Below are 55,786 nucleotides of genomic sequence, written 5' to 3'. Positions count from 1 at the left end.
TCACCGTCGCCAGCGGCAGCACCGTGTAGCCGTAGAAGGCGCCTGCCATGCCGACCAGGCCGGTCAGCATCCGCACCCCATGCAGCACGGGGTTGCGGGTGCGGAGCGCGGCGAGCCCGCCCGCCTGCCAGAGCAGCGGCAGCAAGGCGGGAATGGCGAAGAGGTTGCGGCAGAGCACCACCTGCGCCAGCGGCAGCTCGCCGCGTAGGCCCTTCACCAGCGCGGCGGCCAGCGAGAAGACAGCGGCCGCGCCCAGCACGCCGAGCACGGCGCGCCGGCGCCGTGCGGCGAGGTCCGAGGCGGTCTCGGCAGGGAGGGTTTCGGTCTGGGTGTCCATGGACGGCGTTTCTCGCCAAGGCTAGGGTCGCCGGCGCATGAAAGCCAGATCACCCAAGGCGCCGCCCATCCCGGCGCATCCCGGTCTCGATGTGCTGGCGGATGAGGTCGTCTGGGACGGCCGCTTCCCGGTACAGCGCGTACGCTTCAGCTATCGGCGCTTCGATGGTGCTCGCTCGGCCGAGCTGACCTGGGAGTTGTGGCGCCGCGGCCGTGGCGTCGCCGTGCTGCCTTATGATCCGGTGGCTGATGCGGTGGCGCTGATCGAGCAGTTCCGCCTGCCGGCGCTGGCCGCCGGCTTCCCCGGCATCATGACCGAATGCGCCGCCGGCCTGCTGGAGCAGGGCGAGGACCCGGAGGCGGCCGCCCGCCGTGAGCTGGAGGAGGAAACCGGCCTCCGCCCCGTCCGGATGGAGCGCATTGGCCGCTTCATGCTGATGCAGGGTGGCTGCGACGAGACGATGTTCCTCTACGCCGCCCGCGTCGCCCTGCCGGAGGCAGCCACTGCCGGCACACATGGGCTGGTGCATGAGGGCGAGGATATCCGCGTGCTGATCCTGCCTGCGGAGGAGGCCTTCGACATGCTGGATATGAACCGCATCGAGAATGCGACGGCCGGGCTCTGCCTCTGGTGGCTGCGCCACCACCGCGCCCGACTGCGTCAGGAATGGGTTTGATGCCGACGGAACTGCTCTACCGCGACGATGCCTATCTCACCGAAGCGACCGCCACCGTGCTTGCCTCGGGGCCGGAGGGAGTGATGCTCGACCGCACCCCCTTCTACGCCCAGGCCGGCGGCCAGCCCGGCGACGCCGGCTGGCTCCGCTGGGAGGGCGGCGAGATGGCCGTGACCAAGGCGGTGAAGGGGCCGGAGGACAGCGTCCTCCATCTCCCCGTCGATGGCGCGGCGCTGCCGCCGGTCGGCGCCGCCGTCACGGCGGTGCTCGACTGGGGCCCGCGCCACCGGCACATGCGGATGCACACCGCCCTCCATCTGCTGTGCAGCCTGATCCCCGGCGCCGGCGTCACCGGCGGGCAGATCGGCGCCGACCGCTCCCGCCTCGATTTCGACCTCGCCGCGCCGCCCACCAAGGAGTCGCTGACCGAGGCGCTGAACGCGCTCGTCGCCGCCGATCACCCGGTCGGCGAAAGCTGGATCAGCGAGGCGGAACTGGAGGCCAATCCGTCCCTCGTCCGCACCCTCTCGGTGCAGCCGCCGCGCGGCGCCGGGCGCATCCGCCTGGTGCGGATCGGGCCGGAGGAGGCGCCGGTCGACCTGCAGCCCTGCGGCGGCACGCATGTCCGCCGCACCGGCGAGATCGGCCGGCTCGAGGTGACGAAGCTCGAAAACAAGGGCAAGCAGAACAGGCGGGTCTATCTCGTACTCGCGGGGGAGTAGGCGCATGGAGAATCTGGTCTCGACCGAATGGCTGGCGGCCGAACTCGGCAAGCCAGACCTGATGGTCTTCGACACCACCAAGTACCTGCCCAACGAGCCCTTCGACGGGAAGGCCAAATTCGCCGAGGCGCATGTGCCGGGGGCCGACTACTTCGACATCGACCTCGTCGCCGACCCGGATGCGACGCTGCCGCACATGATCCCGAGCGCCGCGCGCTTCGAGAAGCTCATGGGGCTGCTCGGCGTCTCCAACAGCACCCGCCTCGTCTTCTACGACCAGAAGGGCCTTGCCTCCGCTGCGCGCGGCTGGTGGCTGATGCGCCTCTTCGGCCATCACCAGGCGGCCGTGCTGGATGGCGGCCTGCCGAAATGGGTGAAGGAGGGCCGTCCGACCGAGGGAGGCCCGCCGCCGCCCCGGGACTCCGCGGAATTCGTCGCCGACTTCCAGGCCGAGCTGGTACGGGGAATCGGCGACATCAAGCGCATCGTCCGCCAAGGCGGCGGCGGGGCGCTGATCCTCGATGCCCGCGCCAAGGCCCGGTTCGATGGCACGGCGCCGGAGCCGCGGCCGGGCCTGCCCTCGGGCCACATGCCGGGCGCCGCCAATCTCCCCTTCACCGACCTGCTGCGGCCCGACCAGACCCTGCTGGACCCGGCGGCGCTGCGCGAGCGCTTCACCGCCGCGGGCGTCACCATGGAGCGGCCGGTCGTCGCCTCCTGCGGCACGGGCGTCACCGCCTGCATCCTCTCGCTGGGCCTGGTGCAGGCCGGCTTCCCCGAGCCCGCCGTCTATGACGGCTCCTGGACCGAATGGGCCGGGCGGCCCGAAACCCCGAAGGTGCACGCCTGATGCCGGACGATTCCATCCCCTCGACGAAGACGCAGGGCTTCGCCACCCGCCTCAGCCATGCCGGCCGGGCGGGGACTCATGTGCATGGCTTCGTGAACCCGCCGGTGCATCGCGGCTCCACCGTGCTCTTCCCCAATTGCGAGGCGCGGCGCGAGGGCGCGAAGCACCGCTTCGAGCAGTACATGACCTATGGGACGCAGGGCGGCCCGACGCATTACGCCTTCGAGGATGTCATCGCCGAGATCGAGGGCGGCACGCGCTGCCTCGTCGTCGGCACCGGCCTCGCCGCCGTCGCGGTGCCGCTGCTCGCCTACCTGAAGGCCGGCGACCACTGCCTGATGCCGGACAGCGCCTATGGCCCGGCACGCAACATCTGCGACGGGCTGCTGAAGGGCTGGGGCATCGAGACGACCTATTACGACCCGACCGTGGACGAGGCCGCCGCCGCCGCGCTCATCCGCCCCAATACCAAGGTTTTCTACACCGAGAGCCCCGGCAGCCACACCTTCGAGGTGCAGGACATCCCGGCCATCGCCCGCGCCGCCCATGCGCGCGGGGTGAAGGTGCTGATGGACAACACCTGGGGCATCCATCACTTCATGCCCTTCCAACATGGCGTCGATGTCTCCATCCAGGCGCTGACCAAGTATGTCGGCGGCCATTCCGACGTGCTGCTCGGCAGCGTCACGGTCAATGACGAGGCGGATTGGCGCGCGGTGCGTGGCACCTCCTCGCTGCTCGGCCAGTACGCCTCGCCGGACGATGTCTGGCTGGCGCTGCGTGGCGTCCGCACCATGGCCGTGCGGCTTAAGCGCCAAGAGGCGAGCGGCCTCGAGGTCGCGCGCTGGCTGGAAGGCCGGCCGGAGGTGAAGCAGGTGATGCACCCCGCCCTGCCGAGCCATCCGCAGCATGCCATCTGGAGGCGCGACTTCACTGGCGCCTGCTCGCTCTTCGGCGTCGTCTTCCAGCCGCGTTACGCGATGGAGGATGTGATGCGCCTTATCGACAGCCTCGCTCTCTTCGGCATCGGCGCGAGCTGGGGCGGTTTCGAGAGCCTCGCCATCCCGACCACGGGTTTCATCACCCGCAGCGCCGGCACAGGCGAGTTCGGCGGGCCGATGGCGCGGCTGCATATCGGGCTGGAGGAGCCGGCCGACCTCATCGCCGATTTGGAGCAGGCGCTCGCCACCCTACCCCGCTGAGGCAAGCGCCGCCTTCAGCCACTCCCGCAGCCGGCGGATGGCGGGTTGCGCCGCCGCCTCCGGCCCGGTGACGAACCAGTAGTATTGCCCGTTGCCGCCGAAGCGCCGCGGATAGGCCAGGCAGAGCGTGCCGGCGGCGATGCGGTCCTGCACCGCCACCTCCGGCGCGAAGCCGATGCCGAAGCCGCCCTCGGCCATGCGCAGCGCAGCCTCCATGGAATCGGAGACAATCTGCTGGCGCGGCCCCTCCGGCAGGCCGAGCCGCGCCAGCACCCGCGGCCAGAACTCCGCCATAGGCTTGATGCCGAGCAGCGGCCCCTCGGCGATCTCCTCAGGTGTCAACGCCGCGCGCCCCGACATCCGCGCCGGGGAGGCGAGCAGCACCGCAGTGGTCGAGGCCAGCCGCTCCGAGGCCAGATGCGCCGGCGGCCGCCGCCCCATGCGGATGGCGACGTCGCAGGCGCCGCTCTCCAGATCGGCCGCGCGGCTGGAGAGTTCCACCCGCAGTTCGATCCCCTCGCGCCGCAGCGCGTCCATCGCCGGCAGCAACCAGCGCGCGGCGAAGACCGGCGCGCCGGAGACGGCGAGCGGCCCGCGCGGCGCCCGGGCCGCGGCATAGGCGGCGGCGATGGCGCCGAACCCATCGGCAAGGGAGGCAGCCAGGTTGGCCCCGGTCGGCGTCAGCGCCACGCCGCGATGCAGGCGGCGGAAGAGCGGCACGCCGAGCGCGGCTTCCAGCCCGCGTACATGATGACTGACGGCCGAGGGCGTCAGCCCGATCTCCGCCGCCCCGGCCTGGAAGCTGCCATGACGCGCCGCCGCCTCGAAGGCGCGCAGCGCGGCGAGCGGCAGCCCACCGAAACCCGCATGGCTCGCATGATTCCAGCTCATCTCACGAGGGAGACTATTCGTTGGACGGGCCGCGCGCCAAGGCGTCTGCTGACATTCCAGAATTCCAGGGGACAAACCGGACATGGCTGACCTCCGCGCGCTGCGGCCCGTCGCGCCCATCCTCATCGGCGCCTCGGTCCTGCTGAGCCTCGCCATGGGGCTGCGGCAGAGCCTTGGCCTCTTCATGCAGCCGGCGGTCCAGGATATCGGCATCGCCGTCTCGCAATTCACCCTGGCTGTCGCGGTGCAGAACCTGGCCTGGGGCTTCCTGCAACCCTTCGCCGGGGCGATCGCCGGGCGCCACGGTTTCCGCCCGGTGCTGGTGGTGGGTGTGCTCGCCTATCTCGCCGGGCTGGTGCTACTCGGCTTGGCGCATTCGGCGCTCATGGTGACGCTCGGGGCGGGGGTGTTGATCGGCCTGGCGCTGGCCTGCACCGCCTCGGGCATGGCGCTCTCGGTTGCCTCCCGTCCCGTCTCGCCGGCCTTGCGCAGCACGGTGCTCGGCATTGTCTCGGCGGCCGGCTCGCTCGGGGCGCTGATCGCGGCACCCATCGGGCAAATCCTCTCGGCTGGCTATGGCTGGCGCATCGGCGTTGCCGGCTTCTTCCTGCTCGGCCTCGCCATGCTGCCCGCGGCCTGGGCGGCGGGGCGCGTCGACAAGGTGAAGCTGCCGCCGGCGCGAGACGATGCGACGACGGCTGGCGCCGCCTTCGGCCTCGCCATGCGGCACGGGCCCTTCCTCGTCATGTCCGGGGCCTATTTCATCTGCGGCCTGCAGCTCGTCTTCCTCACCACCCACCTGCCCTCCTACCTGCAGATTTGCGGCATGGACCCGATGCTGGCGGCCGAGGCGCTGGCGGCGATCGGCGGCTTCAACGTGCTGGGCAGCCTGTTCTTCGGCTGGGCCGGCGGGCGCTGGTCGAAGCCGGCGCTGCTGGGCGGCATCTACCTGATGCGTTCGCTGGTGCTCGCCTGGTATTTCGCCGTGCCGCCGACGCCCGAGAGCACGCTGATCTTTGCCTCCCTCATGGGTTTCCTCTGGCTCGGCGTGGCGCCGCTGGTGGGTGGCATGACGGCGGAGATGTTCGGGCTGCGCTGGCAGGCGATGGTGCAGGGCCTCGCCTTCACCAGCCATCAGGTCGGCAGCTTCCTCGGCGCCTTCGGCGGCGGGCTGATCTTCGACCAGCTTGGCTCCTATGACCTCGCCTGGAAGCTTGGGGTCGGGATGGGCCTCGTCGCCGGGACGATCCAGATGCTGGCCGCCCTGCCCAGGCGGCCGGGCGCCGCACGACCGGCAGCGGCCTGAAACGAGAAAGGGGTCCCGGCCTTCCGGCCGGAACCCCCTTCAACCCGTCACGCCGCAAGGCGCGAGGGCCTTATTCCTTCAGGCTGACCGCCTGCCGCCCGCGCTGGCCGTCCCGCACATCGAGCGCGACCTTCTCGCCCTGCTGCACATCGGCCTTGCCGGCGCGCTGCAGCACAGAGGAGTGCAGGAAGACATCCTGCCCGCCATCATCCGGGGTGACGAAGCCGAAGCCGCGCACCTGGTCGAACCACTTGACGGTGCCGTTCACCGCATAGGTCGGCCCACCCGCATCGCGGTCGCCAAAATCGCGCCGCGGAGGACGGTCGCCGAAACCTGCGCGTGGGCCGCCGAAGCCGCCACCGCCCGCGCCGAAATCGCGCCGCGGCGGACGATCGCCGAAGCCGCCGCCGCCGAAGTCGCGCCGTGGCGGACGGTCGCCGAAGCCACCGCCACCGCCACCGAAGTCGCGCCGCGGCGGACGATCGCCGAAGCCGCTCTCGCGGAAGGGGCGCCGGGCTGCGCCGGCTGCCGCCGCACCGCCGCCATCGCCAAGCCGGCGCTCGGTGATGCGCGTGACCAATCTGCGGCCCTGCCGATCCGTGCCGATCTCGCAGACCAGGGTATCGCCCGTGTCAGGCGGTTCGATCCCGGCCTCCGTCAGGGCGGAGGCGTGGAAGAACACGTCCTGTCCGTCGGGGCCGAGCACGAAGCCGAACCCCTTGCGGGCGTTGTACCATTTCACCTGGGCCTCTACGGGCCCGGTGCCGCCCTGGATGTCGCTGTCGGAAGGCACTTGCTGATTGATCCGTATCTAGGTCGAACGGCCCACGAAGGTGCAGGACCGCTACCTCGAAGGATGGCATTCGCGCCGCGACAAAGCGAGCACGAAATCATCCGAATCGGCGCGGGTCGAAGGGTTTCGCATCGATTTCCGTCGGCTGCCCGGCCAGCATCTGCGCCACCAACCGGGCCGAGCGCGGCGCGGCGACAAGGCCGACATGGCCGTGGCCGAAGGCGTGCACGACATCGCTTGTCGCCCGGGAGGGGCCGAGGCAGGGCAGCCCGTCCGGCATGCTCGGGCGGTGGCCCATCCAGAATTTCACCCGCTCCGCCGGCAGGTCGCGCGGCAGGCCGGGGAAGCTGCGGAGCAAGTGGTCGCGGAGGATCTCGGCGCGCTTCCAGTTGGGCACGGCCTCGATACCGGCAATCTCCACCTGGCCGGCGCAGCGCAGGCCGCGCGCCGTCATGGTGACGGACATCTTGCCGTCGGAGGGCATCAGCGGCGTGCGCGGCCCGGCCTCGGCGCCCTCGATCATCGCGTGGTAGCCGCGCTCGGTCTCGAGCGGCACGGCATCCCCCACCGCGGCGGCAAGCGGGCGGGAATGAGCGCCGGCGGCGATGACGGCGCGGTCGGCCGCGACCTCCCCCGCCTCCGTCCGCACCGCGCGCAGACGGCCGGCCTCGATGCGGAAGCCGGTCGCACGGGCCTCGACGCGCTGCGCGCCCTCCGCCTCGGCCAGCGCCACCAGCGCTCCAACATAGGCGCCCGGATCGCGGCAATGCCCGCCCTCCTCCACCAGCGCGGCGAAGCCGTAGCGGCGGTCGAGCTCCGGCTCGCGCTGGCGCAGCTCATCGGCGGAGAGCTCGATCCAGTCGATGCCGACCTGCCGGCGGATGCGCCAAGCCATCGCCTCCGCCTCGTATTCGGCGCGGGAGGGGTAGATGTACATCAGCCCCCGCCGCTCGATGAGGTGACCAACGCCCGCCGCCTCCGCCAGAGCGGCATGCAGCGCAGGCGAGCCCTGCAGCAGGCTCCGCAGCGCCTGCGCCGTCTTCAGCACCCGCGCCTCGGTCCAGCCGGAGGCGAGATAGCGCACCAGCCAGGGCAGGACCTTCGGAAAGTAGCCCCAGCGGATGGCGAGGGGCCCGAGCGGATCGGCCAGAAAGCCCGGCACCTTCCGCCAGAGTCCCGGCACGGCGGGCGGGATGACCGACATCGGGCTTAGCCAGCAGCCATTGCCGTAGCTGGCGGCCTGCTCGCCGCCCGGCGGCCCCGGTTCGATGATCGTCACCTGATGCCCGGCCCGCAGCAGCTCCAGCGCCGTGCAGGCGCCGAGGATGCCGGCGCCGATGACGGCGCTCCGGGTCATCGCTGCACCCGCCCCGGGTCGCCCGCGGCCAGCAGCGAGACATGGGCGGAGACGACCCGCCAGCCCTGTTCCGGCACCCGGGCCATGATCTTCGTCTCCCGGCCGATAAGGCCGCTGTCGGTGCGCTCGTACTCCAGGTGGGTGCAGGCGACATCCGGCCCGAAGCTGGTGATATGGACCCGGCGGATCGCCCGCGGCGCACAGCGTGCGACGCTGGCGCGGAAGGCGCGGATCGCCCCGATCCCGTAGAGGATCTCCGTGATGCCGAAGCGCACCGTGCGCGGATCGGCCCAGAAGCAGGCATCCAGCGTAGCGGCATCGTTGGCGGCGATGGCCGCTTCGTAGCGGTCGAAAAGGGCGCGGGCTTCGGCGATCACCGCCGGGTCGTCGATCTGCATGTGGCAAGGATGCAGCGCTAGCGCTTGCCACGCAAAGATTACACGCAGTTCATGTGCAGTAGCTCACGGAATACTGAATACTATCCAGATCACGCTTTCGTGGGACCCGCCATGCTGGACGCCCTGACTACCCGCCCCGCCACGCCTGCCACCCTCGGCCTGCATAGCCTCGCTGAACAGGGCTTCCTCTTCGCCACGGGCATCGAGAACAGCGCCCCTAAGATCGAGGGCGGCCGTATCCGTCGCGACCAGATGGCCGAATGCGGTCATTACGACCGCTGGCGCGAGGACCTCGCCCTGGTGAAGGAGATCGGCTGCGGCGTGCTGCGCTACGGCCCGCAGCTCCACACCTCCCTGCGCGGCCCCGGCCTGCATGACTGGGCCTTCGCCGACGAGACCTTCGCGGAAGTGCGCCGCCTTGGCATCCTGCCGGTGGTCGATCTCTGCCATTTCGGCGTGCCCGACTGGATTGGCGACTTCCAGAACCCGGATTTCCCGGAGCTCTTCGCCGCCTATGCCGAGGCCTTCGCCCGCCGCTTCCCCTGGGTGCAGCTCTACACCCCGGTGAACGAGATGTTCATCACCGCCGTCTTCTCGGCGAAGTATGGCTGGTGGAACGAGCAGCGGACCGACGACCGCAGCTACGTCACCGCCATCAAGAACATCGTCCGCGCCAATGTCATGGCGATGCAGGCGATCGTGCGGGTGCGGCCGGATGCCATCTTCATCCAGTCCGAATCGACCGAGCAGTTCCATGCCGAGTGCCCGGATTCGCTGGTCCATGCCGACCACCGCAATGCCGAGCGCTTCCTGACGCTCGACCTCAACTACGGCCACCGCGTCTGCTCCTCGATGTACGAGTACCTGATGGACAACGGCATGACGCGGGAGGAGTACCACTTCTTCCAGCGCTCGGCCCCGGCGCTGAAGCGCCACTGCATCATGGGCAACGACTGGTACGCGACCAACGAGCACATCATCGGCTCCAACGGCCACAGCCGCTGGGCCGGCGAGGTCTTCGGCTACGACACCGTGACGCGCGACTATCACGCCCGCTACGGCCTGCCGATCATGCACACCGAGACCAACATGGACGAGGGCCCGCGCGGCGACGAGGCCGAGCGCTGGCTGTGGAAGCAGTGGTCGGGCCTGATGCGCCTCCGCCGCGACGGCGTGCCCATCCTCGGCTTCACCTGGTACTCGCTGACCGACCAGATCGACTGGACCCACGCGCTGCGCGAGCGCCGTGGCGATGTGAACCCCCGCGGGCTCTACGACCTCGACCGCAAGATCCGGCCGGTGGGGCGGGCCTATCAGCGGCTGATCGAGGGCTGGCGGCCGGTGCTGGCGCAGCAGGGGCATTGCCTGCGGCTGCCGGTTACCGCCTGAAAAAAGAAAGGCCGGGGAGAAGGTATTCTCCCCGGACCCCTCATCTATTGTTCTGAGTTTTAGCCCGCGTTGGCGACAGCACGCTTGGCCATGACCGTGACCAGGTGGGCGCGGTACTCGGCGCTGCCGTGGATGTCGCTGTTCAGCCCGTCGGCATCCTGCTTCACGCCGGCGACCGCATCAGGCGACCAGTTCGCGGTCAGAGCCTTCTCCATCTCCGTCTGGCGGAAGACGCCGGGGCCGGCGCCGTTGATGGCGACGCGCACCGCGCCGCCGGTCTTGGCGACGAAGGCGCCGGCCATCACGTAGCGGCTGGCCGGGTTGCGCATCTTGGCGTAGCCGGCCTTCTCGGGGATCGGGAACTCGATCGCCACCAGCAGCTCGCCCGGCTCCAGCGCCGTGGTGAACATGCCCTGGAAAAAGTCATCCGCCGCGATGCGCCGCTTGTCGGTGACGATGGTCGCGTTCAGCCCGAGCACCGCCGAGGGGTAGTCCGCCGCCGGGTCGTTGTTGGCGACGCTGCCGCCGATCGTGCCGCGGTTGCGCACCTGGGTATCGCCGATGGTGCCGGCCATCTGGGCCAGCGCCGGGATCGCCGCCTTCACCTCGGGGCTGGTCGCCACCTCGACATGCTTCGCAAGCGCGCCGATGACGAGCTTGTTGCCCTCCCGCTTGATCCCCCTCAGCTCGGCGATGCCGGAGAGGTCAACGACGGAGGTCGGCTTGTTGAGCCGGTGCTTCAGCGCCGGCAGCAGGGTCTGGCCGCCCGAGATCGGCCGCGCATCGGGGTCGGCCGAAAGCAGCTTCACCGCATCCGCCAGCGAGCCGGGCTTGTGGTATTCGAAGTCATACATCGCTCGATCCCCTGATCATTCCGCGGCCATGGCTGGCCGGCTTGCGTTGATGATGCCCCAGATCTTCGCCGCCGTCGCCGGCATCTCGATATGCCGGACGCCGTATTCCTTCAGCGCATCGACGACGGCGTTGATCACCGCCGGCGGCGAGCCAATAGCACCCACCTCGCCGCAGCCCTTCACCCCGAGCGGGTTGTGGGTGCAGAGGGTAGTGTGCGTTGCGACGCTCACCATCGGCAGGTCGTTCGCCCGCGGCATCTGGTAGTCCATGAAGCTCGCCGAGACGAGCTGCCCCTCGCTGTCATAGACGCAGGATTCGAGCAGCGCCTGGCCGATGCCCTGCGCCACGCCGCCCTGCACCTGCCCCTCGACGATCATCGGGTTGATGACGCGCCCGACATCGTCGACGGCGGTGAAGTTGACCACGGTGGTGATTCCCGTCTCCGGCTCGATCTCCACCTCGCAGATATGGCAGCCGCCGGGATAGGTGAAGTTTCTCGGGTCGTAGAAGGCGGTCTCGTCGAGGCCGGGCTCCAGCTCCTCGATCGGGTAGTTGTGCGGCACATAGGCGGTGAGCGCGATCTCGGCCCAGGACTTGGTCTTGTCCGTGCCGGCGACCCGGAAGGTGCCGCGGTCGAACTCCACATCCTCGACCGAGGCTTCCATCAGATGCGCCGCGATCCGCTTCGCCTTGGCGACGATCTTGTCCATCGCCTTCACCATGGCCGAACCACCGACCGCGAGGCTGCGGCTGCCATAGGTGCCCATACCGAAGGGAATCTTGGCGGTGTCGCCATGCACCACATCGACCTGTGCCAGCGGCACGCCGAGCCGGTCGGTGACGAGCTGGGCGAAGGTCGTCTCATGGCCCTGGCCGTGGCTGTGGGTGCCCGTCAGCACGGTGACGCTGCCCGTCGGATGCACCCGGATCGTGCCGACCTCATACAGCCCCGCCCTGGCCCCGAGCGAGCCCACCACCGCCGAGGGCGCGATGCCGCAGGCCTCGACATAAGTCGAGATGCCGATGCCGCGCAGCCTGCCGCGCGCCTTGGCCTCCGCCCGCCTGGCCTCGAAGCCGGCCCAGCCGGCCGCCTCCAGCGCCTGGTCCAGCGTGGCCTGGTAGTCGCCGCTGTCATATTGCAGCGCGACCGGCGTCTGGTAGGGGAAGGCATCGGCGGGGATGAAATTGCGCCGGCGGATCTCGACCCGGTCCATGCCCGTCTCGGCCGCCGCCACATCGACGAGGCGTTCCAGCAGGAAGGTTGCCTCCGGCCGCCCGGCGCCGCGATAGGCATCGACGGGGACGGTGTTGGTGAAGACCGCCTTCACCTCTGCATAGACGGTCGGGGTGGCATACACGCCCGACAGCAGCGTCGCGTAGAGATAGGTCGGAACACTCGTTGCGAAAGTCGAGAGATAGGCGCCCATATTGGCGAGCGTCTGGACGTGCAGGGCGAGGAATTTGCCGTCGGCATCCATCGCCAGCCGCGCCTTGGTTACATGGTCCCGCCCATGCGCGTCGGTGATGAAGCTCTCGGTGCGCTCGGCCGTCCACTTCACCGGCCGCTTCACGCGGCCTGCGGCCCAGGTGACGATCGCCTCCTCGGCATAGTGGAAGATTTTGGAGCCGAAGCCGCCGCCCACATCCGGCGCCACCACCCGCAGCTTGTGCTCCGGCAGGTGAAGGACAAAGGCGCCCATCAGCAGCCGGATCACATGCGGATTTTGGCTGGTGGTGTAGAGTGTGTAGTCCTCTGTCGTCGGGTCGTAGTCGCCGATGGCCGCGCGGGGCTCCATCGCGTTCGGCACCAGCCGGTTGTTCACCAGCTCGAACTCGATCACCTTGGCTGCCTTGGCGAAGGCTGCCTCGTTCACGGTGCGGTCGCCGATATGCCAGTCGTAGCAGACATTGCCGGCGACATCGTCATGCACCAGCGATGCGCCCGGGGCGAGCGCCGCTTCCAGGGTGGCGACGGCCGGCAGGACCTCATACTCGACCTGGATGGCCTCGGCGGCGTCCTTGGCCTGGGCCCGGGTCTCGGCAATCACCGCCGCGACGGCATCGCCGACGAAACGCACCTTGCCGACGGCCAGCACCGGGTGCATCGGCTCCGCCATCGGCGTGCCGTCCTTGTTGTGGATCTGCCAACCACAGGGAATGCCCCCGAGGTCGGGCATGTCGGCCCCGGTGAAGATGGCAACCACACCCGGCATGGCCGCGGCTGCCGCGGTGTCGATGGAGGTGATGCGCGCATGGGCATGCGGGCTGCGGAGGATGGCCGCATAGGTCTGGCCGGGGCGGTTGATGTCATCGGTGTATTGGCCACGGCCTGAGAGGAAGCGCAGGTCCTCCTTGCGCTTGACGCTGGCGCCGATGCCTTCGAACGGGGTCACGACATTCATTGCAACGCCTCCCTGGGTGCTGCGCGCCCCGCCTTTGCGGCAGGGTTCTTTCTCTTATGCGGTCAGGCGCGCGGACAATGCCGCGCGCCCTGGGGCGGCCGGTTACTCGGCCGCCGGAGCCAGGGATTGGGCCCGGCCGTGCATGACCTCCTGTGCCGCGGCGATCGCCTTGACGATGTTGTGGTACCCTGTGCAACGGCAGAGATTGCCCTCGAGCCCCTCGCGTATCTCCTTCTCGGACATCCCGTCGGGGTGCTTCTGCACCAGGTCGATGGCCGACATCACCATCCCCGGCGTGCAGAAGCCGCATTGCAGGGCATGGTATTCGCGGAAGGCTTCCTGCATCGGGTGCAGCGTGCCGTCCGGCTTGGCGAGCCCCTCGATGGTGGTCACCTGGCTGCCATTGGCCTGCAGGGCCAGGATGGTGCAGGCCTTCACGCTCTCGCCATCCACATGGACGACGCAGGCGCCGCACTGGCTGGTGTCGCAGCCCACATGCGTGCCGGTCAGGCGCAGTTTTTCCCGCAGCAGCTCCACCAGGAGCGTGCGGCCCTCGACATCGACCGTGCTGGTCTTGCCGTTCACGGTCAGCGTTACTTGCGGCATGCCGCGCCTCCCCCGTTCCAATGGAAATACGACGCCCCCGCGCAACGAGGGGCATCCGTGGGTGGAAAGGTCGCCTCGCACCCGTCTTCCGTCAAGGACCAGAGCGGGGGATCAGCCGCGTCCGGCTGTCTCGGGTGCCGGAATCAGGCGTTTCCGCCCTCGCGTGGCCAGCACCAGCCCCCCGAGCAGCAGCGTGCCGACCGGCCACAGCACCCAAAGCGTGCCGATGGCCATCGCCCCGAACAGCCCGGCCCCCATCGCCACCTCTGGGTCCGGCCCTGCCAGATAAGGCGTGACGGCCGCGCAGGTGCTGAGGCTGCCAACCAGCATCAGCAGCTGGAAGACCCAGAAGCACCACTTCACCACACGGCCGAAGCGGCTGCGCCGCTCCCGCACCTCCAGCAGGACCGGCTCTGCCATGGGTCAGACGGCGAGCAGCGCCTGCCCCTTGGACACCGCCAGCGGGTTCCGGTCCGCCGAAAGGTCGTGCAAGTGGCAGGCCGCAAGGTGCCCCGCCTCCAGCGCGGTCGGCACCGGGCGCAGCGGCGGCTCCTCGACCCGGCAGCGGTCGAAGGCATAGGGGCAGCGGGTGTGGAAGCGGCAGCCCGTGGGCGGGTTGATCGGGCTCGGCACGTCGCCCTTGAGGATGACCCGCTCACGCGCCTTGCCCGGCATCGGCACCGGCACGGCGGAGAGCAGCGCCTCCGTATAGGGGTGCTTCGGCGCAGCAAAGAGGCTGCGCTTCGGCGCCACCTCGGCGATCTTGCCAAGATACATCACCGCCACCCGATGCGTCATGTGCTCGACGATCGCCAGGTCATGGCTGATGAAGAGCAGGGCGAGGCCGAGCCGCTCCTGCAGCTCCTGCAGCAGATTGACGATCTGCGCCTTCACCGAGACATCGAGCGCCGACACGGCCTCGTCGCAGATGATGAGGTCCGGCTCGGCCGCGAGCGCCCGGGCGATGCCGATTCGCTGCCGCTGCCCGCCGCTGAACTCGTGCGGCCAGCGGTTCACCGCGTCGCGCGGCAGCCGCACCGTGTCCATCAGCTTGCCGACCTTCTCCTCCAGCTCGGCGCCGTTCCGCGCCAGGCCGAAATTATGGATCGGCTCGGCCAGGATATCGCGCACCCGCATGCGCGGGTTGAGCGAGGAGAAGGGGTCCTGGAAGACCACCTGCATGCGGCGCCGCAGCGGCCGCAGCGCGCTGGCCGACATGTCGTCGATCCGCTTGCCGTCCAGCACCACCTGCCCGGCGGTGACAGGGAAGAGCTTGAGGATCGCCTTGCCGACGGTCGACTTGCCACAGCCGCTCTCGCCGACCAGGGAGAGCGTCTCGCCCTTGTTGATATGGAAGGAGATGCCGTCCACCGCATAGACATGGCCGGTGACGCCGCCGAAAAAGCCGCCCTTGATGGGGAAATGCTTCTTCAGGTCCTGGACATCGAGCAGCGGGGAGCTCATGCGGCAATCGCCCCTTCCTTGAGAGCGTAGTGGCAGGCGGCGACGTGGCGCGGCGCCTTCTCCTCGAGCGCCGGCGCGACCTTGACGCAGAGGTCCGTCGCATGCGGGCAGCGCGAGGCAAAGACGCAGCCGGGGATCTTCTGCTTGAGGCTCGGCACCAGGCCGGGGATCTCGGCAAGCCGCGTCTCCGTACCCGTCAGCGAGGAGCCGAGCTTCGGCATCGAGCCGAGCAGCCCCTGGGTATAGGGGTGGCGCGGGGTGTTGAAGAGCTCCACGACCGGCGCTTCCTCGACCTTCTTGCCGGCATACATGACCACCACCCGCTCCGCGACCTCGGCGACCACGCCGAGGTCATGGGTGATGAGCACGATGGCGGCGCCGACGGTGTTCTTCAGCCCGCGCATCAGCTCGAGGATCTGCGCCTGGATGGTGACGTCGAGCGCCGTGGTCGGCTCGTCGGCGATCAGCAGCTTCGGGTTGCAAGCCAGCGCAATGGCGATCATCACCCGCTGCCGCATGCCGCCCGAGAGCTGGTGCGGATATTCGCGCACGCGCCGCCCCGGCTCCGGGATGCCGACCAGCTTCAGCATCTCGACCGCCTTGGCCTCGGCGTCACGCGCCGAGAGGCCCTGGTGCAGGCGCAGCGTCTCGCCGATCTGCCGGCCGATATTCAGCACCGGGTTCAGCGAGGTCATTGGCTCCTGGAAGATCATGCTGATCTCGTTGCCGCGGATGGCGCGCATCTCGGGCTCGGAGAGCTTCAGCAGGTCCTTGCCCTGGAAGCGGATGGAACCGGCGATCTTGCCCGGCGGCTCCGGGATGAGGCGGAGGATCGACATCGAGGTGACGGACTTGCCGCACCCCGATTCGCCGACGATCGCCACCGTCTCCCCAGCATTGACATGGAAGCTGACGCCGTCCACCGCGCGGTTAATGCCATCCGGCGTGCGGAAATGCGTCTGCAGGTTCTCGACGACGAGAAGCGGCTCGGCCATGGCTCAGACCCTCTTTGCCATGCGCGGATCGAGCGCGTCGCGCAGACCGTCGCCGAGCAGGTTGATCGCGAGCACCGTGATCGACAGGAACACCGCGGGGAAGAAGACGATATAGGGCTTCACCTGCCAGAGGGCCCGGCCCTCGGCCATGATATTGCCCCAGGAGGGGATGATCGGCGGCGTACCCGCGCCGATGAAGGAGAGGATCGCCTCCGTGATCATCGCCGCGCCGCAGACATAGGTCGCCTGCACGGTGATGGGCGCGAGCGTATTGGGCAGGATGTGGCGCAGGATGATGCGCGGCGTCCGGCTGCCGGCGGCGACGGCGGCATCCACATAGGGCTGCTCGCGCAGCGAGAGCACCACGCCGCGCACCAGGCGGGAGACGCGCGGAATCTCGGCGATGGTGATGGCGAGGATGACGTTCTGCACGCTGCCCCGGGTGAGGGCCATCAGCGCGATGGCGAGCAGGATGGAGGGGATCGACATCATCCCGTCCATAATCCGCATGATGATGCTGTCGGCCCAGCGCACATAGCCGGAGACGAGGCCGATCGTCAGCCCGATCACCGAGGCGAAGAAGGCAACCGAGAAGCCGACGATCAGCGAGATCCGCGCGCCGTAGAGCACGCGGGAGTAGACGTCGCGGCCCAGCATGTCGGTGCCGAACCAGTACATGGCGGAGGGCTCGCGCGTGCGCCGCGCCGGTGCCAGGGCGGTCGGGTCGACCGTCCAGAGCAGGGGCGCGAAGACGGCAATGCCGACCATCAGCAACAGCAGGAAGCCGCCGATGGCCATGGTCGGGTTGCGCCGGATGAAGCCGATGAGGCCCCGCTTCGGCTTCACCGGCGGCAGGACGTCGCCCATCGGCGGAGCCGCGGCGACCTCCTGCGGCGGGGCGGAGGAGAGGACGGCGGAGGACATCAGTAACGGATCCTCGGATCGAAGAGGGTGTAGGCCAGGTCGATCAGCAGGTTGACCAGCACATAGACGAAGCTGAACAGCAGCACGACGCCCTGGATCACCGGATAGTCGCGGCGCAGGATGGCATCCACCGTCAGCCGGCCGAGGCCCGGGATGGCGAAGACGCTCTCCGTCACCACCGCGCCGCCGATCAGCAGGGCGATGCCGATGCCGATGACGGTGACGATCGGCACGGCGGCGTTCTTCAAGGCGTGCAGGAAGAGGATGTTGCGCTGCCCGGCGCCCTTGGCCCGCGCCGTGCGGATGTAGTCCTGCTGCAGCACCTCGAGCATGGTCGCCCGGGTGATGCGGGCGATCAGCGCGATGTAGACCCCGCCCAGCGCGATGGCCGGTAGGATCAGGTTCTCGAGCCAGGGGAAGAAGCCCTCGCGGAAGGCGGTGTAGCCCTGCACCGGCAGCCAGTCGAGCTCGAGCGCGAAGATATAGGCCAACACGTAGCCGACGACGAAGACGGGGACGGAGAAGCCGAGCACGGCGAAGCCCATCACCGCGCGGTCGATCCAGCTGCCCTGCTTCCAGGCGGCGATGACGCCCATCGGCACGGCGATGGAGACGGCGAGGCAGAGGGTGAGGACCATCAGCGAGACCGTGGGCTCGATCCGCTGCTGGATCATCGTCGTCACCGGCAGGTTGGTGAAGATGGAGACGCCCATGTCGCCGTTGAGGATGTTCCACACCCACTCCCCGAACCGGATCAGGAAGGGCCGGTCGAGGCCGAGGGAGGCGCGGATGCGCTCCACATCCTGCGGCGTCGCCTGGTCGCCGGCGATGACGGCAGCCGGGTCGCCGGGCGCTATGTAGAGCAGGCTGAAGACGAAGAGCGCAACGATGGCCATCACCGGAATGGTGGCCAGGACGCGCCGGACTGCATAGGCGAACATGGCGCCTCCTTACGCTTGGGGGAGTTTCGCGCAACCGGTTTGCGGCTGCGCGAAGCTTCCGATCTTATCCATCACAGTCAAGACTTCGAGACGCCCCAGAAGAAGGGCAGCGGCCCTTTCGCAATCCCCGAGACATTGGCACGCCAGGCCTGGTAGCCGAGGAAGAAGCCGGTCGGCGCATAGACGACGTTGTCGAGCGCCGCCTTGTTCAGCCGGTTGATGACGGCCTTTTCCGCCGCGAGGTCGGGCGCCTCGAACCAGTTGGCCACCTCGGTCTCGACAGCCGGGATGTTCGGCCAGCCAAACCAGGCGCCGTCGCCGCTGGCGCGGATGGCGTTGTAGACGGCGGGGTTGATGCAGTCCGCGCCGGCATGCCAGCTGTGGAACATGCTCCAGCCGCCCTGCCCCACCGGGTTCTTCATGGCGCGGCGCTGGCCCGTGGTGCCCCAGTCGGTCGCCACGAAATCGACATTGAAGCCGATCCGCTTCAGCAGGTCGGCGGTGACGTCGCCTTGCGCCTTGGTGATCGGCTGGTCCTGCGCGACGACGCAGGTGACAGGCGAGCCATTGTAGCCGCTCTCCACCAGCAGCCGCTTCGCCGCGTCGAGGTTGCGCGGCCCCTTCAGGATCTCGCCGCCCTCCTCGGAGTAGAGTGGCGTGCCGGGGGTGAAATAGCCGGGCAGCGGCTTCCACAGCTTGTCGTCGTCGCCGACCAGCGCCCGCATGTAGTCTTCCTGGCTCAGCGCCGTCAGCACAGCGCGCCGCGCCTTCACGTTGTTGAAGGGCGTCGTCGTGTGATTCATGCGGAAGGTGCCGATATTGCCGAGCGGGTCGGCGATATCGACGCGGATGTTGCGGTTGCGGCGGAGCTGCGGCACCAGGTCGGTGATCGGGTTCTCCCACCAGTCCACCTCGCCGTTCTGCAAGGCAGCGGCGGCCGTCGCCGGGTCCGGCATCACCAGCCATTCAATGCGGTCGATGCCCATCCGCTTCCCGCCGGCGAGCCAGGAGCTCGGCTCGTCACGCGGCACGTAGTCGGCGAATTTCTCGAAGACGGCCCGGGCGCCAGGGTTCCATTCATCACGCTTGAAGCGCATCGGCCCGCTGCCGATGAACTCGCTGACCTGCTGGAAGGGGTCGGTCTTCGCCAGCCGCTCCGGCATCATGAAGCACATCGGCGTGCTGTTCTTGCCGAGCGCCATCAGCAGCTTCGGATAGGGCTTCTTCAGCACCCAGCGGAAATTCCGGTCATCGACGGCGACCAGCTCGTTCTGAAGGGCCTTGACCATCAGCCCCATCGGGTCGCGGGCCGACCAGCGGGTGAGGCTCGCCACCACGTCCTTGGCGAGGACCGGGGTGCCGTCATGGAACTTGAGGCCGGGGCGCAGACGGAACTCCCAGGTCAGCCCATCGGCCGAGACCTGCTCGGCCTCCACCATCTGCCGCTTCGGCGTCAGCGTCCCGTCGAAGCCGTAGAGCGTGTCCCAGACCATGGCCGCAGCGTTGCGGACCACATACTGGGTGCCCCAGATCGGGTCGAAATTGGCAAGGTTCGCCTGCGGCACGAAGCGCAGCGTCCGCGCCGCCGCTCCCTGCGACAGCGCCGGGCCTGCAAGGCCGGCAGAGGCGCCCACCAGGCCGGCGGCGGCCGTCCCCTTCAGGAAACTCCTGCGATCCATCTCTTTATCGTCCCCCAGCTCCCAGCCGTGCGGTCCGTTCCCGCCCGGTTATCCATCAGCCTGCCTCAGCCTTGGGCATTGCGCCAGCGTACTTACGCGGCGGCAAGGGCCTCGGCTGCGGTCCGGCCAGAACCGCAGCCTGCTTGCTTGCACGGTCCGTGCCACTAGCCCCGCCGGACGTTCCAGAAGAGCGGCGGCCCACCGGTGACGATATTGGTCAGGCTCCGCCGGAAGGCCTGGGGCGGCCGCAGCAGGCCGAGCGGGATGAAGGGCGCCTCCTCCCAGACCAGGGCCTGCAATTCCTCGGTGATCTTGCGCTCCGCACCCTGATCCGGCGCATCGAACCAGGCCTCGCGCAGCGCCTCCCGCCGCGGGCTGGTGGACCAGCCGATCCAGCCCTGGGCGCCATTGCCGCGGATCGGCTGGTGGCTACCGGGTACGGAGACGTCCAACCCCTCCCAGGTGGTGCAGAAGATGTTCCAGCCGCCCTGGGCCGGTGCCTCGCGCTTGGCCCGGCGCTGCACCAGCGTGCCCCAATCCATGCTTTGAAGGTCGACCTTCATTCCCGCCCGCCGCAGCGTATCCGCCGCCACCTCGGACAGGGCGTTGATGGTCGGGAAGTCTGTCGGCGAGAGGATGACGACCGGCTCGCCCTTGTAGCCGGCCGCGGCCAGGGCCCGCTTCGCCGCTTCCGGGTCGCGCGGCCCGGCCACCGCCTCCATCCCCACGCCGTTGGCGAGCGGCGTGCCCGGGGTGAAGGCCCCCGCCGGCACCTGCCACAGCGCATTGTCCTCACCGAGCGCTGCCTGCATGAAGGCGGTCTGCTCGACCGCCGGCAGCAGCGCCCGCCGGACTTCAGGCTTGTCGAAGGGCGGGTGCAAGTGGTTGAAGCGGATCATCGCCAGCGCGCCGGCGGTGTTCACCACCTCGATGGCAATGTCGCGGTTGCCGCGCAGCACCGGCAGCAGGTCGGCCAGCGGCGTCTCCCACCAGTCCACCTCGTTGTTCTGCAAGGCGGCGGCGGCAGTCGCCGGGTCCGGCATCACATGCCACTCGACCCGATCGAAATACGCCACCTTGCCGCCGGCGAGGAAGTCCGCCGGCTCATCCCGCGCCACATATCCAGGGAAGCGCTCATAAGCGGCCATGCTGCCCGGCACCCATTGCGAGCGGCGGAAGCGGAAAGGCCCGCTGCCCACATAGTCGGTGATCTGGGTGAAGGGGTCGGTCTGCGCGATCCGCTCCGGCATGATGGCGCAGATATTGGCCGAGGGCTTGCCGAGTGCCCAGGCCAGCCCCGGCCAGGGCTTCTTCAACACGATCTCGAAGCTGTCGTCGGCCTTCACCCGCATCTCTTCGAGCAGCGCGGCGAGGCGCTGGCCCAGCACGTCCCGCTTCGACCAGCGAGCGATGGAGGCAATGCAATCGCGTGCCAGCACCGGAGCCCCGTCATGGAAGCGAAGGTCGGGCCGCAGGGTGATGGCATGAACCAGCCCATCGGCCGAGACCTCGTGCCCCGCCGCCATCTGCGGCTTCGGCTGGAAGTCGCGCCCCAGCCCGAAGAGCGTGTCATAGACCATCAGCCCGTGGTTCCGGGCCAGCGTCGTCGTCGTCCAGACCGGGTCGATATTGGCGAGGTTGCCCTGTGGCACGAAGCGAAGGGTGCGGGCATTGCTCTGGGCCAGCGCCAGGCGCGGCGCGGCCAGAGCGAGGCCCGTGCCCTGCAACAGGGTGCGACGATGCATGCGGCGTTTCTCCCGGAGCGCTGCGCTGTCCTTGCCTCACCCCCAGGGCCGGCGCAACGGGGTTACGCCTTGGACATGTTCCAGAAGACCGTCGCCGGCGTCTTGAAGGCCCCGGTCACGTTCCGCCGCCAGGCGGAGGGCTGCCAGTAGAAGCCGAGCGGGATATAGGCCATCACCTCCATGGCCCGGCGGTTCAGCGCCTCGGCCACGCGCCGCCCCTCGGCCGGGTCCGGAGCATCGACCCAGGCCTGGCGCAGCCGCTCGATCTCGGCATCCTCGGGCCAGCCGAACCAGGCCTGCGGCCCGTTGGCGCGCAGGAAGAGGTGATAGACCGGCAAGGTCAGCGACTGCCCGGAGGAAGTCGTGTGGATGATGCTCCACCCCCCCTTGTCCACCGGCTCCTTGCTCGCCCGCCGCTGCACCAACGTACCCCAGTCGGTCGAGACGAGTTCGAGATTCATCCCGAGCCGCCGCAGAATGTCGGCGGTGACGAGGGAGAGCGCGTTGATCTGCGGATAGTCGCCGGGGGCGATCAACACCACCTTCTCGCCCTTGTAGCCCGCCTCGGCCAGCGCCGCCTTGGCTCGCTCGATGCTGCGCGTCTTCAGCACTTCGCTCCCCGCCTCATTGGCCAGCGGCGTGCCGCAGGTGAAGACGCCCTCGCAGGCCTCCCACCCGCCCGGCTCGTTGCCGGCGACGGCGCTGAGGTAGTCGCGCTGGTTCACCGCCATGGCGACCGCGCGGCGGATGGCCGGGTTGTCGAAGGGCGGCTGGAGGCAGTTGAAGCGGCAGATGCCGTAGAAACCGTCCAGCAGCCGCTGCTCCACCACCACCTGACGGTTCCGCTTGAGCAGCGGCAGCAGGTCGTGCAGCGGGTATTCCCAGTAGTCCTGCTCGCCCGTCGTCATGGCGGAGGCCGCCGTCGCCGGGTCGCTGATGACCGTCCATTCCACCCGGTCGAGCCGCGGCACGCGCCCGCCGGCGAGGCCATCCACCGGCTCCGCCCGCGCCTCATAGCCGTCGAACTTGGCCCAGACGGCGCGCTGCCCCGGGTTCCACTCATCGGCGATGAAGCGGAACGGCCCGCTCCCCACCGCCTCCCGCACCTGCTGGAAGGCATCGGTCGAGGCGATCCGCTCCGGCATGATGAAGCAGGGGAATTGCGTCTGCCCCAGCGCCAGGGTCAGCAGCGGCACCGGCTTCCTGAGGCGGAAGCGGAAACGCCTGTCATCCACCACATCCACCGCGGCAACGCTCGGCTGCAGCACCTGCATGAAGGGGTCGCGCCGCGCCCAGCGGTTGATGCTGGCGACGCAGTCCTTCGCCAGCACCCGCTCGCCGTCATGGAATTTGAGCCCGCTCCGCAGGGTGAAGGTGACGGTCAGCCCATCCGGCTCCGTCACCCAGCCTTCGGCCATCTGCGGCTGGATGTCGCCCTTGGCATCCTGCGCCAGCAGCTGGTCGTAGACCAGGAAGGCATGGTTGCGGGTGACGACCGCCGTGGTCCAGACCGGGTCGAGGCTAGTGAGGTTGGCCTGCGGGATCACCCGCAGCACCTTCGCCGCCCCCTGGGCGAGAACCGGCGCGGGAAGTGCCGCCAGCGCGGCCCCTTGCAACAGGCTGCGACGATGCATCGGTCAGCTCCGCTTCAGGTTCCAGAACAGCGCAAAGCCCGGCACGCGGCCGGTCAGGTTGCGCCGGAGCGAGGTCATCGAAAGATAGGCGCCGACCGGAATGTAGGGCACCTCATCGAGCGCCGTCAGCTGAATCTCTCGCGCCAGCTTCCGCTGCGCCTCGAGGTTGGGCGCGTCGAACCAGGCATCCCGCAGCTCCTCCAGCCGCGGGATGGTCGGCCAGCCGAACCAGGCCGCCGCCCCATTGCCCCGCAGCGGGAAATTGCCTGCTGGGTCGGCGAACTCGAAGGAGGAGAAGGCGGTGAGGAAGGTACTCCATCCGCCCTTCTCCACTGGCTCCCGGCTGGCGCGGCGCTGGATGACGCTGCCCCAATCGGTCAGCACGAAGTCGAGGTTCACCTCGAGCTTGCGGAACATGTCCACCGCGACTTGCGTCAGGGCGGCCGGTGCCAGGATGTCGGTCGGGCCTATCAGCCGGATCAGCTGGTTGGCATAACCCGCCTCCTTCAGCAGGGCCTTGGAGCGGTCGATGCTGCGCGGGCCGAGCAGCGCCCCCATCCCCGCATCGTTGGCCAGCGGCGTGCCAGGGGTGAAGACGCCCATGCTGGAGAAGCCCGCCGGGTCCGGCCCGACGATCGCCGTCATGTAGTCCGTCTGGTCCACCGCCGGCAGCAGCGCCTGGCGGATCTTCTTGTCGTTGAAGGGCGGGTGCAGGTGGTTGAAGCGGAGGATCGCCGGGTTCGGCAGGATGTCGATCGGCTCCACCACGATCTGCCGGTTGCGGCGGAAGAGCTGCTGGATCCCGGGCGGCGGCTGCTCGTACCAGTCGATCTCGCCGGCCTGCAGCGCCGCCGCCGCCGTCGCCGCATCGGTGATGATATGCCACTCGATGCGATCGAAATGCGCGACCTTGGGCCCCGCCGTCAGGCTCACCGCGCCGGAGGAGACCGGCTGATAATCCGGGTTGCGCTCATAGGCGACGAAGCTGCCGGAATTGTACTCGCGCGGCAGGAAGCGGAAGGGCCCGCTGCCCACCGTCTCGCGGATCTGCTGGAAGGGGTCGGTGCGGGCGATCCGCTCCGGCATGATGAAGGCCGCCGGGTTCGACGGGTTGGCGAGCGATGCCAGCAGACGCGGGAAAGCGCGCTTCAGCCGAAAGCGCAGCCGCTTGTCGTCGAGCGCGACCAACTCATCAATCAAAGGCTCGATCTTTTGCCCATTGGGATTGCGCTTCATCCAGCGCCGCAGGCTGGCGACGCAATCTGTGGCACGCACCGGCTCGCCATCATGGAAGCGCAGGCCGTCCCGCAAGGTGAGGGTCCAGACGCGCCCCTCATCCTCGACCGTATGGCCGGCGGCCATCTGCGGCTGCGGCTGGAAGCGTGCATCCATGCCGTAGAGCACGTCGTAGACGAGCCAGGCATGGTTCCGCGTTACATTGGCCGTGGTCCAGATCGGGTCGAGGCTGGTGAGGTTGGCCTGGGGAACGAATTTCAACACGCGCGCGGGCTGCGCCAGGGTAGCGGTCGAGAGGGTGGCCGGCAGCGCGGCGGCACCGGCAAGGAGGCTTCGGCGATGCATGGCTCAGGCCTTCTTCGCATTCCAGAACAGCGGCGGGCCCTTCGGCACGTCGACGAGGTTCCGCCGGTAGGCGGTGGTGGTGTAGGCTTGGCCGAGCGGCAGGGTTGGCACCTCCTCCAAGGCGATGGCCTGCTGCTCCCGCGCCGCCTGCTGCTGCGCGGCAAGGCTCGGCGCGTCGAACCATTCGGCCCGCTTGGCTTCCAGCCGCTCTGAGGCGGCCCAGCCGAACCACCCATTGGTGCCGTTGCCGCGGATGGTCTGGTTGACGCCGGGGTTCAGCGTGTCGAAGCCGGCCCAGTAGGTGAAGAAGATGCTCCACCCGCCCTTATCCGCTGGCTCGTGGCTGTTCCGCCGCTGCACCACCGTGCCCCAGTCGGAGGCGACGTAATCGACGTTCAGCCCGACCTGCTTGAAGAGGTCGGCGCCAACCAGGCAGAGCGCGTTGATGATGGGGAAGTCGGTGGCGCCCAGCAGCACCACCGGCTCGCCCTTGTAGCCGCTCTCGGCCACCTCGCGCCTCACCTTCTCCAGGTCGCGCGGCGAGGTGAGGGCGCCGAGCCCGGCATCGCTGGCGAAGGACGTGCCCTGCGGAAAGAAGCCGACCCTGTCCCGCCAGGCGCCCCGCTCGCTACCGAAGGCCGCCGTCATGAAATCCGCCTGGTTGATCGCACCCAGGAGCGCCCGCCGAAGCTTGGGGTTGTTGAAGGGCGGGTGCAGATGGTTGAAGCGCCCGAAGCCCATCTGACCCGTCGGGTCGGGCTGGTCGACGACGATGTCGCGGTTGCGCCGGAGCGGCGGCACCAGGTCGTTCGGCGGGTTCTCCCACCAATCCACCTCGCCCGATTGCAGCGCGGCGGAGGCCGTCGCGCTGTCCGGCGTCACCCGCCATTCGACGCGATCGAAGAAGGCGCGCTTCGGCCCCGAGGTCCAGGCCGGCACACCCTCGCGCGGGACATAGCCATCGAAGCGCTCATAGACGAAGCGGCTGCCCTGCACCCGCTCATCCGCCTTGAAGCGGAAGGGCCCGCTGCCGATGAACTCGGTGATGGGGCGGAAGGGGTCGGTATTGGCCAACCGCTCCGGCATCATGAAAGGCGCCGGCGAGCCGATCTTGCCGAGCGCATCCGGCAGCAGGGCGAAGGGCTTCTTCAGCCGGAAGACGATGGTGCGGTCATCCGTCGCCACCAGCTCGTCGGTGCGGGCAGCCAGCTCCTGCCCAAGCGGGTCGCGCCGCTGCCAGCGCTTGATGGAGGCCACGCAGTCCCGCGCCCGCACCGGCTCGCCATCGTGGAATCTCAGCCCTGGACGCAGGGTCAGCGTCCAGCGCTTGCCATCGTCCTCGACCCGGTGCCCCTCGACCATCTGCGGCTGCGGCTTGAGCTCGGCATCCAGCCCGTAGAGCGTGTCCCAGATCAGGAAGGCATGGTTGCTGGTGACATAGGCGGTGGTGGTGATCGGATCGAGCGTCCCGATATCCGATTGCGGAATGAAGCGCAGGACCCGGCTATTGGCCGGCTGGGCGATCGCGAAACGGGCGAGGGGCGCCGCGGCGGCGGCGCCCAACACAGTGCGTCGGTTCATCGTGAGCTCCCCGGAAGCCGGTCGCGCCGGCCATTCCGGGGAGTGAAGCGCGGATCGCCTCCGATCCGCAAGCCGGTGGGGTCAGCCTTTCTGGAGGTTCCAGAAGAGCGGCATGCCGCCCAGCACGCCGGTCAGCCCGCGGCGGTAGGACCAGGGCTGGAAGTACTGGCCGAGCGGCAGGTAGGGCGCCTCGCGGAGCCCCTCCTCCTGGATCTGGGCGGCCAGCTTCTGCTGCGCGGCGAGGTCCGGCGCATCGAGCCAGGCGGTGCGCAGCTCCTCGAGCTTCGGCATGGTGGGCCAGCCGAACCAGGCGCTCGTCCCGTTGCCGCGCAGGCCGAGATGCGTCGCCGGCGAGAAGAAATCGAGCCCGGTGAAGAAGGTGAAGAAGACGCTCCAGCCGCCCTTCTCCGCCGGCTCGCGGCTGGCGCGGCGCTGCACGACGCTGCCCCAGTCAGTCGAGACGTAATCGACATTCATTCCCGACTTCACCAGCATGTCGCGCCCGACCTGGGCGAGGGCATTGAGCGAGGGGAAGTCGGAGGCGGCGATCACCACGATCTTCTCGCCCTTGTAGCCGGCGGCGGCGAGGTCACGCTTCACCTTGTCGTAGTCGCGTGGCCCCTTCAGCACGTCGAGGCCGACCGTGCTCGCCATCGGCGTCCCCGGCGGGAAGCAGCCGACGCCGTCGCGCCAGTTGGACGGGTCGGTTCCGATGACGGCGCTCATGTAGTCGGATTGCTCGACCCCACCGAGCAGGGCGCGGCGAATGCCTGGGTTATTGAACGGCGGATGCAGGGAGTTGAAGCGCAGCAGCGCCATCAGCCCGGTCGGGTCGTAATTCTCGACGACGAGGTTGCGGTTGCGGCGAAGCAGCGGCAGCAGGTCGGCAGTCGGCTGCTCCCACCAATCCGCCTCGTTGTTGCCGAGCGCGGCCGCGGCGGTCGAGGCATCCGGCACCACGCGCCACTCGACGCGATCGAAATGCACCTGCTTCGGCCCCGAGGTCCAGGCCGGCGTGCCGCCCTCGCGCGGCTTGTAGTTCGGGTTGCGTTCATAGACTAGCAGGCTGCCCGGCACCCGCTCGTCGGCTTTGAAGCGGAAGGGCCCGGAGCCGATATTCTCCTTGATCGGCGTATTGGCGTCCTGCGAGGCGATGCGCTCCGGCATCATGAAGGGCACCGGCGTCGAGGGCTTGGCCAGTGCGTCGAACAGCAAGGCGAAGGGCCGCTTCAGCCGGAAGGTGAAGTTGCGGTCGTCATCGGCGACCAGCTCCTCGGTTGCCGCCATAAGCGCCTGGCCGAGCGCGTCGCGCTGGGCCCAGCGCTTGATTGAGGCAACGCAATCCCTGGCCCGCACCGGCTCGCCGTCATGGAAGGCGAGACCCTGGCGCAGCGTGATGGTCACCCGCCGCCCGCCATCCTCCACCCTGTGCCCTTCGGCCATCTGCGGCTGCGGCTTGAAGTCGGCATCCACGCCATAGAGCGTGTCGTAGATCAGGAAGCCATGGTGCCGGGTGACATAGGCGGTGGTGACGATCGGGTCGACCACCGCCACATCGGACTGCGGAATGAAACGCAGGACCCGGCTCCCGGCCGGCTGCGCCAGGGCGGGCGCCGGTAGGCGGAGAGCGGCACCGGCCAGGGCAGCGCCGGCCAGCAGGTTGCGACGATGCATGGGCTCTTTCTCCCGGAAACGAAACGGCCCGGACAGTAGCGGTTTTCCCGCCACCGTGAAGCACCCTATTCCGGCAACGGCATCCGCGGGGTGAAGCATGTGTCCGCTGGGGCGGAAGTCGCCTCTGCGGGGATGCCGCACCCCGGGCACTGCGCAGTAGTGGCGAGGCGGAGCCTCTGCCGCCCGCGGAGGGAGGCGCAAAACAGGACGGGCAACATGCCGCGTCAGCACGACCTCAACCTGGGAGCGAAGGGCCGCAGCGATGCCTGGACGCTTGCGAACTCCTGCCAAGCGGTGCCGAGAGAAGTCCGCCAACTCGCCGATCGACTCTGCAACATCAGCCACCCCACGGCACCTGGCGCCGCTCACCGGAAATCTCTAACAGGTCGAGAATCGTCAGCGTCCTTCGCTGCAGCTGCTCCGACCCGCTGGCGAAAGGCGCATCGAAGCAGCCGCTATCCAGGCCAAAGACCGGCACGGAAACGTAAGCGCTTCAACCGCAGATCGACAGCGTTCGATGGCAAGGCGAGGCCGGACCGCTGACGCAGCATCGTCAACGATGAATGCAACCATAGCGCGCATCGCGGGACGACACACCGACTCAAAGGATATGCGAACATCCAGTAAGTGCGAAGGCGATCCCGTTACGGAAGCCGCAGGCGCCGCAACGATCCTTGCGATCTGCGCACCGCATGCTGCCGAGCCGGCAACGCGGCTTGGCCTAATTCGGGACAGCATCCGTAATCGTTCTCCGACGACTTCGTCATCACCATATGGGAAACAGTTGCAGCGCCGAACCGGACTATCGCCTTGCTCATATCCTTCACGCTTGCGCCGTGGAACGTGACAGCGCAAGCGGATGTTTCGCGCCTTGGGCGAGCGGTTGTCACCGCGCCGTGGTTTGTCGCACGAGGCGAGGACGCGTATGCCTTGCAGCATACAGGATGCCTTGGATGAATTCTGCCCTTACCACTCCCCGCCTCTCCGGCCAGCCCGCCGCCCGCAAGGACGGACGCGTGCTGGGCGAGTTCCTGCGCTTCGGCGTGGTCGGCGTCGCCGGCTTCATCGTCGATGCGGGCGTGCTGACGGCGGGCATTGCGCTCGGTACCGGTCCCTGGATCGGCCGCGTGCTGTCCTATCTCGCCGCGGCCACCACAACCTTTGCGTTGAACCGGGCGTGGACATTTCGCGCAGCGCGACAGGAGGGCGGGCTCGGGCGGCAATGGCTGCTCTTCCTGCTCGTGAATGTGCTGGGCTTCCTGTGCAACTACGGAACCTACGCCGCGCTGGTCGGCGGTGTTCCGCTGGTCGCAGCCCATCCCGTGATCGGCGTCGCGGCCGGCTCGCTTGCCGGGCTCGCGGCCAATTTCCTCATGTCCCGGCGCTTCGTCTTCGGCGCCGCCGGGGCCGACCCCCGTCCCTCCAGAGCGTGAAGGCCAGCGGGAGCCATGCCCATCGCAATCGAGAGCCTCAACCCGAGCCCCAGGCGGCCAGCATGCAGGACGTGATGCCCCCTGAGCACCGCACCGGCGATCGCCGGTTGCTGACCGCGGTCGCGGAGGCCGGCTGGGTCGACGGCCTTCGCGGCGAGGCGCGCCGCGAGCGTTGGGCGATCGGCTCGCCGCTGCCGCCGGCCCTGCTGGCGCTGGCCGTGGCGATGCTGGATGGCCTCTGCCTAGCCGCCACGGGCCTCGCCGTGCAGGCGCTGCCGCTGGAGCCGGCTGAAGGGCCGGCGCTGCGGCTGATCGGCTTCGTCGCGCTGCTGGTGCCCTGCCTGATCGCCGCCGCCGGTGGCTACGGCCATGCCGCGCTCTTCGGCGGCAAGCGGGCCGGGCTTGGCGCGCTGGCCGGGCTGGTGCTCGGCATCGGCGGCATGGGGCTGGCGGCGCAGGCGCTCGGCGCCCGCGGCAATTTCCCGCCCGGCCTCGCGCTGCTCTGGCTCGGCGTCGCCATGCCGCCGCTGCTCGCGGCGCGAATGGCGGCCGCCGTCGCGCTTCGGGCGGCCGCGGTCCGTACCCGGCAGCGTGCCGTGGTGGTGGGCGACGGGCCGCAGGCCGCGCGCCTGGTCGCCGCCCTCGGCGGCCGGCCGGACCGCAGCCTTGAGCTGGTTGGCCTGGTCGATGATCGGCGTGCCCATCAGGTCGGGGGCTTGCGCAACGGCCTGCCCTATCTCGGCTCGCTCGAGGCGCTGAACGCCATGATCCGCCGCGGCGAGGTGGACCAGGTGATCCTTGCCCTTCCCTGGGCGGCCGAATCGCGCCTTCAGAACCTGCTGCGGCATTTCGGCGACTACCCGGTCGATGTCCGCCTAGCCCCCGACCTGATGGCCTATCGCAGCCTCGGCACCGCGCCGGAGGGCGAGCGCCTGCGCCTGCTCCGCCTCGCCGACCGGCCGATCAGCGGCTGGGGTGCCGTGGTGAAGATGGTGGAGGACTATGTGCTGGCCATTCTGGCGCTGGCCGTCGCCGCCGTGCCGATGGCGCTCATCGCCCTCGCGGTGCGGCTCGACAGCCCGGGGCCGATACTGTTCCGCCAGCGCCGCACCGGCTTCAACAACCAACCCTTCTACGTGCTGAAATTCCGCACGATGTACCACGAGGCGGCTGACTACACCGTCGCCCGGCAGGTCTCGCTCGGCGACAAGCGGGTGACGCGGGTCGGCGCCATCCTCCGCCGCACCTCCCTCGACGAGCTGCCGCAGATCTTCAACATCCTGCGCGGCGACATGTCCTTCATCGGCCCGCGGCCACATGCCCCCGGCACCCGCGCCGGCGGCCGCCCCTTCGAGGAGGTGGCCGCCCGCTACGCCGCGCGGCACCGGGTGAAGCCGGGCCTCACCGGCCTCGCCCAGGTGCGCGGCTGGCGCGGCCCGACCGAGACGGAGGAGAAGCTGCTTCGCCGCGTCGAGAGCGACCTTGAATATATCGAGACCTGGTCGCCCTGGCTCGACTTCACCATTCTGGTGCGGACGCTGCTCGCCGTCGCTCGGATGCGGAACGCCTTTTAAGCGGCGGGAGGTCATTCCGCCGCCACATTCACCGTCCACCATGGCTGTCCGAGGTCCGGAAGCCAGGACGGAAGCCCTCACCATGCCGGAGAGCGCCTTGCCCGACACCCATCTGACGCCCGGTGCGACACTGCTGCCGGGCTACAGCACCGCGCCACGGGTTGCCGTGCTGATCCCCTGCTACAACGAGGAGGTGGCGATCCCCCGCGTGGTCGCCGCCTTCCGCGCCGCCCTGCCGGACGCCACCATCTACGTCTATGACAACAATTCGAAGGACCGCACCGCAGCCGCCGCCCGCGCCGCCGGCGCCGTGGTGCGCAACGAGCAGCTCCAGGGCAAGGGCCATGTCGTGCGGCGCATGTTCGCCGATATCGAGGCGGATGCCTATGTGCTCGTCGATGGCGACGACACCTACGACGCCGCCGCCGCGCCGGAGATGTTGCGCCTGCTCCTCTCCGACCGCCTCGACATGGTGACCGGCGTGCGCCGCACGCCCGAGGCGATCGCCGCCGCCGCCTATCGGCGTGGGCACCAGTTCGGCAATGCCGTGCTGACCGGGATGGTCCGCTGGGTCTTCGGCGACCGCATCTCCGACATGCTCTCTGGCTACCGCGTCTTCTCCCGCCGCTTCGTCAAGAGCTTCCCGGCGCTCGCCGCCGGCTTCGAGACGGAGACGGAGTTCACCGTCCACGCCCTCGAACTGAAGCTGCCCGTAGGCGAGGTCCCGAGCCTCTACAAGGAGCGCCCCGCCGGCTCCACCAGCAAGCTCAACACCTACCGCGACGGCTTCCGCATCCTCCGCACCATCATCACCCTGGTGCAGCGGGAGCGGCCGCTGATGTTCTTCTCCGTGGCCGGCGGCATCCTCCTGTTCCTCGCCCTGATGCTGGCGGTGCCGCTGCTGCAGACCTTCCTCGCCACCGGCCTCGTCCCCCGCCTCCCGACGGCGGTGCTGGCGACAGGCCTGGTGCTGCTTTCCTTCCTCAGTTTCGTCTGCGGCCTCGTCCTCGATACGGTGACGCGCGGCCGGCAGGAGGCGAAGCGCATCGCCTATCTTGCCCTGCCCGCGCCCGATTTCGAGGAACGCGCATGAGCCTCGGCCCCTACCCGGCCCCCGAGCATGTCGCTGGCGCGATTGGCCCGGCGGGCGAGGTGGATGCCGATATCATCATCCTGGCGATGGATCGGGCCGAGGAGACGGTGGCCGCCATCGCCTCCGCCCGCGCCCAGACCGGGCTTTCCAAACATGTCTGGATCGCCGACCAGGGCAGCAAGCCCGAGAATCTCGCTCGCCTCGCCGCCGCCGTCGGGGACGCGCCGGATGCGACGCTGGTACGGCTCGACCGCAATTGGGGTGTCGCCGGCGGCCGCAACCGGGCGACGGCCCTCGGCCGGGGCCGGATGATCTTCGCCCTCGACAACGACGCCGAATTCCAGGACGCCGACACCCTCGCCCGCGCCCTCCGTGCCCTGGATGCAGAGCCGGACATCGCCGCCATTGCCTGCCGCATCCTGGTCTTCGACACGGGCGCGGAGGATTTCTCTTCCTGGGGCTACCCGCCCGGACTGCTGCCGCGCGCCGCGGAGAGCTTCGACGTCGCCACCTTCGTCGGCGCCGGCCATGCGATCCGTCGGCGGGATTTCGAGCGCACCGGCGGCTATGACGACGCGCTCTTCTTCTGCTGGGAGGAGTTCGACTTCGCCCTCCGCGCCATCAATACCGGCCAGCGCATCCGCTACCGCGGCGACATCGCCGTGCGCCACAAGGTCAGCGGCGAGCACCGCTTCGCCTGGTCGGGCACCCGCTGGTTCCACTTCGTCCGTAACCGCCTCTATATCGGGTTGAAATACGGCCTTGCCCCGGCCTCGCTGCTGCCGCGCTTCCTCGCCTATCAGGTGAAGGGCGCCCGCAACGGCGTGCTCGCTCAGGGGCTGAAGGCCGGGCCCGCGGCGGTCAGCCTCTGGCGCCGCTTCCGCCCTGCGCCGGGGATGGAGACGCTCTACCGGCTGACGCCCGCGGCCCGCGACTACCTTGCCCGCAACGACGCCGCCCACCGCGGCGGCCTTAGCCGGCGGGTGCGGGCTGAGGTGCTGTCGGCCCTGCCGAGTGCCAAGGCCAGTTGAGGCCGGCCGCCGCCGCCCCCACCTGACATGGATGCCCGAGGACAAGAGCGACGAATTGCGTGGCGAGATCATCGCCCTGGAGACGGCCCTGGCCGCGGCCTTCGGTGAGATCGCCGTGCTGCGCGCCACCATGCAGGGCGGCGGCGCCGAAGCCGCCCTCGCCTCCATGAATGAGATGGCGAAGCAGCTCGAAGCCTCCGTCCTCCGGGGCGTGGTCGGCGCCGAGGAGGCCGGGCGCCCTCAAGCCGCCGCCGGCTTCGAGCGCCGGATGGAGCTGATCGTGCACGCACTCCGTAACGCCATCGCCTTCCGGGCCGGGTAGGCGGGGATGGCACGGTTGCTTTGGAGCCTCGGTACCCTGCTCGTGCTGCTCGGCGTGCTGGCGCATCTCTGCGGTTGGGATGCGCTGCTCTGGATTCCGGAGGCGGTACTCGATGCGCTGCGGGCGGATCCTCGGACCTACGGGGTAATCCTGCTAGGCGCGGTGTTGATGCTGGTGGCCCGGATCATCAGCCGGCGGGGGTAGGGCCGCCCGCTTTGCCTCGCGCCGCAGCAGGGCGATGATGGCGGGACTGTCCACCAGGTAGCGTCGGGCGAGGCGCTTCGGGTCCTGCATCAGCCGCCAGGCCCATTCCAGCTCTGCCCGTTGGACAATGACCGGCGCCCGCCGCTCCTCGCCTGTAAGGAAGAGCAGGCTCGCCCCGATGCAAAGGCCGACCCCCCTCCCCTTGCCGCGCGTCGCCACCGCCTGCGCCACCCGCTCCTGCCGCGGCGAGCCGACGGCAAGGAAGGTGTAGCGCGCCGGATTCTCCTCGATGAAGCGCACCGCCGCCTCGAACTGCGCCGGGTCGCGGTCGAAGCCCATCGGCGGATTGTGATGGGCGATCCGCCGCAGCCCCGTCCGTGCCGCCAGCCGCTTTAGCGCCGCCGGCGCCAGGCCGATCACCGTGACCGGCTCGTCCGGCGGCAGCGCCTGCATCAGCGCGGCGGTGAGGTCGCTGCCCGGCACCACCGCCGGCGCCGCCAGCCCCATCAGCCCGGCGAGCCGCGCCACCACCCGGCTGTCGAGCAGCCGCAGCATTGCATCGTCATAGAGCGGCCGCATCGCCGGGTCGCGGGCCAGCCGGACCAGATGGTCGGAGTTCGGCGTTACGACATAGCCGAAGGGCGCCTCCGCCGGCCGCTCCGCCAGCAGGGCGAGCACGTCCTGCAATGGAAGGTCAGCGAAATCGACATCGAGCAGACGCCTGACCGGAGCCTCAGATGCCAAGGCGGAGCCGGACCTGCAGCAGGTTGCGGTCGAATTCCTGGAACCCGCCCGTCGATTCAAGCCGCCGCCGATAGGCATAGCTGGCGATCACCGAGGCGTTCCGGTTCAGCAGGTAGCGCGCCGTCAGCGTCACCACGCCATCGGCCGCCGTTTGGTTCGGGCTCTCGTATTCGCGGCGGTCGTAGAGCAGGTCGCCCTGCAGCAGCACGTTGCGCAGGTATTCGTGGTCGACGGTCAGGCCGACCTGGGTGCGCTGGTAGCTCACCGAATCCTGGCGGATGGATTCCTCGATCGTCCGGGTCAGCCGGAAGCGCGCCGTGGTCAGCTGGGTCGGCGCATAGGTGACAGCCGCCTCGACCGCGGGGCCCTGCAGGGTCTTGATCCCCGGCCCGTTATACTCGCGCTGCCGCCAGCCGAGGGCGATGCGGGCCTGCCAGACGCCGTCGAAATCGTAGTCAAAGCCGCTCAGCACTTCCCAGGTGAAGCTGTCGCGCCGGCTGGCAATCGCCTCGGTGTACTTGATGTCCTGGACGCGCACGATGGTGGTGATGTTCCGACCCGGGGCAAGCGCATAACTGCCGCCGACCGCGCCGATCGCCGTGTTGAAGCTGTTCTGCGACACCGGGGTCAGGGTGTTGCGGATGATCGTGTCTTGGAAGTCGAAGGTCCGGTACACACCCTGGGCGATCAGCCCGAGCCGGTTCAGCCTCGTATTGCCGGTGACCGAGAACTCGTCCGACTCGTAGGCGACGGGCTGGACGATGCCGGCGGCCTGGACATCAAAATTATAGACGTTGAGATGCGCCCGGTAATGGCGGTACTGACCCTGGAGCGACGTGTCGGCCGAGAAGTCGTAGCGCCCGAAGCCGCCGACATCCCAGTCGTTCCAGTCCTGCCGGCTCTCGCTGAAATATTGCCGGTTGACGGAATTGGCGGAGACGCCGACCGCATGGGTCGTCCAGTCGCTGCGCAGGTTGAGGCTGCCCCGCTCCTCGGCGAAGCCGTCGGAGACCACGTTTCTGCGGCGCCCGAAGATGTTGCTGTCCCAGCCCAGCCCGGCCTCGACCGCGCCATTGAGGCGGAAGCCGCCAAGCCGGACGCCGAGCGGGTCGTAATCCGGCCGCTGCCGGTTCACCACGGTGATGCCGCGCTGGACCTCGGGCGAGTCGCCCAGCTGGGCCTGCGCCTTCCCCAGCGGCAGGGCAGCCACGATCAGGCCCAGAACCCCCCAGCTCCGAAAGCTTTTCACCACCATTTCCTCGTCAATATGAGCCCCGGCTCTGCCTAGCACGGGTTGTCGCCACAGTGTGCAGGCAACGATCACATCCTGTCGTGTTTGGCGGCTGGTGTGCCACTTGCGCACAGGGTGTGGCATGACTGCCGCAAAGGACCCAAGACCATGATCGATACGGAACGGCATCTCTTTGGGCGGTTACCGTGCGGAAACTTCTCGGGTTTAGGGTTGCATTTCACGGAAACCGGAGTGCGTATACCCTTCAAGCGCCACCCCAGGCGCCCCTGTCCCATACCCCCCGGTTCGGGACGACAGCGTGCAAGCCATGCGGAATGATAGGCCGATTCGCTCCTTCGGGCGTATCATGGCATTCCCATGGCCGGCCCAGGATGGAGCCCAGTATGGCCAATGTCGAAACCCTCAGGCCGCAACCCGCGCCGGCCCCCGTTCAGGCCGTGACGACCCCCGCCGACCCCACGGCCTTCCGGACGGAAGACCGGATCACCGGCCTCCTCGCCTTCGCCCTCGCCGCCGAGCGTGGGGATGAAGCCAGCCGCGAGACCGTCATCCGCTGTCAGCGGGAGGCTGAGACTGCGCTCTGCGACCACGCATTGCGCTACCTGCACAACAATATAGAGCGCATCCGCCAGGAGGCCGTGGCCGAGCAGATCGGCCGCCTCCGCCACCCGCCCGGCTTCCTCCGCATGGTCGCCGCCAACCTGGTGGCGCTCGTCATCATCGGCGCCGTCGGCGGCTGGCTCGCGCTGCATCCCGAAACCCTGGCCGGCCTCGCCGGCCGCCTGGCAGGCTGACGCATGTCCCATTCCCGCACCCTTCTTCCCGGGGCCGATGCCGCGGCGGATACCCCGCTGCGCCGGGCGCTCCGGGCTTGCCGGACCCAGTTCATCCTCGTCGGCGTCTTCAGCGGCGTCGTGAACCTGCTGCAGCTCACCACCTCGATCTACATGATGCAGGTCTTCGACCGCGTCCTGTCGAGCCGGGCGCTGGATACCCTCCTTTACCTGTCGCTGATCGCCATCCTGGCGACGGCGGTGCTCGCCATCCTCGAGGGCGTGCGGGGCAAGGTGATGCAGCGGATCGGCAGCTGGGTGGAGCACCGCGTGGCGCCGGAGGGCTTCGTTCGCGCCCTTGAAAGCACGCTGCGCGGCCGCCCCTACCGGATGGAAGCCTTGCGGGACCTCGCGGTCTGCCGCGGCTATCTCGGCTCGCCGGGCGCGCTCTCGCTCTATGACGTGCCCTGGGTGCCGATCTATATCGGCGTCATCTTCCTCCTTCACCCGGTGATGGGCTTCATCGCCCTCGGCGGCGCGGTGGTGCTGTTCGGCCTGACGCTCGCGAGCGAGGTCGCCACCTCCGCCCTGCTGAAGGAGGCGAACACCGCCGGCATGGCCTCGCAGCGCCGGGCGGATGCCATCTCGCGCAATGCCGAGGTGATCGACAGCATGGGCATGCTGCCTTCGGTCATCGGCCGCTGGCGGGAATCGGTCGCGGCGATGACGGTCCCGCAGCAGCGCGCCGCCGACCGCGCCTCCTTCCTCGTCGCCATGACGAAGTTCTGCCGCCTCACGGTGCAGATCGGCATCCTCGGCGCCGGCGCCTATCTGGTGCTGCAGCAGGAGCTGACCTCGGGCGCCTCCATCGCCGGCTCGATCATCATGGGCCGCGCGCTGGCGCCGGTGGAGCAGATGATCGGCGGCTGGAAGCAGCTGGTCTCCGCCCGGCAGAGCTTCCGCCGGCTGCAGAGCTTCCTCGCCATGCCGCGGCTGCGCCCGCCGGGGCTGCCGCTGCCGGAGCCGGTCGGCAAGGTTTCGGTCGAGCGCGTCTCCTATGCCTTCCCGGGCCACGGCGTTGCCATGATCAAGGGCGTGAATTTCAGCCTCAGCCCGGGCGAGAGCCTGGCTGTCATCGGCCCCTCCGCCGCCGGCAAGACGACGCTGATCCGCATGCTGATCGGCACGCTGCCGCCCTCGGCCGGCACCGTCCGGCTTGACGGCGCCGATGTCTACCAGTGGATGCGCGAGGATTTCGGCCGGCATGTCGGCTACCTGCCGCAGGATGTGGAGCTGTTCGACGGCACCGTCTTCCGCAACATCGCCCGCATGGGCGAGGCCGAGCCGGACGCGGTCTATGAGGCCGCCAAGCTCGCCGGCTGCCATGACATGATCCTTCGCCTGCCGAACGGCTACGAGACCGAGATCGGCGACAGCGGCCAGTACCTCTCGGGCGGTCAGCGGCAGCTGATCGGCCTGGCGCGGGCCATGTTCGGCCGGCCGAAGCTGGTCGTGCTCGACGAGCCGAACAGCAACCTCGACGGCGACAGCGAGGCGGCGCTGACCCAGGCGCTGGAGCGGCTGAAGGCGCAGGACACCACCGTCATCCTCGTCTCGCACCGGCCGACCCTCGTCCAGGGCGTCGACAAGGTGCTGCTGCTGAAGGATGGCGCGATGGAGATGTTCGGCCCGCGCGCCGAGGTGCTGAAGCGGCTGATGACGCCGCCGCGCCCCGCCGAGGTCCAGAACGCCCCCGTTGCCCGCCTTGAAGGGAGCGCCGCCCGATGAGCGTCACCACCCAGGAGCCGAAGCTCCCCGTCCTCACCGGTGCGCGCGCCCTGGCGCCGATCCGCACCGATCTTGGCGGCACCCTGCCGTCCTTCCCCTTCGACCCGCTGCTCGACGCCCCGGCGCCGCGCACCCGCGGGACGATGCTCTTCGGCATGGTCGTCTTCCTGTTCTTCGTCGTGGGCGGCGCGGCCTGGGCGGTCATGGCCCCGCTGGCCGAGGCCTCCATCGCCGCCGGCGTCGTCAAGGTCGAGGGCACGCGGCGGACCATCCAGCATCTCGAGGGCGGCATCGTCCGCGAGATCCTGGTGCGCGACGGCGACAAGGTGGAGAAGGGCCAGGTGCTCGTCCGCCTCGACGACATCCAGGCCGATGCCACGCTCGAGACGCAGCGCGCCCAGCGCTGGGCGCTGATGGCGCAGGAGGCGCGGCTGCGCGCCGAGATCGGCCGCGCGCGTGATGTCAGCTTCCCGCCCGAGCTGCTGAACGCCAGCAATGCCCGCGCGCTCGACAGCGTCACCGGCCAGCGCGCCCTGTTCGAGGCGCGGATGGCCAGCCTCGCCAGCCAGGTGCAGGTCTTCCAGGCCCGCATCGACCAGCAGCAGGCGGTGATCGCCGGCGCCCGCGGCCAGCTCGCCTCCACCCGCCGCCAGCTCGCGCTGATCAAGCAGGAGGAGGAGATGACGCGCACCCTGGTCACTCAGGGCCTGCAGCGGCTGCCGCAGCTCCTCGCGCTCCAGCGCAGCTTCGCCGGGCTGGAGGGCAGCATCCAGGACCTGACCGGCCAGATCGACCGCGCCAACGCCGCGATCGCCGAGGCGCAGCAGCAGACCAGCCAGGCCATCGACCAGCGGATGCAGGAGAACGGCCAGGAGTTGCGCGACGTCCGCGGCAGGCTCGCCGAGGCCGAGGAGAAGCTGCGTGCCGCCTCCGACGTCATGACGCGGCGGGACATCACCGCGCCGGAGGACGGCACGGTGGTCAACCTGCGCCTCTTCACCGTCGGCGCCGTCGTCAAGCCGGGCGAGTCGGTGATGGACCTGGTGCCGCAGCACGACCGGCTGATCGCCGAGGTGAACGTCCAGCCGAACGACATCGACGTGGTCTATCCCGGCCTGCATGCCGAGGTGCGGCTGCCGGCCTTCAAGCAGCGGCTGGTGCCCTACCTGCACGGAGAGGTGACCTGGATCGCCGCGGACGTGACCACCAACGAGCAGACAAGGCAGCAATACTACCCAGCGCGCATTCTGATCGATCAGCAGCAGCTGACGTCGCTGCCCAATGTCTTCCTCACCCCCGGGATGCCGGTGGAAGCCCATATCAAGATCGGCGAGCGGACCTTCTTCCGCTACATCACCCAGCCGATCCGGGACAGCTTCCACCGCGCCTTCCGCGAACAATAGGACCACCCATGAGCGACACCCGCGTGACCATCTTCGCCGACGGCATCCTCGACGCCAGCGTCACCTATGGCGTTGCCCGGATGACGCTGGCGCAGACCGGGGCCGAAGGGAAGCCGACGCCCTGCGGCCAGCTGGTGGTGCCGCTGGTGCAGCTGCCCTCGCTGGTCACCAGCCTCACCGGGCTGCTGAAGCAGGTCGAGGCGCGGATGAAGGAGCAGCAGTCGGCCGCTGCACCCGAGGATGCCGCCCCGGCCGCCTTCCGCTTCGGCTGAAGCCGTGACGACCCGTCGGGGCCTGCTGGCCCTGCCGCTGGCCGGCGCCCTCGCGGTGCCGGCTTCCGCGCAAGAGCAGCCGCCGATGCGGCGGCGGCTCGCCACGCTCAGGCTCGGCGCCAATCTCGAGCGCTGGTACACCATCAGCAAGGACAACCAGCCGCGGCGCCTCGGTGTCGGCTGGTGGCGTGGCTTCCGCGCGGCCGGCTTCGACCATGCCCGCATCTTCCTGCCGGAGATCGGCCAGACCGGTTCCAGCATGGATATCCCCGGCCTGTACCTGAATGCGGTGAAGGACGCGGTTGAGGCCGGGCTGCCGGTCTTCCTCGGCATGGCGGATTTCTTCTACCAGAAGAAGCCCTGGGCCGACCGCGACTGGGAGGGGATGCGGGCGCGGGCGCAATTCTTCGCCGAGCGGACGGACCCCTCGATGGTGGTGCTGGCGCCGCTGAACGAGCCGGTCTTCGACAACAATGCGGTCTGGATGCCGGTGCGCGACCGGCTGCTCGCCGAGCTGCGCCGGGCAGCGCCGCGGCATACGCTGATGTGGGGCGGGCATGAGTGGCACAGTGCGCGCTCGCTGGTCGAATGCGCCTTGCCGGCCGACCCCAACACCATCGCCGAGGCGCACGACTACCAAGGCACGCAGGCGCCGGGGCGATTCCAGGCGGTGGCGGCCTGGCGGGACCGCAACCGCATCCCCGTCATCGTCAGCGAGCTGGGCGGCGCCTTCGGGCATGAGACCAACCGCGCGGCCTGGGCCGCCGACCTGGCGCGGGTGCTGCCGGAGCTGAAGCAGCTGCGCCTGCCGGCGACGCTCTGGTCCTACAGCCATGGCCGCGACTGGCGGCTGCAGAATGGCGACGAGCCGATGCCGAAGCCGGACATCATCCCGCCGGGGATGATGTCGGCGCGCTGAGGCTTCAGGCCTTGCCGGAGACCGCGCTGGCCGGGGCGGCCGCGCGGGGCGGGCGGCGGCCCAGCAGCCAGCGATTGGCCGGCACCTCGATGAAGCGCCAGGCGAGCCAGCCGGCGAGGAGGCTGGCGAGGAAGCCGGCGGCCATTAGGCCGATGCGGCCCTCGAGGCCCGGGTCGATCCGGCGAAGCACCAGCACGAGCCCGGCCTCGATGAAGACCCAGCAGAGATAGACGCCGAAGGAGGCCTCGCCGAGGCGGAGCAGCAGGTCTGGCCGGGCGGGCGCCGCGGCCGGCGGCACGGGGCGGCGCAACAGCGGGATCAGCGCGGCGAGGCCGAGCACGGTCAGCGCATCCCATTCGAGGACGAGGCCCGCCGGGAGCGCCAGCAGAACGGGCCAGAGTGCGGCGCGCGGCAGCAGCCCCTCGGTCGTCAGCCGGCCGATGGCGAGGCCGGTGGCGAATTCCAGGGCGAAGCGCAGCAGGCCGAGATGCAGCGTGTAATTCAGCCCGATATTCGGATCCTGCGCGTCGAGCGCGGCGATGCCGGCGAAGCCGAGCAGCGGCAGGGCGGGCACGGCGAGGCGCGGCAGGCGGATCAGGCCGGCGAGGATCAAGGGGAAGGCGAGGTAACCGGCCCATTCCACCGAGAGCGCCCAGGAGGGGTAGTTCCAGGTATGGCGCGAGGTGGTCTCCCAGGCATTCACCAGGAAGAATTGCAGGAGGAAGTCGCGCAGGCCGAAGCGCTCCGGCTCGCGGATGGTGAGGCCGGCGGCCATGGCGAGGCCGACCAGCAGGGCCAGCGCCAGCATCGCCAGGGCGTGCAGGGGCCAGATCTTGGCGAAGCGGCGGCGGAGGAAATCCGCGATGCCGGCCCGGCCCCAGGGCGGCCGGGCGCCATAGCCGAGCCAGAGCGCGAAGCCCGAGAGCAGGAAGAAGCCGTCGACGCCGAGATAGCCGTGCTGCAGCACCGGCGCCAGCGCCGGTAGGCCGAGGCTGACCCGCAGCGGTAGGTCGAGATGGTAGAGGATCACCCAGCCGATCAGGAAGAAACGCAGCCGGGTCAGCGCGGCATCCCGGGGGGCGGCCTGGTGGTGTGGGCCCTGCATCGATCCTCGCCTCGTCGTTCAGTGGAGGCATCGCTGCCACAACCCATGGCCCCGGCGCATCCCCCGGAGTGGTCACGGTTGCGGGTGACGCGCGGGGTTGACGGAAGGCTGATTGGTGCGCGCCGGGGCTGCGTGACAGAACCGTTGGCATGCCGAGCCTGACATCTCCCCTCGCCCAGGTCCTGATCGCGCTGTTCGGCGCGACGCTGATGCTGCTCTTCGCGCTGCTGGCGCCGGGGCTCCTGCTGCTCCTGCTGCCGGCTATGGTGGCGTTGCTGCTCGGGCTCGCGGTCTATCAATTCCCGCTGGCGATCGTGGCGGGGCTGGTGGCGATCTACGGGCTCGGCGTCGACATCCAGCTCGATGGCGGCATGCTGGCGAGCGCGGGCGGCAATGCGGCCGCGGCGCTCGGCTCGGCGGTGGTGAAGGTGGTGCCCTTCGCCCTCGCCGCCGTGCTGCTGCTGCGCTACGGGCCGACCAACGCGATCAACTGGCCCTTCCTCGCCTATACGGCCATCGCCGCGATCAGCATCGTCGTGCTGCCGATGGGGCGGATCGGGTCGACGGGCGACATGATCCGCAGCTTCATCGGCTCCACCGCGCCCTTCGTGCTAGGCTTCTGTCTCGCACCGAAGAGGATCTGGACTTGGATCATTCGCGGGGCGACCCTCGTGCCGCTGATCAGCGCCTTCACCAGCCTCTTCACCCATCTGGCGGGACTCTATCCGGCGATCGACACGCTGGGCCGCTTCCAGGGGATGCACAGCGCGCCCTTCCTCGCCGGCTTCTGCGAGACGGCGATCTTCGCCGCAACCCTCGAATACATGCGGGGCTTCCGGCCGATCTGGCTGATCATCGCCGGGCTCGACCTCGCGGTGCTGCTGGCGACCCAGGCGCGGATGCCGCTGGCGACGGTGGTGATCTTCCTCGGCATCGTCTTCTTCCTGTCGAACAAGCACATCTTCCCGCTGCGGCGGAAGGTGGACCTGGTGATGGGCGGCGCCGTGCCGGGGCTGCTGCTGCTGAGCCCGGTGATCGCCTATGCCATGCAGCGCTTCATCAGCCAGGGCACCGACGCCTCGGGCCGCGACCTGATGTGGCCCTACTTCCTCGACGCCATCGAGGACCGGCCGCTCTTCGGCTACGGGCTCGGGGCGGGCAAGCTGCTGGTCAACCCCGACGACCCGTTGATCAAGCTGCTCGGCACCACGGCGGCGCATAACGAGTACCTGCGGCTCTCGATCGATGGCGGGATCATCGGCTGCGCGGCGATCTTCCTCTCGATCGTGGCCTGGATGTGGTGGGGGTCGAGAAGCCTCGCCGCGCGTGAGCGGCTGGTGCTGCGGGCGGCATTGCTCGGCTTCCTGCTGCATAGCGGCTTCGACAACACGCTGATCGCCAGCACATCCGTCATGCTGTTCTGCGTCATCGGCGCGATCCTGGCCCGTGGGCGGGCGGAGGCGCAGCAGGCGCGGCATGGGCGGCGCCACTCTTCCTCCGCCTCGGCCGGGGCCTATGCCTGGCGGCCGGCACGGACGGGCTGAGGCGATGCCGGACCAGGGGGTGGCTGCGGCGCCGCCGACGGTGCAGCGGGAGCGGCGCCTTGATCTCGACCGGGCACGGGGCATTGCCATCCTGCTCGTCGTCTTCGGGCATATCGTGGCGCAGCGGGTGCCACCGGGCATTGAGTGGTACGAGCCGGTGCGCTACCTCGTCTACTGCTTCCATATGCCCTTTTTCCTCTATCTCAGCGGCACTGTGGTGGCGCTCTCCAACTCGCTAGCTAAGCCGCCAGGGCGGGTGGTGCGGCAGAGGGCGGTCCGGCTGCTAGTGCCCTTCTTCGCCATCGGCATTGCGATCTTTGCCTCGAAGCTCATCGCGGTGCGGCTGGTACATGTGGACAATCCGCCGCAGGGGCTGATGGGCGGGTTGCGGGACTTGTTCTGGACGACGAGTCACAGCCCGGCTACTTCCGTCTGGTATCTGCTGGTTCTCTTTCTCTGCACCCTGGTAGCAATGGGGCTGCGCCGGCTCGGCGTCGGGTCGACGGGGTTTCTGGTGCTCGGCTTCAGCCTACAGCTCATCGACGTACCGGCGGTGGCCTATCTCGACCGCTTCGCCTCGCATTTTCTTTTTTTCGCTGCCGGGCTATGGGTAGCGGAGCGGGAGGAACGTTTCCTGCCGCTCTTTGAGCGCTGGCAGGTTGTCTGGTGGGCGGTTTTCGCCGCGGCCCTTACTCTAGCGGCACTCGGCTGGGTCGGGCCGCGCTTGTCGGCAGTTCGACCGGGGCCTGCAGCTGCGCCTATGATCTTGTGCGGGCTGTCCTGCATTCCGGCGTTACATGGGGCTATGAGGCTGGCGCCGGTTGCCCAGTGGAAGTGGCCGCTGGTGCTCGGCGGGTTCTCCATGGCGATCTACCTGTTCAACACGCTGGCGATCGGTGGGACCAAGGCGGTGCTGATGAAGCTCGGCTTCGGCTGGACCGAGGCGTGGTTCCCGCTGCATGCCGTCGCCGCCATGACGGCTGGCGTCGCGCTGCCGGTGCTGCTCAAGGTGCTGGTGCTGCGGCGAGTGCCGGCGGTGGACAGGCTGACGGACTGACCGCTCCCCAGGCCATCGCTGCCTGGTGGGCTTGCGCCCGGGGAGAAGCGGCCACCGGACTCTTCAATCCCTCAAATCCCGGCAGCGCCAAAGCCTTGAAAGGCCTGTTTTCCAGGCCGGACTTGAGGAATTTAGGGCTTGATCCCGCCGAGCCGTAGCGTTGCCTCGGCCAGCGGCATGCCGGTGCTCAGGATCGGGCTTCCGCCTCGTGGATCGTGAGGCGCAGCCGGGCCATCGCGCTCCTGACACCTTCAGAACCCTGCGTTTTCTCGGCCACCGCGAGGATGCGCGTCAGCTGGTTGAGATACTCCGCCGAGTGAATTCCCTGGTGGATATGGGAGCCGTCGAGATTCACGGCTGATGAAGTGCCCGGAAGCCAGACTCCGTTCTCGGCACTGTCGATTCCGATATCGGCTCTCTCCAGGATCCCTCTGGCGGTCGTGGCCCCCTGGATGCGCTGGGGCACGATGTGATGGGCGTGATAGCCGTGACCGGGCGGATAAACCCCGGCGGCGCGGAGTGCCGCGCCGAGTATCGCGCTGCCCCTGGGTGCCGAAATCCGAACATTGATGTCGTCGCGTATCGTCAGGCCTTCGGTATCGTCGTCCGGCCTTGCGCCGGCATTTCGCCCGGCCTGCGCCTCGGCGAAGATCTCGAGTATGTCCTGCCTGCGTATGTGATCAGGGCTTTTCGGCGCTTGAGCCATGTCCTGTCCGCCTCTGCTTCGAGCTGCCGGGGCAGCCGCATCGGAGAGACGCCCGACAACCTGCACCCGTGTGCAACCGGCCATGGAACGGGCCGGAGGCCTTCGGACGTCGCTCGCCACAGCGGTCGCATGCTAGTTCAGGCTCGCGGGTGATTGTCCAGACACATCCGGTACCGGCCGGATGGGCGGGCGTGCCGGTATTGCCCGCCCGTCCGGTGGATTGGGCATGGCTCAGAATTGGGTGGATAATCCTATACCGCCCATCCCGGCCGAAGTCCAGCGGAAGCGTCAGCCGCGGTCGGCGAAGCCCTTGGGGTGGGCCGAGTGCCAGGCCCAGGCGGTGCGAACGATGTCGTCCAGCGCGCCGAAGCGGGGGGTCCAGCCGGTCTCCTCGCGGAGGCGGGCGGAGGAGGCGACCAGCACGGCCGGGTCGCCGGGGCGGCGGGGGCCGAGGCTGTGGGGGACGGGCTTGCCGCTGATGCGCTCGACGGAATCCATCACCTGCTTCACAGAATAGCCGGTGCCGTTGCCGATGTTGAAGCGGCAGCTGCCGCGCTCCAGCCGGCTCAGGGCGCGGAGATGGGCGTCGGCGAGGTCCGTCACATGGATGTAGTCGCGGACGCAGGTGCCGTCCGGCGTCGGGTAGTCGGTGCCGAAGACCGTCAGCGGCGGGCGGGTGCCCATGGCGGCGCCGATGGCGAGCGGGATCAGGTGCGTCTCGGGGTCGTGGTCCTCGCCGATGGTGCCCGAGGGGTCGGCGCCGGCGGCGTTGAAGTAGCGCAGCGAGGCGGAGCGCAAGCCATGGACCTGGTCGGCCCAATCGAGGCCGCGCTCCACCATCAGCTTGCTCTCGCCATAGGCGGAGACGGGGGCGACATCGGCCGCCTCGTCGATCGGGATCCGCTTGGGGAAGCCGAAGAGGGCGGCGGTGGAGGAGAGGACGAAGCGGAGGCAGCCGGACTTCACGGCGGCATCCGCCACGATCAGGCTGTTGGAGAGGTTGTCGATGCAGTAGCGCAGCGGGTCGCGCATCGACTCGCCGACCAGGGAAAGGGCGGCGAAGTGGAGGACGGCGTCGAACTTCCAGCCGGCGAAGACCTCCGCCACGCGGCGGCGGTCGGCGAGGTCGGCGGTGACGAGCTCGACCGAGGGCGGCACCGCGGCGCGGTGGCCCTGGCGGAGGTCGTCGATGACGACGACCTCATCCCCACGGTCCACCAGCGCCTTGACCACATGGCTGCCGACATAGCCGGCCCCGCCCGTCACCAGATACCGACCCATCGAGGGCTTACTCCCGGAAGTAGCCGCCATAGCGCGGGTGGTAGACCTCGGCATCCGCATAGCCGGAGCGGCCATGCACCTTGGCATCCACCTGCGTCAGCGCGGCGCCGATGACCCGGGCATGCGCTTCCTCGAGCAGGCCGAGGGAGTTGCGCACGACCGAGCGCGGCGTGTCGCGCCATTTTACGCAGAGCAATGTGGCATCGGCGAGGCGGGCGACGACGCGGGCATCGGCCATGGCGAGCGCCGGCGGCGCGTCCAGGATGATGAGGTCGTAGTCGCGCCGCACCCGGTCGAGCAGGCCGGCCATCGCCTCGGACATGAAGAGGCCGAGGGAGTGGATCTCGGCGGCGCCGGCCGGGATGTAGTCGAGGCTGGAGAGGTGGTCGCGGCGGATGATCCGCTCCAGCAGGGCCTGGCCGAGCAGCAGGTCGGTCACGCCCGGCGCGCCCTCGCAGCGGAAGACCCGGCCGAGGGCGGGCTGGCGCACGTCGCAGTCGATCAGCAGCACGCGCTCGCCGTTCATCGCCGCCGACCGGGCCAGGGCCACCGAAGTGGTGGTCTTGCCCTCGCCCGGGCGGGCGGCGGTGATGACGACGACCCGCGGCGGCTCGGAGCCCAGCCAGAGGGCGGCGCGCAGCGTGCGCATGCTCTCCGAGAAGGGGCTGAGCGGCTTGCGGACGACGTAGTCCTCCACCTTGTGGCGGCCGAGCAGGCCGCGCTTCAGCATCGGCACCAGCGCCAGGCAGGGCAGGCCGAGGCCCGAGCGGACCTCGTCGCCGGAGCGGATGGTGCTGTCGGCCTGTTCGAGGAACCAGATCACCAGCAGGCCGAAGAGGATGCCGAGGATCGTGGCGGCCGCGACGAAGAGCGGGATCTTCGGGAAGCTCGGCCGGCCGGGCACCGTCGCGGGCGAGAGGACGCGGGCATCCGGCTTCTCGATTGCGGTCTGCGAGACGGTCTGCTGCGAGCGCTCGAGCACCGCCTTCAGCAGGCTGCGGGAGGCGTCCGCGTCGCGCTCCAGGGCGGCGATCTGGATCTCGGCGCCGGAGCTCTGGTTCAGCAGGCTCTCCTGCGTCCTCAGCGCATCCTCGAGGCTGGCGACGCGGGCGCGGGCGGCACGTGCCTCCGCATCCAGCGCCTGGACCACACGACCGGTCTCGCCGGAGACGTTCCGCTCGGCTTCCGCGAGGCGGGAGCGGGCGGCGCGCACATCCGGGTGGTTGGCGCCGAGCGTCGCCTGCAGGCGCTCCACCTCGCGGCGGGCGTCGTCGCGGGCGGCGCGCGAGCCGGTGAGGTTGGAGGCGCCGAGCGCGGTGAGGTCGGCGCCGCCGCCGCGCCGGGCGGCCGAGAGGCGGGCCTCGGCGGTGGCGAGCTGGTTGCGGGCGTCGATCAGGTCGGCGTTGATCTTGCTGACCTGCTCGGTGCCGAGGCCGGCGCTCACGCCGCGCGTCAGGCCGGAGCGGCTGCGCAGCTCGGCGATGCGGCTCTCGGTCGTCTGCAGCTCGCGGCGGAGCTGGGCGACGCGGCCGTCGAGCCACTCGCTCGCCCGGCGCACGGCGTTGAACTTCGATTCCAGCTGGTCGGAGATGTAGAGCTCCGACGCCATGTTGGCGATGTCCGTCGAGAGCTGCGCGTCCTCGGTTGTGGCGGCGATGGTCAGCACACGCGAGTTGCGCACGACGGTGACGAGGATCTTGTCGCGCAGCCGCTCGGCGGCCGAGATCTCGGCGCGCTCAGGGCTCGGCCTCGGCACCGGCGCCTCGGGCGCGATCAGGTCGGCGAGGTCGGGCGAGAGCGTGGCGATGCGCCGCGCGAGGCCGTCCTGGATGCGGTAGAGCAGCTGCTCGGGGCGCTTCGCCTCGCTCACCCACCAGGAGAATTCCTCGCGGTCCGTGAGGTCGAACTGGCGGACGATGCGCCGGGCGACGGAGAGGCTGCGGATGACATCGACCTGGCTGGCGAGCACCGCGTCGGTCGTCGTCTCGTCGCGCAGGATGCTCTGCAGCTCGGTCGCCTGGTAGTCGGTCGGCTCGAACATCACCGTGGACGTCGCGGTATACCGCGGCGTCAGCTCCTTGGCGGCGATGAAGGCGGCGATCGGGAAGAGCAGCGCGCAAAGGAAGAGCACGAAGCGCCGCCGGCGGAGCGCCGCCAGCAACGCCGTGACGGTGAGGCCTTCCGGCTCGATCGGCGTGGCGACGGGTGCCGGCGCACGGAGCTGTGGCTTCCGCTCGTTCGAGGGAGGCCGCGATTCTACCGGTCTGTCGAGCATAGGGGGTGTGTCTTCCCTTCGCGGCAATGGCTGCGGAGGTTTGGGCAATACGCGTTGGCGAAGAGGAGGGTCAACCAACGGGCGAGGGAACAACGCTGCGTAGCGCAAACATCAGCGTGATGAACCATTAACGCAAGGAAACGCGAATGTGCCGATCGCGCGATGTCTGGCAGAGACATGTCGCCTGATGCGGACATCGCCGCATGACGGCCATGTTCGCGTGCGTCCCTGACCCGGTCAGTCACTGACCCGGTTCACGAAAGGAAAGCCAGACGATGCAATCTCGCCGCGTGTTCTCCCTGATGCTGCTTGGTGCCGTGGCGGCCTGCGCCTCGCCGGGCGCCAACTTGCCGCTACTGCCGGAGGTGCCGATCTCGGCCTACCGCATCGGGCCGGAGGACCAGCTCCGTGTCACGGTCTTCAACGATCCGCGCCTCACCGGCGATTTCCGCGTCGGCGACGCCGGGACGATCGCGCTGCCGCTGATCGGCACGGTGCGCGCGGCGGGCCTCACCACCAGCGAGATCGAGCGCGCCGTCGAGAAGGAGATGCGCGACAAGAACCTGTTCCGCGATCCCTCGGCCGCGGTGCAGGTGATCACCTACCGCCCCGTCTTCGTGCTGGGCATGGTCGAGAGGGGTGGGCAGTTCCCGTATCAGCCGGGGATGACGGTGCTGACGGCCGTCGCCGTGGCGGGCGGCTTCAACTACCGCGCCATCCAGGACTATGTCTCCGTCACCCGCATCGGGCCGGATGGCAGGGCGATGGAATACCGGGCGAAGCGGGACAGCGTGGTGCAGCCGGGCGACACCATCACCGTCTTCGAACGCCGCTTCTGATCCGGCCAGGCGTCCCGCGGCCTGGCTGCTGGGCGCCGCCCGCTTCGGCATACTGCCCGGATGGACCGGGGAGTCGCCGATGCGGGGCTGGCGTTGGGGGGTGGTGATGCTGCTGGCGGCGCTGGGGCCGGCGGCGGCGGAAAGGATCGATCAGCCGGGGCCCTGGGCGGCGGCGAAGGTGCCGGCGCCGGGGCCGGCGCGGATCGTCGGCGGGACGGGGCTCGGCTGCATCGCGGGCGCGGTGGCGCTGCCGGCCGACGGGCCGGGGTGGCAGGCCGTGCGGGTCTCGCGCAACCGGCATTGGGGGCATCCGGCGCTGGTTCGCTTCGTCGAGCGGTTCGCTGCGGAGGCTCAGGCCCAGGGTTTTCCGGCGCTCTGGATCGGCGATATGGGGCAGCCGCGGGGCGGGCCGATGCCGTATGGGCATGCGAGCCATCAGACGGGGCTGGATGTCGATGTCTGGCTGGAGCTGTCGCCGAAGCCCGCCCTGCCGGCCGCGGCGCGGGAGGATGTCACCGTGCCATCGCTGGTGCTGCCGGATGAGAGCGGGGTCGATCCCCGCGTCTGGCGGCCGCGGCATGCGGCGCTGATCCGGCTGGCCGCCGAGCAGTCGGGGGTGGACCGGGTGCTGGTCAACCATGCGATCAAGCGGGAGCTGTGCCGGACCGATTCGGGGGCGGCCTGGCTGCACCGGGTGCGGCCCTGGCGGGGGCATGACAGCCACATGCATGTGCGGCTGCGCTGCCCGGCCGGCCAGGCGGAGTGCCGGGAGCAGGCGCCGCCGCCGCCGGGGGATGGCTGCGATGCCTCGCTCGCCTGGTGGCTGACGCCGGAGGCGCGGCGGCCGGCGCCCCGGCCGCCGGGGCCGGCGCCGCAGATGCCGGCGGCCTGTGCGGGGGTGCTCGGGGGGCCGTAAGGGTGGAGGTGGCCGGGGCGGGTCCGGCCGGGATCACCAGCGGCGGATGGGGCCGCAGTCGAGATGGACGAAGCCGTCGCGGCGGTAGAGGCCGACGCCGCCCAGCTGCATCTCGGCGGCGAGCCTCGCCATGCCGAGGCTCTCGCGGCCCATCAGGCGGACATCGGCGGCCATGCCCGACATGTGCAGGCTGGCGCGGGAGACGCGGCGGGATTCGCGGGCGCGGGCGGCGTTGGTCTCCGGCGCGCGGTAGCCGCTGATGACCTGGTAGCCCTCGGTCGCCTCCATCTGCCGGGCGACGGCGGCGAGGACGTCGAAGAGGCGGGGGTCCATGGGCGTCGCCTCCTCCATAGAGGGGTCGCGGAGGAGCCAGTCGAGCTGTTGCAGGGCCGCGCGGTCGTAGCGGCCGTCGCGCCAGTAGGCGCCCTCGAAGCTCTCGCCGGTCTGCACGCGCTGGATGGCGAGGCTGCGGGGGCCGCCGCCGAGGACCTGGGCAGGGGAAACGGCGATGCCGGTGCAGGCGAGGCCGAGGCCGAGGGCGCCGCGGAGGAGGCCGCGGCGGGAGCAGCAGGGGCAGTCCATCAGCGGGCGCCGGTCGCGGCCAGGGGGGCGCTGGCGACGCGGGTGCGGCCGGCGTCCAGCGCGCGGGCATAGGCGGCGTCGAGTCCGTAGATATCGGGGCGCATCCGCACTTCGCCCTTCTCCACCACAACCGTCGTGTAGTGCAGGCGGACGGGGATGCCGCGCGGCAGGGCGAGGCCGGTGGTGACGCGGCTGGCCAGCACGCGGTCGGCCCGGGCGCGGTCCCAGCCGGGAACGCCCTGCAGCAGCGCGTCCAGCAGCTCCATCGGCTTCTCCAGGCGGATGCAGCCGGAGGAGAAGGCCCGGTCGGGGCGCCGGAACAGGTGCCGGTCGGGCGTGTCGTGCATGTAGATGTCCTCGGTGTTCGGCATGATGAATTTGATGCGGCCGAGCGCGTTGATCTCGCCCGCATCCTGCCGGACAACATAGGGGAACCGCTGCGGGTTCACGCTCGACCAGTCGATCGTCGTGGGATCGACCTCGACGCGCTGGCCGTCGACATAGCTGTAGACGCGGAAGCCCTTCTCCATCATGGCGCGCGGGTCGCGGCGGAAGCGCGGCAGCAGGTCCTCGCGCGCGTTGCGCTCGGGCACGCCCCATTGCGGATTGAACTGCACGGCGTTGAGCCGGAGCTGCATCATCGGCGTGGCGCGGGAGGGCTTGCCGACGATCACCGGCATCTCCAGCAGGGTCCGGCCGCCTTCGGCCATGGTGAAGGACTGGAAGGGGATGTTGACCTCGATATGCCGCTCGGCGGGCGGCCGGGGGGCGGCGCGGCGCATGTCGAGGGCGATGCGGAGCTGGCGGACGATGGCCTCGGCCGGGCGGTTGAGGGCGGCGAGGCTGAGGCGGCCGATGCGGCCATCGGCCTCCAGCCCCTCGGCGGCCTGGAAGCGGCGGGCGGCGGCGACCAGCGGCTCATCATAGGTGTCGCCCTCGCCGGGATTGGCGGCCAGCACCGGGTCGATCAGCACCAGGCGGGCGCGGAGCGCCGGGACGCGGAGCGGGTCTGCGGTGCCGGGCTCCAGCGCCTCCGTGCCGGGCATGGGCGGCACCTGGGGGAAGCCGCCGGCGGCGACGCGGGCGCGGGCGGTGGCCAGCGCGCGCTTCAGCGGGGCGGCCTCCGGCGCGAGGAGGGCGGCGCGGTCGATCAGCGCGGCGGGGTCGGGCGAGGCCTGGAGTTGGGTCAGCCAGGGGCCGAGGGGGGTAGCAGCGGTGTCGCGGCGGAGGTCGAGGCGATTCGGCAGGTCATGGACGCGGCCGTGCAGCAAGTCGGTCAGGGCGGCGATGGAGGCGCGAAGCAGGGCGGACTGCCAGGCAGAGGGGTCGCGCTCGGCCTCGGCATCGGCGGGGATGGCGTAGGCGCGGGGGTCGAGACCGTCCTCCTCCAGCCGGCGGAGGCGGTCGGCCAGGCGGAGCAGCGCGGGGCTGGGCGCGGCCTGGGCGACGACGATGGGCCCGGCCGGGCGGGTGGCGAGGACCGGGGTGGGGGCGGCGAGGGTCAGGCTGCCAAGGCAGGCGAGGAGGAGGATTGCGCGCACGCCGCCTAGTTACACAAGCGCGCCGCCGGGCGCCAAGGCTTCCGCGTGCCGAGGGGTCGCCCTGGCCGCGGCGCCGCTCAACCGTGGCGTGGGGACCTCAACCGAAGCCGGCCAGCACGGCCTTGCCGATGCTGCGGCCGCTTTCCAGTAGCGCATGCAGGGCGCGGAGGTTGGCGGCGTCGATACGGCCGCCATGGTAGGTCATGGTGGTGCGGAGGGTACCGGCATCGACCAGGTGGGAGACCTCGGTCAGCAGGCGGTGCTGCTCCGCCATGTCGGGCGTGCCGAAGAGGGAGCGGGTGAACATCAGCTCCCAGTGCAGGGAGACGCTCTTGCGCTTGAAGGGGACGATGTCGAGCGTCGCCGGGTCGTCGATCATGGCGACGCGGCCCTGCGGGGCGATGGCGCGCGCGATAGCGGGGAGGTGCCGGTCGGTCGCGGTCAGGCTGGCGATGTGGCTGACGGCGGGGATGCCGATGGCGGCGAGGCCCTCGTCGAGCGGCTGGCGGTGGTCGATGACGTGGTGGGCGCCCATCGCGCGGCACCAGTCGGTGGTCTCGGGGCGGGAGGCGGTGGCGATGACCGTCAGCCGGGTGAGCTGGCGGGCGATCTGCGTGAGGATGGAGCCGACGCCGCCCGCGCCGTTGACGATCAGCAGGCTTTGGCCTTCGCCGCCCTCGCGGGGGATGCCGAGGCGGTCGAAGAGCAACTCCCAGGCGGTGATCGCCGTGAGCGGCAGGGCGGCGGATTCGGCGAAGCCGAGGCTTTGCGGCTTCGGGCCGACGATGCGCTCGTCCACAAGCTGGTGGGTGGCGTTGCTGCCGGGGCGGTCGATGGCGCCGGCGTAGAAGACCTGGTCGCCGGGGCGGAAGAGGGTGACCTCGGCGCCGACGGCCTCCACGGTGCCAGCGGCGTCGAAGCCGAGGATGCGGGCCCCGCCGGCGGGCGGGGCGGCGGCGGCGCGCTGCTTCACGTCGACCGGGTTCACCGAGACGGCCTCGACGGCGACGAGCAGGTCTCGCGGGCCGGGGGTGGGCTTCGGCAGGTCGAGCTCGACCAGCGCCTCGGGGGCGGTGATGGGGGACGGGGTGCGGTAGCCGATGGCGAACATCGCCGGGTCTCCTCGATGGGGTGGGTGGAGGATGGGGCGTGGTGCCGCGCGGCGCGATACGGCATAATTCGGCACATAGTACCCGTTTGGATACCGCCCCCAATGAAGCGGAAACGCTATGACTGCGCCCCCGGATGCCCGGTGGAGGCGGCGCTCGACCTGATCGACGGCAAGTGGAAGGGGGTCATCCTCTACCATCTGCTCGACGGGACGCTGCGCTTCAACGCGCTGCGGCGGAAGCTGGGCGGGGTGACGCAGCGGATGCTGGTGAAGCAGCTGCGCGAGCTGGAGGAGGCGGGGCTGGTGGTGCGGACGGTCTTCGCCGAGGTGCCGCCAAGGGTGGAGTACAGCCTGACCGCCGAGGGGCGGAGCCTGGAGCCGGTGCTGCTGGCGCTGATGCGCTGGGGCGAGGCCTGGATGGCGGCGCGGCAGATGTCGCAGGCGGCGGAGTAGGGGCGCGAGCCCCCTCCCCTACCGGCAAGCTGCTGGCCGAAGCGGGCCGGGCGGCGTAGCCTGCGCCCCGGACCCGCAGAGAGAGTTCCCCCGATGTCGATGCCAACCCCCGTGGTCCGCCACACGCCCAATCAGAGTCGGCGCGTGCTGCTGCTGACCGGCGCCTCGCGCGGCATCGGACATGCGACCGTCAAGGTCTTCTCGGCCGCAGGGTGGCGCGTCGTCACCGTCTCGCGCCAGCCCTTCCCCGAGGAATGCCCCTGGGAGATGGGGCCCGAGGACCACATCCAGGCCGACCTGTCCGATGCCGGCGACACGGTGCGGGCGATCGAGGAAATCCGCGAGCGGCTGATCCCGGATGGCGGGCGGCTGGATGCGCTGGTCAACAATGCCGGCATCTCGCCGAAGGGGGCAGGCGGGGCGCGGCTCGGCACGATGGACACCGCGATCGACGACTGGAAATGGGTGTTCCAGGTGAATTTCTTCTCCTCGATCATGCTGGCGCGCGGGCTGGTGGAGGAGTTGCAGAAGACCAAGGGGGCGGTGGTGAACGTCACCTCCATCGCCGGGAGCAAGGTGCATCCCTTCGCCGGGGCGGCCTATGCGACCTCGAAGGCGGCGCTGATGTCGCTGACGCGCGAGATGGCGCATGACTTCGGGCCGCTTGGCATCCGGGTGAACGCGATCTCGCCGGGGGAGATCGACACCTCGATCCTGTCGCCGGGGACGGAGAAGATCGTCGAGGAGCAGATCCCGATGCGGCGTCTGGGCAAGCCGGCCGAGGTGGCGAAGGCGATCTACTTCCTGTGCTCGGATGCGTCGTCCTATGTGAATGGCGCCGAGATCCACATCAATGGCGGGCAGCACGTCTAGGGCCTCTTAGCCCTTGAGTTCCAGTATGTCCTGAACTCAAGATTTGCGCCTTACAATGGCGTGGACGGTTCTGTGCCATCGGCAAGGCTGGCAGCGCCTGCACGCCCCGTTGTGGCGCCTGGACCCCGACTTCAGCAGGGAGGAGAGCAGGTATGCCGGTGACGTTTAGCGGCCAGGACGCCGCGCTGCTCGAGCGGGAATACATGCCTGCGCACTGGCCCAGCGTGGACGTGGCCAGCACGCTCGAGCGGTGGATCGGGCTGAGCGAGGCCTTCCACCGCCGCGCCACAGTCCGGTCAGACCTCGCCTACGGCGCATCCCCCCGGCAGAGCCTCGACCTGCTGCTTCCGGCCGCCGGACATGCCCCGGTGCTCGCGTTCATCCATGGCGGGTACTGGCGCAACCGGAAGCTGGACAAGCGGTCTTATACCAACCGCCATGGTCACTGACTCGCATGTGATCCGCGGTTTGCGGCGGGCGTGATTCGCTGTCTCCCGGGGGTTCGATTCGGGAGGCTTGCGATGGCGGTGGTGATCACGCGGCAGGACTTGTCGGCGGATGCCCTGAGGCAGGCTGCAGCTCGCAGTCGGGACGCGAACGCAGCGCGACGCATGCTGGCTCTTGCCTTGGTACTGGAAGGGCAGTCGCGCACGGACGCGGCCGCAACCTGCGGCATGGACCGGCAGACCCTGC

The 55,786-nt window shown here is 69.7% G+C and carries 52 protein-coding genes and 1 pseudogene (1 of these 53 cut by a window edge); 25 read left to right on the top strand and 28 right to left on the bottom strand.

Going from position 1 to position 55,786, the window contains the following annotated elements:
• Nucleotides 1–337, bottom strand: the 5' portion of a protein-coding gene (locus EP26_RS18240) for a DMT family transporter (RefSeq protein ID WP_043340681.1). 587 nt of this gene lie to the left of the window's left edge; only the first 337 of its 924 coding nucleotides appear in the window; the start codon lies at nucleotides 335–337; its stop codon lies off the left edge, out of view.
• A 37-nt stretch (nucleotides 338–374) separates the two neighbouring features.
• Here EP26_RS18240 and EP26_RS18235 point away from each other — a divergent pair, with 37 nt between their 5' ends.
• From EP26_RS18235 to metC, 4 genes are read left to right on the top strand one after another with little or no spacing between them, the layout of a single operon-like run.
• Nucleotides 375–1,013 carry an NUDIX domain-containing protein gene (locus EP26_RS18235; protein ID WP_052389347.1) on the top strand — a complete coding sequence of 213 codons (639 nt, stop codon included), beginning with the start codon at nucleotides 375–377 and terminating at the stop codon, nucleotides 1,011–1,013.
• The gene (locus tag EP26_RS18230; RefSeq protein WP_043340679.1) at nucleotides 1,013–1,735 is read left to right on the top strand and encodes an alanyl-tRNA editing protein; all 723 of its coding nucleotides are present in this window, start codon (nucleotides 1,013–1,015) and stop codon (nucleotides 1,733–1,735) included. The genes EP26_RS18235 and EP26_RS18230 overlap by 1 nt, the downstream gene beginning before the upstream one ends.
• Nucleotides 1,736–1,739: 4 nt before the next feature.
• On the top strand, nucleotides 1,740–2,585 hold the full coding sequence (locus EP26_RS18225; protein ID WP_043340677.1) for a sulfurtransferase: 846 nt from the start codon (nucleotides 1,740–1,742) through the stop codon (nucleotides 2,583–2,585).
• Nucleotides 2,585–3,787: a cystathionine beta-lyase gene (gene metC / locus EP26_RS18220; RefSeq protein WP_052389353.1), complete on the top strand. Its 1,203-nt coding sequence runs from the start codon at nucleotides 2,585–2,587 to the stop codon at nucleotides 3,785–3,787. Before EP26_RS18225 ends, metC begins: the two co-directional genes overlap by 1 nt.
• Here metC and EP26_RS38170 read toward each other — a convergent pair.
• On the bottom strand, nucleotides 3,776–4,678 hold the full coding sequence (locus EP26_RS38170) for a LysR family transcriptional regulator (RefSeq protein ID WP_052389346.1): 903 nt from the start codon (nucleotides 4,676–4,678) through the stop codon (nucleotides 3,776–3,778). The two genes, metC and EP26_RS38170, sit on opposite strands and share 12 nt — an antisense overlap.
• Before the next feature lie 82 nt (nucleotides 4,679–4,760).
• Here EP26_RS38170 and EP26_RS18210 point away from each other — a divergent pair, with 82 nt between their 5' ends.
• Complete coding sequence (locus EP26_RS18210) at nucleotides 4,761–5,984, top strand: MFS transporter (RefSeq protein ID WP_043340674.1); 1,224 nt, start codon at nucleotides 4,761–4,763, stop codon at nucleotides 5,982–5,984.
• A 70-nt stretch (nucleotides 5,985–6,054) separates the two neighbouring features.
• On the opposite strand, the gene EP26_RS18205 is transcribed toward EP26_RS18210, so the two are convergent.
• From EP26_RS18205 to EP26_RS18195, 3 genes are all read right to left on the bottom strand, one after another.
• Nucleotides 6,055–6,777, bottom strand: coding sequence for a cold-shock protein (locus EP26_RS18205; protein ID WP_043340670.1), 723 nt, complete (start codon nucleotides 6,775–6,777; stop codon nucleotides 6,055–6,057).
• A 97-nt stretch (nucleotides 6,778–6,874) separates the two neighbouring features.
• A complete protein-coding gene (locus EP26_RS18200; RefSeq protein ID WP_043340667.1) occupies nucleotides 6,875–8,134 on the bottom strand; it encodes an NAD(P)/FAD-dependent oxidoreductase in 1,260 nt (419 codons plus the stop codon).
• Nucleotides 8,131–8,532 (bottom strand): AtzH-like domain-containing protein, encoded by a 402-nt coding sequence (locus EP26_RS18195; RefSeq protein WP_043340665.1) that lies wholly within the window; start codon nucleotides 8,530–8,532, stop codon nucleotides 8,131–8,133. Before EP26_RS18195 ends, EP26_RS18200 begins: the two co-directional genes overlap by 4 nt.
• A 111-nt stretch (nucleotides 8,533–8,643) precedes the next feature.
• Between EP26_RS18195 and EP26_RS18190 the strand changes: the two genes are divergently transcribed.
• Nucleotides 8,644–9,921 carry a family 1 glycosylhydrolase gene (locus EP26_RS18190; protein WP_052389345.1) on the top strand — a complete coding sequence of 426 codons (1,278 nt, stop codon included), beginning with the start codon at nucleotides 8,644–8,646 and terminating at the stop codon, nucleotides 9,919–9,921.
• Between the two features lie 59 nt (nucleotides 9,922–9,980).
• Here the strand turns inward: EP26_RS18190 and EP26_RS18185 are convergent, their stop codons facing one another.
• The 14 genes from EP26_RS18185 to EP26_RS18120 form a co-directional block, all read right to left on the bottom strand.
• On the bottom strand, nucleotides 9,981–10,775 hold the full coding sequence (locus EP26_RS18185; RefSeq protein ID WP_043340663.1) for an FAD binding domain-containing protein: 795 nt from the start codon (nucleotides 10,773–10,775) through the stop codon (nucleotides 9,981–9,983).
• Nucleotides 10,776–10,790: 15 nt separating this feature from the next.
• The gene (locus EP26_RS18180) at nucleotides 10,791–13,178 is read right to left on the bottom strand and encodes a xanthine dehydrogenase family protein molybdopterin-binding subunit (RefSeq protein ID WP_043340662.1); all 2,388 of its coding nucleotides are present in this window, start codon (nucleotides 13,176–13,178) and stop codon (nucleotides 10,791–10,793) included.
• Between the two features lie 102 nt (nucleotides 13,179–13,280).
• Nucleotides 13,281–13,784, bottom strand: a complete 504-nt coding sequence (locus tag EP26_RS18175) for a (2Fe-2S)-binding protein (protein ID WP_043340661.1) — start codon at nucleotides 13,782–13,784, stop codon at nucleotides 13,281–13,283.
• Nucleotides 13,785–13,895: 111 nt separating this feature from the next.
• A complete protein-coding gene (locus EP26_RS18170) occupies nucleotides 13,896–14,204 on the bottom strand; it encodes a hypothetical protein (protein ID WP_052389344.1) in 309 nt (102 codons plus the stop codon).
• Between the two features lie 3 nt (nucleotides 14,205–14,207).
• Nucleotides 14,208–15,248: an ABC transporter ATP-binding protein gene (locus EP26_RS18165; protein ID WP_043340659.1), complete on the bottom strand. Its 1,041-nt coding sequence runs from the start codon at nucleotides 15,246–15,248 to the stop codon at nucleotides 14,208–14,210.
• A complete protein-coding gene (locus EP26_RS18160; RefSeq protein ID WP_043340657.1) occupies nucleotides 15,245–16,243 on the bottom strand; it encodes an ABC transporter ATP-binding protein in 999 nt (332 codons plus the stop codon). The genes EP26_RS18165 and EP26_RS18160 overlap by 4 nt, the downstream gene beginning before the upstream one ends.
• 3 nt (nucleotides 16,244–16,246) lie before the next feature.
• Nucleotides 16,247–17,167, bottom strand: a complete 921-nt coding sequence (locus tag EP26_RS18155; protein WP_043340656.1) for an ABC transporter permease — start codon at nucleotides 17,165–17,167, stop codon at nucleotides 16,247–16,249.
• On the bottom strand, nucleotides 17,167–18,108 hold the full coding sequence (locus EP26_RS18150) for an ABC transporter permease (protein WP_043340655.1): 942 nt from the start codon (nucleotides 18,106–18,108) through the stop codon (nucleotides 17,167–17,169). Before EP26_RS18150 ends, EP26_RS18155 begins: the two co-directional genes overlap by 1 nt.
• A 77-nt stretch (nucleotides 18,109–18,185) precedes the next feature.
• The gene (locus EP26_RS18145) at nucleotides 18,186–19,787 is read right to left on the bottom strand and encodes an ABC transporter substrate-binding protein (RefSeq protein WP_043340654.1); all 1,602 of its coding nucleotides are present in this window, start codon (nucleotides 19,785–19,787) and stop codon (nucleotides 18,186–18,188) included.
• 164 nt (nucleotides 19,788–19,951) lie between these two features.
• A complete protein-coding gene (locus EP26_RS18140) occupies nucleotides 19,952–21,532 on the bottom strand; it encodes an ABC transporter substrate-binding protein (RefSeq protein WP_043340652.1) in 1,581 nt (526 codons plus the stop codon).
• Nucleotides 21,533–21,594: 62 nt separating this feature from the next.
• Complete coding sequence (locus EP26_RS18135; RefSeq protein WP_043340649.1) at nucleotides 21,595–23,166, bottom strand: ABC transporter substrate-binding protein; 1,572 nt, start codon at nucleotides 23,164–23,166, stop codon at nucleotides 21,595–21,597.
• A gap of 3 nt (nucleotides 23,167–23,169) precedes the next feature.
• Nucleotides 23,170–24,747: an ABC transporter substrate-binding protein gene (locus tag EP26_RS18130; RefSeq protein WP_043340648.1), complete on the bottom strand. Its 1,578-nt coding sequence runs from the start codon at nucleotides 24,745–24,747 to the stop codon at nucleotides 23,170–23,172.
• Between the two features lie 3 nt (nucleotides 24,748–24,750).
• Complete coding sequence (locus EP26_RS18125; protein ID WP_043340645.1) at nucleotides 24,751–26,328, bottom strand: ABC transporter substrate-binding protein; 1,578 nt, start codon at nucleotides 26,326–26,328, stop codon at nucleotides 24,751–24,753.
• 81 nt (nucleotides 26,329–26,409) lie between these two features.
• Complete coding sequence (locus EP26_RS18120; RefSeq protein WP_043340642.1) at nucleotides 26,410–28,002, bottom strand: ABC transporter substrate-binding protein; 1,593 nt, start codon at nucleotides 28,000–28,002, stop codon at nucleotides 26,410–26,412.
• A 953-nt stretch (nucleotides 28,003–28,955) separates the two neighbouring features.
• Here EP26_RS18120 and EP26_RS18115 point away from each other — a divergent pair.
• From EP26_RS18115 to EP26_RS18090, 6 genes are all read left to right on the top strand, one after another.
• Nucleotides 28,956–29,435, top strand: coding sequence for a GtrA family protein (locus EP26_RS18115; protein WP_052389343.1), 480 nt, complete (start codon nucleotides 28,956–28,958; stop codon nucleotides 29,433–29,435).
• Between the two features lie 62 nt (nucleotides 29,436–29,497).
• Entirely contained in the window at nucleotides 29,498–31,009 is a 1,512-nt protein-coding gene (locus tag EP26_RS32130; protein ID WP_052389342.1) for an exopolysaccharide biosynthesis polyprenyl glycosylphosphotransferase, read from the top strand.
• A gap of 97 nt (nucleotides 31,010–31,106) precedes the next feature.
• A complete protein-coding gene (locus EP26_RS18105; RefSeq protein ID WP_245624442.1) occupies nucleotides 31,107–32,102 on the top strand; it encodes a glycosyltransferase family 2 protein in 996 nt (331 codons plus the stop codon).
• Nucleotides 32,099–33,133, top strand: coding sequence for a glycosyltransferase family 2 protein (locus EP26_RS18100; RefSeq protein ID WP_043340714.1), 1,035 nt, complete (start codon nucleotides 32,099–32,101; stop codon nucleotides 33,131–33,133). Before EP26_RS18105 ends, EP26_RS18100 begins: the two co-directional genes overlap by 4 nt.
• 31 nt (nucleotides 33,134–33,164) lie before the next feature.
• Nucleotides 33,165–33,455: a hypothetical protein gene (locus EP26_RS18095; protein ID WP_043340640.1), complete on the top strand. Its 291-nt coding sequence runs from the start codon at nucleotides 33,165–33,167 to the stop codon at nucleotides 33,453–33,455.
• A gap of 6 nt (nucleotides 33,456–33,461) precedes the next feature.
• Nucleotides 33,462–33,659 (top strand): hypothetical protein, encoded by a 198-nt coding sequence (locus tag EP26_RS18090; RefSeq protein ID WP_043340639.1) that lies wholly within the window; start codon nucleotides 33,462–33,464, stop codon nucleotides 33,657–33,659.
• Here the strand turns inward: EP26_RS18090 and EP26_RS18085 are convergent.
• A complete protein-coding gene (locus tag EP26_RS18085; RefSeq protein WP_245624441.1) occupies nucleotides 33,609–34,403 on the bottom strand; it encodes a WecB/TagA/CpsF family glycosyltransferase in 795 nt (264 codons plus the stop codon). The two genes, EP26_RS18090 and EP26_RS18085, sit on opposite strands and share 51 nt — an antisense overlap.
• On the bottom strand, nucleotides 34,393–35,652 hold the full coding sequence (locus EP26_RS18080) for an outer membrane beta-barrel protein (protein WP_169747428.1): 1,260 nt from the start codon (nucleotides 35,650–35,652) through the stop codon (nucleotides 34,393–34,395). The genes EP26_RS18085 and EP26_RS18080 overlap by 11 nt, the downstream gene beginning before the upstream one ends.
• A gap of 386 nt (nucleotides 35,653–36,038) precedes the next feature.
• On the opposite strand from EP26_RS18080, the gene EP26_RS18075 reads away from it, so the two are divergent.
• From EP26_RS18075 to EP26_RS18055, 5 genes are read left to right on the top strand one after another with little or no spacing between them, the layout of a single operon-like run.
• Nucleotides 36,039–36,449 carry a hypothetical protein gene (locus EP26_RS18075; protein WP_043340637.1) on the top strand — a complete coding sequence of 137 codons (411 nt, stop codon included), beginning with the start codon at nucleotides 36,039–36,041 and terminating at the stop codon, nucleotides 36,447–36,449.
• A 3-nt stretch (nucleotides 36,450–36,452) separates the two neighbouring features.
• Nucleotides 36,453–38,216, top strand: coding sequence for a type I secretion system permease/ATPase (locus EP26_RS18070; protein WP_052389341.1), 1,764 nt, complete (start codon nucleotides 36,453–36,455; stop codon nucleotides 38,214–38,216).
• Complete coding sequence (locus EP26_RS18065) at nucleotides 38,213–39,619, top strand: HlyD family type I secretion periplasmic adaptor subunit (RefSeq protein ID WP_052389340.1); 1,407 nt, start codon at nucleotides 38,213–38,215, stop codon at nucleotides 39,617–39,619. The genes EP26_RS18070 and EP26_RS18065 overlap by 4 nt, the downstream gene beginning before the upstream one ends.
• Before the next feature lie 8 nt (nucleotides 39,620–39,627).
• Nucleotides 39,628–39,891, top strand: a complete 264-nt coding sequence (locus tag EP26_RS18060) for a hypothetical protein (RefSeq protein ID WP_043340636.1) — start codon at nucleotides 39,628–39,630, stop codon at nucleotides 39,889–39,891.
• A gap of 4 nt (nucleotides 39,892–39,895) precedes the next feature.
• Entirely contained in the window at nucleotides 39,896–40,810 is a 915-nt protein-coding gene (locus EP26_RS18055) for a glycoside hydrolase family 5 protein (protein WP_043340635.1), read from the top strand.
• 4 nt (nucleotides 40,811–40,814) lie between these two features.
• Here the strand turns inward: EP26_RS18055 and EP26_RS32125 are convergent, their stop codons facing one another.
• Nucleotides 40,815–41,915, bottom strand: a complete 1,101-nt coding sequence (locus EP26_RS32125) for an acyltransferase family protein (protein WP_052389339.1) — start codon at nucleotides 41,913–41,915, stop codon at nucleotides 40,815–40,817.
• A gap of 149 nt (nucleotides 41,916–42,064) precedes the next feature.
• Here EP26_RS32125 and EP26_RS18045 point away from each other — a divergent pair, with 149 nt between their 5' ends.
• Together EP26_RS18045 and EP26_RS18040 are read left to right on the top strand one after the other, a co-directional pair.
• Nucleotides 42,065–43,459: an O-antigen ligase family protein gene (locus tag EP26_RS18045; protein WP_043340634.1), complete on the top strand. Its 1,395-nt coding sequence runs from the start codon at nucleotides 42,065–42,067 to the stop codon at nucleotides 43,457–43,459.
• A gap of 4 nt (nucleotides 43,460–43,463) precedes the next feature.
• Nucleotides 43,464–44,516: an acyltransferase family protein gene (locus tag EP26_RS18040; protein ID WP_052389338.1), complete on the top strand. Its 1,053-nt coding sequence runs from the start codon at nucleotides 43,464–43,466 to the stop codon at nucleotides 44,514–44,516.
• Between the two features lie 187 nt (nucleotides 44,517–44,703).
• Here EP26_RS18040 and EP26_RS18035 read toward each other — a convergent pair whose 3' ends face one another.
• The 3 genes from EP26_RS18035 to EP26_RS18025 all read right to left on the bottom strand — a co-directional run bounded on the left by EP26_RS18035 (nucleotide 44,704) and on the right by EP26_RS18025 (nucleotide 48,778).
• Entirely contained in the window at nucleotides 44,704–45,222 is a 519-nt protein-coding gene (locus tag EP26_RS18035) for an AHH domain-containing protein (protein ID WP_043340632.1), read from the bottom strand.
• A 288-nt stretch (nucleotides 45,223–45,510) separates the two neighbouring features.
• A complete protein-coding gene (galE, locus tag EP26_RS18030) occupies nucleotides 45,511–46,503 on the bottom strand; it encodes a UDP-glucose 4-epimerase GalE (RefSeq protein WP_043340631.1) in 993 nt (330 codons plus the stop codon).
• Between the two features lie 7 nt (nucleotides 46,504–46,510).
• On the bottom strand, nucleotides 46,511–48,778 hold the full coding sequence (locus tag EP26_RS18025; protein WP_043340629.1) for a GumC family protein: 2,268 nt from the start codon (nucleotides 48,776–48,778) through the stop codon (nucleotides 46,511–46,513).
• Between the two features lie 275 nt (nucleotides 48,779–49,053).
• On the opposite strand from EP26_RS18025, the gene EP26_RS18020 reads away from it, so the two are divergent.
• On the top strand, nucleotides 49,054–49,617 hold the full coding sequence (locus tag EP26_RS18020; protein WP_043340628.1) for a polysaccharide biosynthesis/export family protein: 564 nt from the start codon (nucleotides 49,054–49,056) through the stop codon (nucleotides 49,615–49,617).
• A 79-nt stretch (nucleotides 49,618–49,696) separates the two neighbouring features.
• On the top strand, nucleotides 49,697–50,533 hold the full coding sequence (gene mepA, locus EP26_RS18010) for a penicillin-insensitive murein endopeptidase (RefSeq protein ID WP_052389337.1): 837 nt from the start codon (nucleotides 49,697–49,699) through the stop codon (nucleotides 50,531–50,533).
• Nucleotides 50,534–50,566: 33 nt separating this feature from the next.
• Here mepA and EP26_RS18005 read toward each other — a convergent pair whose 3' ends face one another.
• The 3 genes from EP26_RS18005 to EP26_RS17995 form a co-directional block, all read right to left on the bottom strand.
• A complete protein-coding gene (locus tag EP26_RS18005) occupies nucleotides 50,567–51,115 on the bottom strand; it encodes a DUF882 domain-containing protein (RefSeq protein WP_043340626.1) in 549 nt (182 codons plus the stop codon).
• On the bottom strand, nucleotides 51,115–52,656 hold the full coding sequence (locus EP26_RS38165) for a L,D-transpeptidase family protein (RefSeq protein WP_052389336.1): 1,542 nt from the start codon (nucleotides 52,654–52,656) through the stop codon (nucleotides 51,115–51,117). The genes EP26_RS18005 and EP26_RS38165 overlap by 1 nt, the downstream gene beginning before the upstream one ends.
• Before the next feature lie 97 nt (nucleotides 52,657–52,753).
• The gene (locus EP26_RS17995) at nucleotides 52,754–53,767 is read right to left on the bottom strand and encodes a zinc-binding alcohol dehydrogenase family protein (protein WP_043340624.1); all 1,014 of its coding nucleotides are present in this window, start codon (nucleotides 53,765–53,767) and stop codon (nucleotides 52,754–52,756) included.
• Nucleotides 53,768–53,869: 102 nt separating this feature from the next.
• Between EP26_RS17995 and EP26_RS17990 the strand changes: the two genes are divergently transcribed.
• From EP26_RS17990 to EP26_RS37530, 4 genes and pseudogenes are all read left to right on the top strand, one after another.
• A complete protein-coding gene (locus EP26_RS17990; RefSeq protein ID WP_043340621.1) occupies nucleotides 53,870–54,220 on the top strand; it encodes a winged helix-turn-helix transcriptional regulator in 351 nt (116 codons plus the stop codon).
• Between the two features lie 93 nt (nucleotides 54,221–54,313).
• Nucleotides 54,314–55,093, top strand: coding sequence for an SDR family NAD(P)-dependent oxidoreductase (locus EP26_RS17985; protein WP_157033610.1), 780 nt, complete (start codon nucleotides 54,314–54,316; stop codon nucleotides 55,091–55,093).
• 152 nt (nucleotides 55,094–55,245) lie between these two features.
• Nucleotides 55,246–55,542: a hypothetical protein gene (locus EP26_RS17980; RefSeq protein WP_043340617.1), complete on the top strand. Its 297-nt coding sequence runs from the start codon at nucleotides 55,246–55,248 to the stop codon at nucleotides 55,540–55,542.
• 72 nt (nucleotides 55,543–55,614) lie between these two features.
• Nucleotides 55,615–55,786 (top strand): annotated as a pseudogene (locus EP26_RS37530) (IS630-like element ISAli3 family transposase); the annotation flags it as partial.

This window comes from Belnapia moabensis DSM 16746 (genome assembly GCF_000745835.1).
Lineage (GTDB): Bacteria > Pseudomonadota > Alphaproteobacteria > Acetobacterales > Acetobacteraceae > Belnapia > Belnapia moabensis.
The sequence above is the reverse complement of the archived record's forward strand: the minus strand, read 5'-3'. Positions and strand labels throughout refer to the sequence as shown.

Coding starts and splice junctions, on each gene's coding strand:
- EP26_RS18195 (WP_043340665.1), bottom strand. CDS start 8,532: ATGCAGATCGACGACCCGGCGGTGATCGCCGAAGCCCGCGCCCTTTTC.
- EP26_RS18150 (WP_043340655.1), bottom strand. CDS start 18,108: ATGTTCGCCTATGCAGTCCGGCGCGTCCTGGCCACCATTCCGGTGATG.
- EP26_RS18025 (WP_043340629.1), bottom strand. CDS start 48,778: ATGCTCGACAGACCGGTAGAATCGCGGCCTCCCTCGAACGAGCGGAAG.
- EP26_RS18115 (WP_052389343.1), top strand. CDS start 28,956: ATGAATTCTGCCCTTACCACTCCCCGCCTCTCCGGCCAGCCCGCCGCC.
- EP26_RS18135 (WP_043340649.1), bottom strand. CDS start 23,166: ATGCATCGTCGCAGCCTGTTGCAAGGGGCCGCGCTGGCGGCACTTCCC.
- EP26_RS18035 (WP_043340632.1), bottom strand. CDS start 45,222: ATGGCTCAAGCGCCGAAAAGCCCTGATCACATACGCAGGCAGGACATA.
- EP26_RS18225 (WP_043340677.1), top strand. CDS start 1,740: ATGGAGAATCTGGTCTCGACCGAATGGCTGGCGGCCGAACTCGGCAAG.
- EP26_RS18075 (WP_043340637.1), top strand. CDS start 36,039: ATGGCCAATGTCGAAACCCTCAGGCCGCAACCCGCGCCGGCCCCCGTT.
- EP26_RS18130 (WP_043340648.1), bottom strand. CDS start 24,747: ATGCATCGCCGAAGCCTCCTTGCCGGTGCCGCCGCGCTGCCGGCCACC.
- EP26_RS18230 (WP_043340679.1), top strand. CDS start 1,013: ATGCCGACGGAACTGCTCTACCGCGACGATGCCTATCTCACCGAAGCG.
- EP26_RS18170 (WP_052389344.1), bottom strand. CDS start 14,204: ATGGCAGAGCCGGTCCTGCTGGAGGTGCGGGAGCGGCGCAGCCGCTTC.
- EP26_RS32130 (WP_052389342.1), top strand. CDS start 29,498: ATGCAGGACGTGATGCCCCCTGAGCACCGCACCGGCGATCGCCGGTTG.
- EP26_RS18090 (WP_043340639.1), top strand. CDS start 33,462: ATGGCACGGTTGCTTTGGAGCCTCGGTACCCTGCTCGTGCTGCTCGGC.
- mepA (WP_052389337.1), top strand. CDS start 49,697: ATGCGGGGCTGGCGTTGGGGGGTGGTGATGCTGCTGGCGGCGCTGGGG.
- EP26_RS18100 (WP_043340714.1), top strand. CDS start 32,099: ATGAGCCTCGGCCCCTACCCGGCCCCCGAGCATGTCGCTGGCGCGATT.
- EP26_RS18200 (WP_043340667.1), bottom strand. CDS start 8,134: ATGACCCGGAGCGCCGTCATCGGCGCCGGCATCCTCGGCGCCTGCACG.
- EP26_RS18095 (WP_043340640.1), top strand. CDS start 33,165: ATGCCCGAGGACAAGAGCGACGAATTGCGTGGCGAGATCATCGCCCTG.
- EP26_RS18155 (WP_043340656.1), bottom strand. CDS start 17,167: ATGTCCTCCGCCGTCCTCTCCTCCGCCCCGCCGCAGGAGGTCGCCGCG.
- EP26_RS18020 (WP_043340628.1), top strand. CDS start 49,054: ATGCAATCTCGCCGCGTGTTCTCCCTGATGCTGCTTGGTGCCGTGGCG.
- EP26_RS18185 (WP_043340663.1), bottom strand. CDS start 10,775: ATGTATGACTTCGAATACCACAAGCCCGGCTCGCTGGCGGATGCGGTG.
- EP26_RS18140 (WP_043340652.1), bottom strand. CDS start 21,532: ATGCATCGTCGCACCCTGTTGCAGGGCACGGGCCTCGCTCTGGCCGCG.
- EP26_RS32125 (WP_052389339.1), bottom strand. CDS start 41,915: ATGCAGGGCCCACACCACCAGGCCGCCCCCCGGGATGCCGCGCTGACC.
- EP26_RS18165 (WP_043340659.1), bottom strand. CDS start 15,248: ATGAGCTCCCCGCTGCTCGATGTCCAGGACCTGAAGAAGCATTTCCCC.
- EP26_RS18045 (WP_043340634.1), top strand. CDS start 42,065: ATGCCGAGCCTGACATCTCCCCTCGCCCAGGTCCTGATCGCGCTGTTC.
- EP26_RS18145 (WP_043340654.1), bottom strand. CDS start 19,787: ATGGATCGCAGGAGTTTCCTGAAGGGGACGGCCGCCGCCGGCCTGGTG.
- EP26_RS18070 (WP_052389341.1), top strand. CDS start 36,453: ATGTCCCATTCCCGCACCCTTCTTCCCGGGGCCGATGCCGCGGCGGAT.
- EP26_RS18005 (WP_043340626.1), bottom strand. CDS start 51,115: ATGGACTGCCCCTGCTGCTCCCGCCGCGGCCTCCTCCGCGGCGCCCTC.
- EP26_RS38170 (WP_052389346.1), bottom strand. CDS start 4,678: ATGAGCTGGAATCATGCGAGCCATGCGGGTTTCGGTGGGCTGCCGCTC.
- EP26_RS18060 (WP_043340636.1), top strand. CDS start 39,628: ATGAGCGACACCCGCGTGACCATCTTCGCCGACGGCATCCTCGACGCC.
- EP26_RS18190 (WP_052389345.1), top strand. CDS start 8,644: ATGCTGGACGCCCTGACTACCCGCCCCGCCACGCCTGCCACCCTCGGC.
- EP26_RS18120 (WP_043340642.1), bottom strand. CDS start 28,002: ATGCATCGTCGCAACCTGCTGGCCGGCGCTGCCCTGGCCGGTGCCGCT.
- EP26_RS17995 (WP_043340624.1), bottom strand. CDS start 53,767: ATGTTCGCCATCGGCTACCGCACCCCGTCCCCCATCACCGCCCCCGAG.
- EP26_RS18180 (WP_043340662.1), bottom strand. CDS start 13,178: ATGAATGTCGTGACCCCGTTCGAAGGCATCGGCGCCAGCGTCAAGCGC.
- EP26_RS18040 (WP_052389338.1), top strand. CDS start 43,464: ATGCCGGACCAGGGGGTGGCTGCGGCGCCGCCGACGGTGCAGCGGGAG.
- EP26_RS18175 (WP_043340661.1), bottom strand. CDS start 13,784: ATGCCGCAAGTAACGCTGACCGTGAACGGCAAGACCAGCACGGTCGAT.
- EP26_RS18235 (WP_052389347.1), top strand. CDS start 375: ATGAAAGCCAGATCACCCAAGGCGCCGCCCATCCCGGCGCATCCCGGT.
- EP26_RS18210 (WP_043340674.1), top strand. CDS start 4,761: ATGGCTGACCTCCGCGCGCTGCGGCCCGTCGCGCCCATCCTCATCGGC.
- EP26_RS18065 (WP_052389340.1), top strand. CDS start 38,213: ATGAGCGTCACCACCCAGGAGCCGAAGCTCCCCGTCCTCACCGGTGCG.
- EP26_RS18125 (WP_043340645.1), bottom strand. CDS start 26,328: ATGAACCGACGCACTGTGTTGGGCGCCGCCGCCGCGGCGCCCCTCGCC.
- metC (WP_052389353.1), top strand. CDS start 2,585: ATGCCGGACGATTCCATCCCCTCGACGAAGACGCAGGGCTTCGCCACC.
- galE (WP_043340631.1), bottom strand. CDS start 46,503: ATGGGTCGGTATCTGGTGACGGGCGGGGCCGGCTATGTCGGCAGCCAT.
- EP26_RS17985 (WP_157033610.1), top strand. CDS start 54,314: ATGTCGATGCCAACCCCCGTGGTCCGCCACACGCCCAATCAGAGTCGG.
- EP26_RS17980 (WP_043340617.1), top strand. CDS start 55,246: ATGCCGGTGACGTTTAGCGGCCAGGACGCCGCGCTGCTCGAGCGGGAA.
- EP26_RS17990 (WP_043340621.1), top strand. CDS start 53,870: ATGAAGCGGAAACGCTATGACTGCGCCCCCGGATGCCCGGTGGAGGCG.
- EP26_RS18160 (WP_043340657.1), bottom strand. CDS start 16,243: ATGGCCGAGCCGCTTCTCGTCGTCGAGAACCTGCAGACGCATTTCCGC.